The organism is Nocardioides sp. (assembly GCF_030149505.1).
In the GTDB taxonomy this organism is placed as follows: domain Bacteria; phylum Actinomycetota; class Actinomycetes; order Propionibacteriales; family Nocardioidaceae; genus Nocardioides.
The window spans coordinates 1-40,817 of record NZ_JASBRN010000031.1; the positions used below are offsets into that span (position 1 = coordinate 1).

General features: G+C 73.6%; 35 protein-coding genes. 20 read left to right on the forward strand and 15 right to left on the reverse strand.

The window, feature by feature from the left end:
• Positions 1-172 precede the first annotated feature (172 nt).
• A complete protein-coding gene (locus tag Q1V71_RS05805; RefSeq protein WP_300641620.1) occupies positions 173-1,903 on the forward strand; it encodes a DUF2207 domain-containing protein in 1,731 nt (576 codons plus the stop codon).
• A gap of 75 nt (positions 1,904-1,978) precedes the next feature.
• Positions 1,979-2,539 carry a LemA family protein gene (locus Q1V71_RS05810; RefSeq protein ID WP_300641621.1) on the forward strand — a complete coding sequence of 187 codons (561 nt, stop codon included), beginning with the start codon at positions 1,979-1,981 and terminating at the stop codon, positions 2,537-2,539.
• 537 nt (positions 2,540-3,076) lie between these two features.
• On the opposite strand, the gene Q1V71_RS05815 is transcribed toward Q1V71_RS05810, so the two are convergent.
• Positions 3,077-3,658, reverse strand: a complete 582-nt coding sequence (locus Q1V71_RS05815) for an alpha-ketoglutarate-dependent dioxygenase AlkB (protein ID WP_300641678.1) — start codon at positions 3,656-3,658, stop codon at positions 3,077-3,079.
• A 223-nt stretch (positions 3,659-3,881) separates the two neighbouring features.
• Between Q1V71_RS05815 and Q1V71_RS05820 the strand changes: the two genes are divergently transcribed.
• The gene (locus tag Q1V71_RS05820) at positions 3,882-4,601 is read left to right on the forward strand and encodes a GntR family transcriptional regulator (protein WP_300641623.1); all 720 of its coding nucleotides are present in this window, start codon (positions 3,882-3,884) and stop codon (positions 4,599-4,601) included.
• A gap of 157 nt (positions 4,602-4,758) precedes the next feature.
• Here Q1V71_RS05820 and Q1V71_RS05825 read toward each other — a convergent pair whose 3' ends face one another.
• Complete coding sequence (locus tag Q1V71_RS05825; protein ID WP_300641624.1) at positions 4,759-5,109, reverse strand: hypothetical protein; 351 nt, start codon at positions 5,107-5,109, stop codon at positions 4,759-4,761.
• Positions 5,110-5,146: 37 nt separating this feature from the next.
• Here Q1V71_RS05825 and Q1V71_RS05830 point away from each other — a divergent pair, with 37 nt between their 5' ends.
• Entirely contained in the window at positions 5,147-5,428 is a 282-nt protein-coding gene (locus Q1V71_RS05830) for a DUF4031 domain-containing protein (RefSeq protein WP_300641626.1), read from the forward strand.
• Positions 5,429-5,480: 52 nt separating this feature from the next.
• Here the strand turns inward: Q1V71_RS05830 and Q1V71_RS05835 are convergent, their stop codons facing one another.
• On the reverse strand, positions 5,481-6,200 hold the full coding sequence (locus tag Q1V71_RS05835) for a hypothetical protein (protein ID WP_300641628.1): 720 nt from the start codon (positions 6,198-6,200) through the stop codon (positions 5,481-5,483).
• Between the two features lie 96 nt (positions 6,201-6,296).
• On the opposite strand from Q1V71_RS05835, the gene Q1V71_RS05840 reads away from it, so the two are divergent.
• Entirely contained in the window at positions 6,297-6,674 is a 378-nt protein-coding gene (locus Q1V71_RS05840) for a nuclear transport factor 2 family protein (protein ID WP_300641629.1), read from the forward strand.
• A gap of 54 nt (positions 6,675-6,728) precedes the next feature.
• Here Q1V71_RS05840 and Q1V71_RS05845 read toward each other — a convergent pair whose 3' ends face one another.
• From Q1V71_RS05845 to Q1V71_RS05880, 8 genes are all read right to left on the reverse strand, one after another.
• The gene (locus Q1V71_RS05845; RefSeq protein ID WP_300641631.1) at positions 6,729-7,658 is read right to left on the reverse strand and encodes a hypothetical protein; all 930 of its coding nucleotides are present in this window, start codon (positions 7,656-7,658) and stop codon (positions 6,729-6,731) included.
• A gap of 217 nt (positions 7,659-7,875) precedes the next feature.
• On the reverse strand, positions 7,876-9,216 hold the full coding sequence (locus tag Q1V71_RS05850; RefSeq protein ID WP_300641633.1) for a carboxypeptidase-like regulatory domain-containing protein: 1,341 nt from the start codon (positions 9,214-9,216) through the stop codon (positions 7,876-7,878).
• 102 nt (positions 9,217-9,318) lie between these two features.
• Positions 9,319-11,406, reverse strand: a complete 2,088-nt coding sequence (locus tag Q1V71_RS05855) for an AAA family ATPase (RefSeq protein WP_367280127.1) — start codon at positions 11,404-11,406, stop codon at positions 9,319-9,321.
• 43 nt (positions 11,407-11,449) lie between these two features.
• Complete coding sequence (locus Q1V71_RS05860; RefSeq protein WP_300641635.1) at positions 11,450-12,343, reverse strand: oxygenase MpaB family protein; 894 nt, start codon at positions 12,341-12,343, stop codon at positions 11,450-11,452.
• 99 nt (positions 12,344-12,442) lie between these two features.
• Positions 12,443-13,642, reverse strand: a complete 1,200-nt coding sequence (gene serA / locus Q1V71_RS05865; RefSeq protein WP_300641637.1) for a phosphoglycerate dehydrogenase — start codon at positions 13,640-13,642, stop codon at positions 12,443-12,445.
• Positions 13,643-13,708: 66 nt separating this feature from the next.
• The gene (locus Q1V71_RS05870; protein WP_300641639.1) at positions 13,709-14,251 is read right to left on the reverse strand and encodes a Uma2 family endonuclease; all 543 of its coding nucleotides are present in this window, start codon (positions 14,249-14,251) and stop codon (positions 13,709-13,711) included.
• Between the two features lie 292 nt (positions 14,252-14,543).
• Positions 14,544-16,199 carry a DNA repair helicase XPB gene (locus Q1V71_RS05875; RefSeq protein ID WP_300641641.1) on the reverse strand — a complete coding sequence of 552 codons (1,656 nt, stop codon included), beginning with the start codon at positions 16,197-16,199 and terminating at the stop codon, positions 14,544-14,546.
• Between the two features lie 200 nt (positions 16,200-16,399).
• Positions 16,400-18,655, reverse strand: coding sequence for a helicase C-terminal domain-containing protein (locus Q1V71_RS05880; protein WP_300641643.1), 2,256 nt, complete (start codon positions 18,653-18,655; stop codon positions 16,400-16,402).
• A gap of 57 nt (positions 18,656-18,712) precedes the next feature.
• Between Q1V71_RS05880 and Q1V71_RS05885 the strand changes: the two genes are divergently transcribed.
• The 5 genes from Q1V71_RS05885 to Q1V71_RS05905 all read left to right on the forward strand — a co-directional run bounded on the left by Q1V71_RS05885 (position 18,713) and on the right by Q1V71_RS05905 (position 25,276).
• A complete protein-coding gene (locus Q1V71_RS05885) occupies positions 18,713-19,531 on the forward strand; it encodes a protein phosphatase 2C domain-containing protein (RefSeq protein ID WP_300641645.1) in 819 nt (272 codons plus the stop codon).
• Positions 19,528-20,811 (forward strand): FHA domain-containing protein, encoded by a 1,284-nt coding sequence (locus tag Q1V71_RS05890; protein ID WP_300641647.1) that lies wholly within the window; start codon positions 19,528-19,530, stop codon positions 20,809-20,811. Before Q1V71_RS05885 ends, Q1V71_RS05890 begins: the two co-directional genes overlap by 4 nt.
• Positions 20,808-22,046, forward strand: coding sequence for an RDD family protein (locus Q1V71_RS05895; protein WP_300641649.1), 1,239 nt, complete (start codon positions 20,808-20,810; stop codon positions 22,044-22,046). The genes Q1V71_RS05890 and Q1V71_RS05895 overlap by 4 nt, the downstream gene beginning before the upstream one ends.
• 223 nt (positions 22,047-22,269) lie before the next feature.
• Positions 22,270-24,645 carry an immune inhibitor A domain-containing protein gene (locus Q1V71_RS05900; protein WP_300641651.1) on the forward strand — a complete coding sequence of 792 codons (2,376 nt, stop codon included), beginning with the start codon at positions 22,270-22,272 and terminating at the stop codon, positions 24,643-24,645.
• A 181-nt stretch (positions 24,646-24,826) separates the two neighbouring features.
• A complete protein-coding gene (locus tag Q1V71_RS05905) occupies positions 24,827-25,276 on the forward strand; it encodes an SRPBCC family protein (RefSeq protein WP_300641653.1) in 450 nt (149 codons plus the stop codon).
• A 150-nt stretch (positions 25,277-25,426) separates the two neighbouring features.
• On the opposite strand, the gene Q1V71_RS05910 is transcribed toward Q1V71_RS05905, so the two are convergent.
• Positions 25,427-27,562 (reverse strand): S8 family serine peptidase, encoded by a 2,136-nt coding sequence (locus tag Q1V71_RS05910; RefSeq protein ID WP_300641655.1) that lies wholly within the window; start codon positions 27,560-27,562, stop codon positions 25,427-25,429.
• A 139-nt stretch (positions 27,563-27,701) separates the two neighbouring features.
• Between Q1V71_RS05910 and Q1V71_RS05915 the strand changes: the two genes are divergently transcribed.
• From Q1V71_RS05915 to Q1V71_RS05925, 3 genes are all read left to right on the forward strand, one after another.
• Positions 27,702-28,355: an HAD family hydrolase gene (locus tag Q1V71_RS05915; RefSeq protein ID WP_300641657.1), complete on the forward strand. Its 654-nt coding sequence runs from the start codon at positions 27,702-27,704 to the stop codon at positions 28,353-28,355.
• Complete coding sequence (locus Q1V71_RS05920) at positions 28,352-29,083, forward strand: M50 family metallopeptidase (RefSeq protein ID WP_300641659.1); 732 nt, start codon at positions 28,352-28,354, stop codon at positions 29,081-29,083. Before Q1V71_RS05915 ends, Q1V71_RS05920 begins: the two co-directional genes overlap by 4 nt.
• Before the next feature lie 140 nt (positions 29,084-29,223).
• Positions 29,224-29,619, forward strand: coding sequence for a cold-shock protein (locus tag Q1V71_RS05925; protein ID WP_300641660.1), 396 nt, complete (start codon positions 29,224-29,226; stop codon positions 29,617-29,619).
• A gap of 105 nt (positions 29,620-29,724) precedes the next feature.
• On the opposite strand, the gene Q1V71_RS05930 is transcribed toward Q1V71_RS05925, so the two are convergent.
• The gene (locus Q1V71_RS05930; RefSeq protein WP_300641662.1) at positions 29,725-31,284 is read right to left on the reverse strand and encodes an MFS transporter; all 1,560 of its coding nucleotides are present in this window, start codon (positions 31,282-31,284) and stop codon (positions 29,725-29,727) included.
• A gap of 145 nt (positions 31,285-31,429) precedes the next feature.
• Here Q1V71_RS05930 and Q1V71_RS05935 point away from each other — a divergent pair, with 145 nt between their 5' ends.
• Positions 31,430-32,209, forward strand: coding sequence for a DUF3027 domain-containing protein (locus Q1V71_RS05935; RefSeq protein ID WP_300641664.1), 780 nt, complete (start codon positions 31,430-31,432; stop codon positions 32,207-32,209).
• A gap of 89 nt (positions 32,210-32,298) precedes the next feature.
• On the opposite strand, the gene Q1V71_RS05940 is transcribed toward Q1V71_RS05935, so the two are convergent.
• Both Q1V71_RS05940 and Q1V71_RS05945 read right to left on the reverse strand, forming a co-directional pair.
• Complete coding sequence (locus Q1V71_RS05940; protein WP_300641666.1) at positions 32,299-32,961, reverse strand: bifunctional 2-polyprenyl-6-hydroxyphenol methylase/3-demethylubiquinol 3-O-methyltransferase UbiG; 663 nt, start codon at positions 32,959-32,961, stop codon at positions 32,299-32,301.
• Complete coding sequence (locus Q1V71_RS05945; RefSeq protein ID WP_300641668.1) at positions 32,958-33,254, reverse strand: DUF2530 domain-containing protein; 297 nt, start codon at positions 33,252-33,254, stop codon at positions 32,958-32,960. Before Q1V71_RS05945 ends, Q1V71_RS05940 begins: the two co-directional genes overlap by 4 nt.
• Positions 33,255-33,325: 71 nt before the next feature.
• On the opposite strand from Q1V71_RS05945, the gene Q1V71_RS05950 reads away from it, so the two are divergent.
• From Q1V71_RS05950 to tuf, 6 genes are all read left to right on the forward strand, one after another.
• Complete coding sequence (locus Q1V71_RS05950) at positions 33,326-34,783, forward strand: NCS2 family permease (RefSeq protein WP_300641670.1); 1,458 nt, start codon at positions 33,326-33,328, stop codon at positions 34,781-34,783.
• A gap of 118 nt (positions 34,784-34,901) precedes the next feature.
• Entirely contained in the window at positions 34,902-36,170 is a 1,269-nt protein-coding gene (locus tag Q1V71_RS05955) for an MFS transporter (protein WP_367280128.1), read from the forward strand.
• 217 nt (positions 36,171-36,387) lie between these two features.
• Positions 36,388-36,762 carry a 30S ribosomal protein S12 gene (gene rpsL / locus Q1V71_RS05960; RefSeq protein ID WP_028636428.1) on the forward strand — a complete coding sequence of 125 codons (375 nt, stop codon included), beginning with the start codon at positions 36,388-36,390 and terminating at the stop codon, positions 36,760-36,762.
• A gap of 1 nt (position 36,763) precedes the next feature.
• On the forward strand, positions 36,764-37,234 hold the full coding sequence (gene rpsG / locus Q1V71_RS05965) for a 30S ribosomal protein S7 (RefSeq protein ID WP_300641672.1): 471 nt from the start codon (positions 36,764-36,766) through the stop codon (positions 37,232-37,234).
• Positions 37,235-37,314: 80 nt separating this feature from the next.
• Entirely contained in the window at positions 37,315-39,435 is a 2,121-nt protein-coding gene (gene fusA / locus Q1V71_RS05970) for an elongation factor G (protein ID WP_300641674.1), read from the forward strand.
• 69 nt (positions 39,436-39,504) lie between these two features.
• Entirely contained in the window at positions 39,505-40,698 is a 1,194-nt protein-coding gene (tuf, locus tag Q1V71_RS05975) for an elongation factor Tu (RefSeq protein ID WP_300641676.1), read from the forward strand.
• Positions 40,699-40,817 lie beyond the last annotated feature (119 nt).

Genomic DNA, 40,817 nt, shown 5'->3' on the forward strand with positions numbered 1-40,817 from the left:
GTGCTGCTCGTGGGGGTGCTACGGCGGCGCCCCCCCCGCTGCCCGGCGGCCCGGAGGACCGGGGGGTGGCGGGACCGCGCACCGCGGCCCCGCCACCTTGTCCGCCGGCCCGTCGCGGGCCCGAGCGGCAGGAGCGCTGACGCGCACCCTCGCCGCGCCCTAGTCTGCGGACGTGACCCGCATCGTCGCGTCCCTGCTCGGGCTGCTGCTGCTCGCGGGCGTCGTCGCGGCCCCGGCGCTGGTCTACGGCGCCGAGGACGGCGACGACGGCTACGAGCCGACCTCGATCAGCTCCTACGACGTCGCGATGACCGTGCGTGCCGACGGCACCGCCTCGGTGCGCGAGACCATCGTGCTGCAGGTCAGCACCTCGGACCGTCGCGGCATCTTCCGCTTCTTCGACCGCGCCGACTCGCCGGTCGACGGCGGTCGGATCCGCCCGCGCGACGTCGAGGTGACCCGCGACGGCGCCGAGGAGCCGTGGGTCACCGAGTCCTCGGGGGCCGGTCGCTACCTGGTCTGGCGGATCGGCGACGAGGACGTCTTCCTCACCCCGGGCGCCCACACCTACCGCCTCAGCTACGAGCTGGTCGACGTCCTGGCCGAGGGCCCCGAGGGCCGCGCGCGGCTGTCGTGGGACGTCGTCCCCGGCGGCTGGGCGCAGGCGATCCGACGTGCCCGGATCCGGGTCGACCTCCCTGCCGGGACGGTCGGCTCGGTCTCCTGCGACCAGGGGCAGGGCGTGACCGGAGGGTGCACCGCCACCGGAGGGGAGGGCGGCGACACCCTCTCGGTGGTCACCGGCCCGCTGGCCCCCCGCACGCCCGTCACGCTCACCACCGACCTCGACACGGCGGCACCGGAGCTGCAGGAGGCGCTGCCCTGGGCGCCGCGCTGGGACCCCGTCCTGGGCACCCGGCCCTGGCTGCTCGTCCTCGTCGCGCTGGCCGCGCTGGCCGCGCTCGCGGTGGGGGCGGTGCTTGCGCAGCGGGCCCGCGAGCTGCGTCCCGGGCTGCCGCTGGTCTACGCCCCGCCCGAGGGGCTCGGGCCGGCGCAGGCCTACTTCGTGGCCCACGAGCAGGTCGGTCGCCAGCGGTTCGTGGCCTCGCTGCTGCACGCCGCCGAGCGCGGGGCCGTGCGGCTGGTGCCGCACGAGGACGGCTGGACCGTCTCCCGGGACGGCGCCGACGCCGAGGCCACCCTGGACCCGGTCACGCAGCAGGCGATCTCGGTCGTCCCCCGAGGCGGGTCGTTCACCTTCCGCAAGAAGGACGTCTCCGCCGGTCGCACGCTCACGTCGCACCTCGACGCCTTCGAGGACGCCGTCCGCGACTGGGGCCGGGACTCCGGTCACGTCGTCGCCGCAGGGCTCGGCGGACTGGGCGGCATCCTGGTGATCGCCGCCGGAGCGGGGGCGGTGGCCGCGGCGTGGCTCGCCCCCGGGCCGGCCGTGCTCGGGCTCGTGCCGGGCGGCTTCGCCGCCGCCGCGCTCCCGCTGCTGCTGCCGGGCTCCGGCACCCGGCGTACGTCGTCGGGCCGGGCGCTGTGGTCGGCCGTCGGCGGCTTCGAGCGGGTCCTGTCGACCTCGTCGAGCAAGCAGCGCTTCGACTTCTCCGGCCGTCGCGACCTCTACACCGCCTACGTCCCGTGGGCGGTGGCCTTCGACTGCGCGGAGGAGTGGTCGCAGAAGTACCGCGTCGAGGTGGGCGAGGACCCGCCTGCGCCGTCCTGGGCGGGGTGGTACGCCGGGAGCGCGGGCTCGGCCTGGACCGACCGGATCGCCCACGACCTCGACGCCAGCATCGGCTCGGCCATCTCGGCGTACGACGCCACCCAGTCCTCCTCGTCCGGCGGTGGCGGGGGAGGAGGCGGCGGTGGCGGTGGGGGCGGCGGCTCCTGGTGAGCCGTGCCGCGACCCGCGCGGGCGCGCCGGTCGGGGGGTCGTGACAGCGTCCGTCGGCCGGGGCAGGATGTCGACGTGATCGTGCTGCTGGTCGTCCTCGTGCTCGTCCTGGCCCTGGCCGCCCTGGTGGTCGTCGGCTTCAACCGGCTGCGCACCGCCGACGTCGCCGCGCAGGAGGCGCTGGGCGGGATCGACGTCCAGCTCACGCGCCGCGCCGACCTGGTGCCGAACCTCGTGGAGACCGTGAAGGGGTACGCCGCGCACGAGCGCGAGGTGCTCGAGGAGGTGACGCGTGCCCGAGCCGGGCTCGTTGCCGCCGCCGGCTCCGACGACGTCGCCGCGCGCGCCGCGGCCGACAACCTGCTGGAGCAGGCGCTGGGCCGGCTCAACGTGGTGGCCGAGGCCTACCCCGACCTCAAGGCCGACCAGACCTTCCTGGAGCTCCAGCGCCAGCTGGCCCAGACCGAGGACCAGGTGGCCTTCAGCCGGACCTACTACAACGACGCGGTGGGCACGCTCAACACGCTGGTCTCCACGATCCCGTGGATGTTCTTCACCGGGATCGCGTCGGTGGGCAAGCGGGAGTTCTACGACGCCCCGGCCGCCCACGAGGCGCCGCCGACCGTCAGCTTCTGAGCCCCCTGCTGGGCGAGCGGGTCTCCCGCACCGCGACCTGGGCTCAGTCGAGCGCCGCCTTGATAGTGACCAGCAGCAGGGTCACGGCGATGACCCACAGGGCGATGACCCACAGCCGCCCGTCGCGCGCTCGTCGACCCGGTGCTCGTGCCTGGTGCACGGCGTCCCCCTCCCTGGGCACGCGGCCCTGAGAGGCCCTTTGTACTCCTTTACCTTCCGTGGGGCGAGCGTTTCGACCACGGATCTCGGCCCTGCGCCCACCGCCGCGGTCGCACGTGGTTGTCGCGCACCCCCCCCATCGCGCAGACCAGGAGTCGCCGGACAACCTGCGAAGGCTTCACCAGCATGCTCGCCGAGGGCGACATCCCGTTCGTTTTCGTCCAGCGCTCGACCGGCCTGCGCCTGCTCGGCGTGGCCACCGAGGGCGACGCGGCCTCATCGAGGTGCACACGATGCAGGGCAAGACCTACCTGCTCGCCAGCGACCGCGACCGCGGTCTCTACATCCTGAAGTACACCGGGGACCGGGGTGGTCGGGTCAGAAGACGTTGAACGGCCGGAACTGCACCGAGAGCCGCGGCCCGGCGTGGGCGACCTTCGGCACGGCGTGCTCCCAGGTGCGCTGGCAGCTGCCGCCCATGACGAGCAGGTCGCCGTGGCCCATCTCGAAGGCCAGGCTGTCCCCGCCACCGCGAGGGCGCAGCAGGAGCCGGCGCGGGTCGCCGACCGAGACGATGGCCACCATGGTGTCCGTCGTGGAGCCGCGGCCGATGGTGTCGCCGTGCCAGGCGACGCTGTCGCGGCCGTCGCGGTAGTAGCAGCAGCCCGCGGTGCGGAACGGCTCCCCGAGCTCCTCGGCGTAGTGCGCGCTCAGCGCCTCGCGGGCCTCGGTCAGCGCGGGGTGCGGGAGCTCCTCGCCGATCATGTAGGTGTGCACGAGCCGGGGCACGTCGACCAACCGGTCGTACATCTGTCGCTTCTCCGCCCGCCACGGCACCTGTGCGACGAGGGCGGCCATCACCTCGTCGGCGTCGGGCAGCCACGAGCGGCGTACGTCGACCCAGGCGCCGTGCGCGAGCGGGTGCCGCTCGAGGTCGGCGAGGGAGGCGGCCAGCGCCAGGCCGCCGGTGGCCTGCTCGGCGAAGAGGGTGCTCTGGAAGTCCACGCGACAAGAGTACGCCGCCCGTCGAACACGTGTTCGACGCCTCGGGCGGCGTGTCGAGCGGTGCCTGCGTCTCGTCGGGCACCTGCTGGCCCGAGGGTGCCAGGCCGGGCTGGCACGTCCGGGCCGGATTTCACCGTTCGCCCCCGGAGTCCGCGCGGACCTGTCTAGTCTGCTCGGCGTGGAAGAGGTACTAGTACCCGACGGGCGGGCGCTCAAGCACGTCCAGGTGCGCGAGTACGTCCGCAGCCTGGTCAACGGCTCGGCACCCGGATCGCCCGCGCCCTCGGAGCGCGAGCTGGTCCAGCACTTCGGCGTCGCCCGGATGACGGTGCGCCAGGCGATGGACGCCCTGGTCGTCGAGGGCCTGCTGGAGCGGATCCCCGGACGCGGCACCTTCGTGGCGCGACCTCGGCGGATGGCCAGCCGGATCACCGGTTACACCGAGGACATGACGCGCCGCGGGATGCTGGCCGAGAGCCAGACCCTGCTCGCGCGCCGGGAGCAGGCCGGTCCGGGCGTCGCCCGCGCGCTCGCGCTCACCGAGGGCGACGCCGTCATCCACTGGCGCCGGCTGCGCCGTGCCGACGGGGTGCCGATGTGCATCGAGGACGCCTACCTCAACGAGGTGCTGCTGCCCGGCTTCCTGCAGCAGGGGATGCCCACCAGCCTCTACGACTCCCTCGAGGCACGCGGGCTGCGACCCACGTGGGCCGAGGACTCCATCAACGCAGACAAGGCCACCGCCGAGGAGGCGACCCTGCTGGAGATCGAGCCGATGAGCGCGGTGCTGCGGCACTCGCGCCGGGCGATCTCGGGGGAGAAGGTGGTCGAGGTGTCGCGCTCGGTCTACCGCGCCGACCGCTACACGCTCTGGGTGCAGCTCGGCACCGACGGCTGACGGGCCGCTCGGCTCGACGGGTCCGCTGGCGCGTCCCCGTCTCACCGAGCTCGCGACTCCACACATCGACTGGGTCTCGACACGCCGGTCGCGGCTTCGCAGGCTCAGCCGCGCGGCTCGCTCGACCACCGATCGACGGGTCCGCTGCGCGTCCCCGTCACATCCTCGGCAGGCTCCCGAGCGGCGCGACCGGCTTCCCGCTCTCCTCGCAGACCCACACCGGGTCCGGTCCGCCGAGGTCGGGGCTGATGTGCACCATGTGCTCTGCCTGCTCGTCGCACCAGTCGCACACGGGCCAGCGCCCGACCGTGTCCACGAGCGCGTCCTGCACGTCCTGGGCGACCAGGCCGGCGACGTACTGCGCCCCCTCGGGCCACTGCTCGGCCCACCAGGTGCGCGCCGAGACGGCCTCCTCCAGTGCCGAGACCGCGTCGGGGGTGGCCCGGCGTCGGGCCTCGAGGTCCGCGAGCACCCGGGCCCGGGCCTCGAAGAGCAGTGCGACGTCCACTCACCCATGAGTAGCACAGCCGCATAGGCTCGCGCTCGTGGCGATCCTCATCGACCCGCCCCAGGTGCCCGGCCACGGCCGGTTCTGGTCGCACCTGGTGAGCGACACCTCGCTCGAGGAGCTGCACGTCTTCGCTGCCTCGATCGGACTGCCGCCGCGGGCCTTCGAGCGCGACCACTACGACGTGCCCGCCGAGTGGTACGACGCCGCGGTCGCCGCCGGCGCCGTCCCCGTGCCCAGCCGCGACCTGGTCGCCCGGCTCCGCGACGCCGGGCTGCGGGTGCGGAAGGGCACCGGTCCGGTGGGCGAGCCGGGGTAATCCGAACTCTTCTTCACCCTCACCTCGAGCTGAGGGTGAAAAAGAGTTCGGACTACCCCGCCGCGGACCCGACGCCCCCCAGCGCCGCCAGCTCTGCGGCGAGATTCGCCCGGGCGGCAGCCTCCCACCGGTCCCGGGCATGGTCGGTGCGGAAGAGCGTGGGCCGCTCTGCGAGCGAGGCCAGCACCTGGGCGCGGCCGCGGCGGAAGGTCTCCTCGTCGAGGTGGGCGTACTCCTCGCGCACGCCGGCGACGTACGCCGCGTAACGGTCCTGCCCGGCGGCGAGCACGGCCAGGTCGGCATCCGAGAGCACGCAGCCCTCGGCGTCCTCGGGTGCGGGGTCGTGGGTCTCGGTCATCCGCACGAGCCGGGCCACCTCGGCCGCGACCGCCTCCCCGACGTACGACGGCAGCGACCGCTCCGCCCAGGCGGCCGAACGCTCCTCGGCGTCGCGCTCCCCGTCGTAGACCGCGTCGTGGAACCACACCGCCAGCGCCACCTGCTCGCGCTCGAGGCCGACACCGGTCGCGGACAGCTCCTCGACCCGGGCCAGCACCTCCGCCAGGTGCCGCAGGTCGTGGTAGCCGGGCCGGTCCCAGGCGGCGAGCAGCTCCTCGCGCAGGTCCTCCGCTCCGACGAGCGGCCACCGCGACCGCAGCTGCTCGACCAGGGCGGACCCCGGCGGGACGAGGGCGTCGGGATCGTCGGAGGGGTGGCCGGAGGGGTGGCCGGAGGCGTCGTCGCGGGGCACGGATCTGTCCGGGTCGGGCATCGGCCCATCCAACCCGCCCGACCGATCGCGCGCTAGTGTGCGCGCACGTAGAACACGTTCTCGCCCCGGCCCGGGGCGTCCGAGCAGGGAGTCACCATGGCTGCGAGCACCGACACCATCCGCGAGGTCGTGGAGGCCTACGTCCGCCTCGTCGCCGACGGCAAGGCCACCGAGGTCGCCGACCTCTACGCCGACGACGCCACCGTCGAGGACCCGGTCGGCACCGAGGTGCGTCGGGGCCGCGAGGCGATCCTGGAGTTCTACGGCGGGCTCGAGGGCCTGGAGGCCAGCACCACGCTGCACCAGGTCAAGATCGCCGCGGGCGAGGCCGTCTTCTCCTTCGAGCTCATCACCAAGGTCGGCGACAAGAGCTACACCGTCTCCCCGATCGACCACATGGTCTTCGACGAGGACGGCAAGATCACCGCGATGCGGGCCTTCTGGGACCCCGCCACGGACATGTCGGTCTCCTGACCCGCCGCTGACCCGGCCCCCGTCCGAGCCCCGGCCCCGCCTCCGAGCCCCGGCTCAGACCCGGGTGGCCGGCAGCGCCATCGCCACCGCGCCGCCGCGCGGCAGGTCGTGCCGCGCGGGCCGGGGCGGGCGCGCGCCGTGCGGCAGCACGACCGTGCCGAGGTCGACCAGCGCGGCCTCGGCGCACGCGAGGCCGCGCAGCACCCGCCGGTCCACGACCGCGCGGTCGGGTCCGGACTTCACGACCAGGCTCAGCCCGCTCGAGGCAGGCAGGTCGCCGCCGACGACGAACCGCCCGCCGTGGTCGGTGCGGCTGCGCGCCAGCAGGGTGCCGCGGGCGTCGCGCAGCTCCACGAGGGCGGCGTACGCCGGCGCGCCGGTGCTCGGGTCGACGACGGTCCCGGTGAAGGCGGCGCCCACCACCAGCTCGGCGGCGCCGGAGCGCGAGACGGGCGTCGCGGGCTCGACCAGGGCGAGCGCGACCTCGGTGGGCGCCCCGACCTGCGGCTCGACCAGCACGGGCGCGGACTGCCAGGCGCCCTTGGTGGCCCGGACGAGGTAGGTGGTGCTCGGCAGGCCGGAGAGGGTGAAGGCGCCCAGGCCGTCGGCGCGCACGGTGAAGACCCGACCGTCGGCCGCGGTCGCGGTGACCATCGCGAAGCGGGCGCGCTGCTCCTCGGCGTGCGCGACCTGCCCGCGGAGCACGGCGCCGCGGTCGAGGACGACCTCCGTGGTCGTGCGCCAGCCGGCGCGCACCACGACCTCGACACGGGTGGCGGCCAGGCGGGTCGGGTCGGCGACCGAGCGCTCGTCGGTGACCTCGAGCACCCAGCGCCCGGCGGGCAGGAAGAGGTCGGTCTCCTCGTGCCAGACCCGCCGGTGCCCGACGAGCCGGCCCTCGGCGTACCACGCCACCCGGGCCACGCAGGTCGAGGCGGCGAGGAGCCGCAGTCGGACGGTGCCGCGGTCTGCCCTGCGCTTCATGGGTGCCTCCTCGTGGTGTGTGGTGCGTGGCTGGTGGGGTCGGTCGGTGGTGGTCGTCGTCGTGGTGCCTGGTCTCGTCGCGAACGTAGTCCTGCGCGGGGCACGTCCCACCCACCGATCGGGCACCGCCGCGCCACGGGTGGGTGACAGTGCGGCACCGATCGGTGACGTCGGTGGCCCGTCCGGGCCAGGCCGGTCGGCGGGGGTGGGTCAGGTGTCAGGCGGCGGGCTCGGCGGCTTCGCAGTTCGGGTCGTTCTGCGGGAAGCCGTCCTGCTGCTCGACCGGGAGGTAGGGCAGCGCCACCTCGCCGAGCTGGGTGGTGGTGCCGACCTTGAGCGCGACGCCCGTCACCTCGGTGGCGCCGAACTTGCAGCGGTAGGGCTTCTCGCCGAGGTACGCCGAGCCGTTGGTCGGGTCGGGGTCGACGACAGCCGTGACGTCGGTCTGGGTCAACAGCTGCCCGCCGATGAAGAACTGACCCGTGGAGTCCGAGCGGGTCGTCGCGAGCAGGCGACCGTCCGCGGCGAAGAGCCGCACCCGCGCTCCCTCGAGGTCGAGCTCGGGGTGCTCGGCGTTGACGACGTACCCCTGCACCGACGCGGCGGCCTTGGTCCAGGTGAAGACGCTGACCAGGTCGGCCCCGCCGTTCCCCGGGACCTTGGCGCCGTCGATGGCGCCCTCCTGCGGGAGCCAGCTGCCGACCCCGGGGGCGACCATGCGGTACTTCCCCGGGTAGAGCCCGGCGAAGACGGCCTTGCCGCGGCGAGCCTTCACCGTCCAGAACTGGCCCGTGGCCTTGCTGACGGCGGTCACGAACGCGGTCTCGCGCATCGTCTCCCCGCCGGCACGCAGCCGGACCTGGAGCTTGCCGGCGCGCTGGTTGAGCGCGATGGCCGTGTTGGCGCGGTCGCCGGGGCGCAGGCCCCGGACGAAGGTGCTGCGCCCGACCCAGGTCTTGGTGCGCTCGTAGGTGAAGACCGAGTAACTGCCGATGGGGAGTCCGCCGATCGCGAACTGGCCCTTGCCGTTGGCCTTGGTCTCGAAGGACTGCTCGTTGCTGTTGGCCGCCACGACCCGGGCGCCGCCGGCGGGCTTCCCTCCGGCCCGGACGGTGCCGGTGATCGCGGCACCGGGCTGCATCCGCACGTTGCGCTGCACGAAGTCGCCGGAGCGGACCCGGACCTTGAGGTCGGTCGGCGCGAACTTGTCGACGTTGTAGGCCGGTCGCTCGTCGGTGAACTGGAGGTAGTAGGTGCCCGGGGGCAGCGAGATCGAGTAGATCCCGTTGGTGACCTTGCGCGAGCCCAGGAAGCGCCAGTCGGCATCGAACCAGCGCATCTTCACCGGGAAGCCGCCGGGACGGATCTCGCCGGTCACCTCGCCCTTGGACGCCGCGTCGGCGGCCGGCGCGGCGACGGTGACCGCGCCGAGCGCGGCCAGCACGGCCAGGACGAGCGCGAGCACGGTCGCTGCCGCGGTGCTGCGGGCGGCGGTGCTGCGCGCGGCCGGGCCGGTTGCCGGGCCGGTGGCCGGGCCGGTGACGGTGGCGGTCCCCATGACGTGCTCCGGGTGGGTCGGCGGTCGTCCGGGTGACGACCTCGTGGGAACCACCGTAGGGACACGACCTTCAGTGCGGCTCAAGATCGCCTCAAGGTCGTCTCAGTTCTCCAGGGGCTCTCCAGGAGCGGTCGACGGAGCGGTCGCGGGGGTGGCCGCAGGCGGCGGGCCCAGCTCGGTCGGCAGGTCCTCGGCGTGCAGCACCAGCAGGCTGGTCACGGCGCGGGTGAGGCAGACGTAGAGGCGGCGCAGCCCGGTGAGCCGGTCGTGCTCGGCGGCCACGACCGCAGCGGGCTCGAGCAGGAGCACGTGGTCGAACTCCAGGCCCTTGGCCAGGCCCGCGGCGACCACCTCGACCCGCGCCTCGACACTGAAGTCGTCACTGGCGTCGCTGCGGCCCAGTACGCGGTGGTCGCGGCCCGCCAGCGCGCGCGAGACCTCCTCGACCAGCGCGTCGGGTACGACGACACCGACCGACCCCTGGCGCTCCAGCAGCCGCGCGAGACGACCGGGCAGCTCGGCGACCGGGTCACCCACGCGGTCCACCAGCAGTTCGCCGCGCGCCCGCCGCACCGAGGTCGGCGGCGCGAGGCCGGGGGCGACGTGGGGGAGCAGCCCGGCGGCGTACTCGATCACCTGGCCGGGGACGCGGTAGCCACGCGTGAGCTGCTCGACGTGCGCGTCGGCCTTGCCGAGGTGGGCCAGCGCCTCCTCCCAGGACCGCGCACCCCACGGGGTCGTGGCCTGGGCGAGGTCGCCGAGCACGGTGACCGATCCGGTGCTGGAGCGGCGGGCGAGCGCGCGCAGCATCATCGGGGAGAGGTCCTGGGCCTCGTCGGCGACCAGGTGGCCGACCGAGCCGGTGCGCTCGACCAGGTCGCGCAGCTCGTCGAGCAGCACGGCGTCGGCCAGCGTCCAGCGCGCGGTGCCGGCGCTGCGCGGCGGGCTGGGCCACAGCAGTGCGCGCTGCTCGCCCTCGTCCAGCACACCGTCGGCCGCCGCGGCGAGCGCGTCGGCGTCCGAGAGCAGCCGGTGCAGCAGCCGGGCCGGGTCGACCGCCGGCCACAGCGCCTTGACGTACGCCTTGACCGGGGCGCTGCGGGCGACGGCGTCCTGCACCCGGTCGTCGGGGGACTCGCCCCCCTCCTCCATCCGCAGCAGCACCCGGTGGGCGAGGGCCTGGCCCAGCATCGCGCCGGCCGCGGCGTACCTCACACCGCGCGTGCGCAGGCCGGCGAGCACCTCCTCCACCTCGTGGACCGGCACCCGCCACCGCCGCGCGCCGCGGGGCACGACGAGCGCCTCGGTCGGAGTACCGATGCCGGACCACACGGCGCGACGCAGCACCTCGGCCATCCGTGCGTCGCCCTTGAGCGTGGCCACGGCGTCGGGCTCGACCGCGCGCACCCCCTTGCCGGGCGGCAGCGGCTTCGTCACCAGCTCCTCGATGGTCGCCTGGGTCGCCTCGACCTCGCCGAGGGCAGGCAGCACGTCGCGGATGTAGCGCAGGAAGCTCGCGTTGGGCCCGACCACCAGCACCCCTTGGCGGCCCAGCTGCTCGCGGTGGGCGTAGAGCAGGTACGCCGCGCGGTGCAGGCCCACCGCGGTCTTGCCGGTGCCCGGGGCGCCCTGGACGCAGATCGACCGCGACAGGTCGGCGCGGACGATCACGTCCTGCTCGGGCTGGATCGTGGCGACGATGTCGCGCATCGGGCCGACGCGCGGCCGCTCGATCTCGGCCTCGAGGATCGCGCTGTGCTCGGCGCCCCGCCCGTGCGTGAGCGGCTCGTCCTCGAACCCGGTCAGCTCTCCGCGCTGGAAGCCGTAGCGCCGCCGCAGCCCCACGCCCATCGGTTCGGTGCTGCTGGCGCGGTAGAACGGCGTGCTCACCGGGGCACGCCAGTCCACGACCAGCGCGTCGCCGTCGGGGCCGGTCACGTGCCGGCGCCCGATGTGGAAGGACTCGCCCCCGTGCCCGGCGCCCTCGTAGTCGAGCCGGCCGAAGAAGAGCGGCACCGTGGGGTCGTCGGCCAGCTGCTTCATCCGCAGCGCGAACGTGGACTCCAGGAACTCCCGGCTGACCCAGTCCGCGGCCGCGCTGCCGTCCATCGAGGCAGTCCGCTCGCGCATCCGGGCCAGCTGCCGCCGCGACTCCGCGAGGTGCCCCCGCTCGCGGTCGAGCTCGGTCAACGCGACCTCCGGGGTGCGACGGGTCCAGGGCGGACCCCGCACCTTAGGCCGAGGTGACGCCGGCCTCCACCGGTTTCTGCTCCACCGCCGGGGCGGCACTCATCGCCCACCGGATGGTCCCGGTGGCCGCGCCCCCGAGCACCTTCACGACCGTGCGCTCGGCGACCGGCATGAGCGGCAGGCGCAGCGGGACACGGGTCCACGCGGGCATCAGCCCCACGGCCGCGGCCACGAGCACGAAGTACGCCGGCCGGGCGACCAGCGGGATGGGCGGGCGCAGCACGACGTACCGCACGGCCTCGCGCGCCTCGGGCGTGGCGCGCAGCTCGGGGCGGTAGGACGCCAGGGCCTCCTCGAGCTCGGCCTCGGTCGTGGGCGGGTCGAGCACGCCCAGGCGGCGGCCGACCTCGGCGATCTGCGCGACGTACTCGTCGCGGCCGGCCTGGTCCAGCGGCCGCGCGCCGTAGACCTGGTGGGCCAGCAGGAAGGACTGCGCCTCGGCCACGTGGACCCAGCGCAGCAGGTGCGGGTCGGAGGCGGCGTACGGCGTGCCGTCGGGCATCATCCCGGTGACCTTGGCGTGGATCCGGCGCACCGCCTCGCACGCGGCCTCGGCGTCCTCGGCGTGGCCGAAGGTCGTGACCGCCAGGAAGGTGCTGGTGCGGGCGAGGCGGCCGAGCATGTCGCCGCGGAACCCGCTGTGCTCGGAGACCGCCCGCATCGCAGCCGGGTGCATGGTCTGCAGCAGCAGGGCCCGGATGCCGCCGACGAACATGCTGGCGTCGCCGTGGACGCGCACGATCGCGCTGCCGGGCTCGAACCAGCGCGGGCCGGGGCGGCCGTGGATTCGTTCGCGCTGCCGGGGACCGTCGGGCCCGGCGACCCGGGCGAACACCGCAGCACCCAGCCGGTCGCGGGTGGAGTCGAGCAGCTTCACGCCCCCGAGCCTAGGAAGGGGCGCCAAGAGGGGTAGTCCGAATCATTTCTGATACCCAGCGCGCGCCGAGGATCAGAAATGATTCGGAGTACCCCGCGCTCAGGCCTCGAACCCCCGCACCCACAGGCAGTGCTCGGACTCGCCCAGGGTCGCCAGCACCTCGGTGGGGAGCGGGCCGTCGACGTCGGTGACGACGTAGCCCTGCTCGCCGGTGGTGGCGAGGTACTGCCCGGTGACGTTGACGCCCGAGGCCGCGACCAGCGCGTTGACCTCGGCGAGCACCCCGGGGACGTTGTGGTGCAGGAAGCCGACCCGGGTGCCGGTGTGCAGCTGGGGCGCCATGACCGCAGGCAGGTTGACCGACAGCTCGGTGCGTCCCTCGAGCACGAAGCCGGCCAGCTTGTTGGCGACGAAGTGCCCGATCTCCTCCTGCGCCTCCTGGGTCGAGCCGCCGACGTGCGGGGTGAGGATGACGTTGTCGAGGCCGCGCAGCGGGGACTCGAAGGCGTCGCCCTGGGCCTTGGGCTCGACCGGGAAGACGTCGAGAGCGGCGCCGGCGATGTGGCCCGACAGGATGTGTTCGCGCAGCGACTCGGTGTCCACGACCATGCCGCGGGCGGCGTTGATGAACAGCGAGCGCGGCTTCATCTTCGCGAACTGCTCGGCGCCGAAGAGCCCGGCGTTGCCGGGGCGGCCGTCGACGTGCAGCGACACCACGTCGGCGCGCTCGAGCAGCTCGTCGAGGGTCTTCATCCGCTGGGCGTTGCCGTGCGCGAGCCGGTCGGCGGTGTCGAAGAAGATGACCCGCAGGCCCATGGACTCCGCCAGGTTGGAGAGCTGGGTGCCGATGTTGCCGTAGCCGACGATGCCGAGGGTCCGACCGCGGATCTCGTGGGATCCCTTGGCGGACTTGTCCCAGACCCCGGCGTGCATCTTCTCGGTCTTCTCGGCCAGCCGGCGCGCGAGCATGATGATCTCGCCGATGACCAGCTCCACGACGCTGCGGGTGTTGGAGTACGGCGCGTTGAAGACCGCGATCCCGCGCTCGGCCGCACCGGCGAGGTCGACCTGGTTGGTGCCGATGCAGAAGCACCCGACCGCGAGCAGGTCCGGGGCGTGGTCGAGGACCTTCGTGGTGACCGTGGTGTTGGACCGGATGCCCAGCAGGTTCACGCCCGGCAACCGCTCGACCAGCTCGGCCTCGGAGAGGGAGCCCTGGAGCAGCTCGACCTCGAAGCCGCGGTCGGTGAGGACCTCGACGGCCAGCGGATGGATGTTCTCGAGCAGCAGCGCCTTCACCCGTCCCAGGGTAGGCGCGCGTCCGGGACCGGCCGAACCGGCGACGTACGGCGGACAGCCGGCGGCTCAGCCCACCAGGTCGGCCGGGACGATCGTGACCTCGATGGGTGCGGTCGCGCTCCACGACTCGTCGCCGGTCACGTCCCCGACGACGGCGTACTCACCGTCGACGAGCTCGTGCGCGACCAGTCGCGGGGCCAGTGGGTCGACGACCCAGTAGTGTGGGACACCCGCGTCGCGGTAGGCGGTCAGCTTGTCGCCGAGGTCGCGGCGGCGGGTGCTCGGCGAGAGGATCTCCACGACCAGGACCGGCACACCCGTGAGGTCCTTGTCGGTCAGGTCGGACTGCCGCCCGATGCAGAGGTCGGGGACCAGGACGTCGCCGGTCGGCAGCGCCACGTCGAAGGGGGCGATGAAGAGCTCCAGCGGCTCCTGCACGATCGCGTGCAACGTGAGGAAGAGTCGTGTGCTGACCCGCTGGTGCGACACGCCCGGCGAGGGGGTCATAACGATCGCCCCGTCCAGGAGCTCATGCCGCAGTCCGTTCTCGGGGACTGCGTCGCGGTCGGCGCGCGTCAACCGCCCCTCCGTCGCCCGCAGCATCGTCATGCTCCCCATGGTGCCCCACCCCTCCACTGCGAGCCATGGATCGAGCCTGCCCCGGACCGCCGACCGTCGTCGACGCTCCTCCACAGGCACACGACCAGCACACGGGCTGGAGGCTGGGGACCCTCAGCCGTCCAGCGCCGAGATCTCCCTGGAGGACGCCTCGACCCCGTAGGGCCTGCTGCGCGCCGCCCGGCACGCGCGGCGGCCGCGTTGTCGTCGACTCGTCGGGACTCCGTCCCGCCTTCGCTCCTCCGCCTTGTCGACGCACGCGCCGGACGACGCTCGCGACGGCCTACAGGGTCGAGACATCCTCCGCGTCCACGATCCGGTAGGCGTAGCCCTGCTCGGCCAGGAAGCGTTGCCGGTTCTGGGCGAAGTCGGCGTCGACGGTGTCGCGGGACACGATGGTGTAGAAGCGGGCGACCTTGGCGTCACCGCCGGTGGCGGAGCCGGGCCGCAGCAGCCGGCCCAGCCGCTGGGCCTCCTCCTGCCGGGAGCCGAACGAGCCGGAGACCTGGATGGCGACCTCGGCGTCGGGCAGGTCGATGGAGAAGTTGGCGACCTTGGAGACCACCAGTGTGCGCTCCTCCCCGGTGCGGAAGGCGTCGAAGAGGCGCTGGCGCTCCTTGACGCTGGTCTCGCCCTTGATGACGGGGGCGCCGAGGGCCTCGGCGAGCTCGTCGAGCTGCTCGATGTACTGCCCGATCACCAGGGTCGGCTGCCCGGCGTGCCGGGCCATCAGCGACTTCACCACGTCGATCTTCCGGTGGGTGCAGGCGGCGAGGCGGTACCTCTCCTCGGGCTCCGCGGTCGCGTAGACCAGCCGCTCGCCCTCGGGCAGGGTCACCCGCACCTCGACGCAGTCGGCCGGGGCGATCCAGCCCTGCGACTCGATGTCCTTCCAGGGCGCGTCGTACCTCTTCGGACCGATGAGGGAGAACACGTCGCCCTCGCGGCCGTCCTCGCGCACCAGCGTCGCGGTCAGCCCGATCCGGCGGCGCGCCTGCAGGTCGGCGGTCATCCGGAAGATCGGCGCCGGCAGCAGGTGCACCTCGTCGTAGACGATCAGGCCCCAGTCGCGGGCGTCGAGCAGCTCCAGGTGCGGGTAGACGCCCTTCCGCTTCATCGTCAGCACCTGGTACGTCGCGATGGTGACCGGCCGGATCTCCTTGACCGCGCCGGAGTACTCCCCGATCTCGTCCTCGGTGAGCGACGTGCGCCGGACGAGCTCGTCCTTCCACTGCCGCGCCGAGACGGTGTTGGTGACGAGGATCAGCGTCGTGGCCCGGGCGTGCGCCATCGCGGCCGCGCCCACCAGCGTCTTGCCCGCGCCGCAGGGCAGCACCACCACCCCGGACCCGCCGTGCCAGAAGGACTCGGCGGCGTCGCGCTGGTAGTCGCGCAGCTGCCACTCGTCCTGCACCAGGTCGATCGGGTGGGCCTCGCCGTCGACGTACCCGGCGAAGTCCTCGGCCGGCCAGCCCAGCTTGAGCAGCGCCTGCTTGAGGTTGCCGCGTTCGGAGGGGTGCACCGCGACGGTGTCGTCGTTGATCCGGTTGCCGAGCATCCCGGCGATCTTCTTGGCGCGCAGCACCTCCTCGAGCACCGGCCGGTCGTTGCTGACCAGCGTCAGCCCGTGGGTGGGGTGCTTCTCCAACCGGAGCCGGCCGTAGCGCGCCATCGTCTCGGCGACGTCGACCAGCAGCGAGTGCGGCACGGCGTACCTGCTGAACTCCAGCAGCGTGTCCACCACCTGCTCCGCGTCGTGGCCGGCGGCGCGCGCGTTCCACAGCCCCAGCGGCGTGAGGCGGTAGGTGTGGACGTGCTCGGGCGAGCGCTCCAGCTCGGCGAACGGCGCGATCGCCTTGCGGCACTCGGCCGCGCGGTCGTGGTCGATCTCGAGCAGGAGGGTCTTGTCCGACTGGACGATGAGGGGGCCGTCGGTCACCGGATGAGTTTACGGAGGGGCTGGGTGCGGTCGCGGTCGGTGACCAGCTCACGCGGTCTCGACACGCCTGTCGCGGCTTCGTCCCTCAGCCGCGGGCTTGCTCGACCTCCTCCGCGTGTCGGCTTCGCAGGCTCAGCCGACGCTGCGGACCTCGGCCGCGGGGCTTGCTCGACCTCCTCCGCGTCTCGGCTTCGCTGCGCTCAGCCGAGGCTTCGGACGGAGGTGATCCGGTGCACCGCGAACACCCGGGTGTCGTCGGCGCGGTGGTCGCGGGCGGTGAGCCGCCCGCCCTCGACGGAGAGGGGGTCGACGACCCGGTCGGAGCGGGAGCCGTGGTTGTCGACGTACCCGATCACCACCGACGCCCCACGCTCGACGGCCTCGCGCAGCGCTGCCAACGAGCCCGATGGGGTGAGCGACGGGGCATCTGCGGGGCGGGAGGCAGCCGCCGCGTCCCCGGCGCGTACGGCGGTGACGACCGCCGCGACGCCGGCGGTCTCCCGGGCGACCCGGGCCCCTGCCGGTCGCCGTTCGCGGGGCACGCGGGCCCGCAGCTGGTCCGGGCGCGCGACCCGGACCGTGCCGTCGGGTGCCTCGACGACCGGGGCGGCACCGAGCTCGCGCAGCCGGGGGAGCAGCACGTCGATCGGGGTGTCGGAGATCAGGACCGTCGGGGCGAGCCGCCGCAGCCCCAGGGTGCGGGCCTGCGGGTGGTGGAGGATCTCGGTCAGCGCCGACTCGTCGTCGGCGCGCAGGAACGCCTCGGCGTGCCCGACCCGCACCGAGCCGAAGGTCCGCGCGGTGTCGTCGACGAGGTAGGTCAGCGGCTGCGGCACCGGCGTCCGCGACACCGACCCCAGGAAGTCGTGCACCTCGACGGCGGTCCAGCCGAGGTCGAGCGCGCGGCGCACCGAGCCGGGGGTGAAGCGGTAGACCGTCGCCCCTCCGCGGGACTCCACGTCGGCCAGCACCTGCAGCCGCCGCGCGAGCGTGGACTCCAGCGGGCCGGGCGCGACCGCGGTGAGGTCGGCCTGCACGAGCACGTGGTCGACCGGCGCGGGCAGCAGGGGCGCCAGGAGCGGTGCGGCGTCCTCGCCGACCAGGAGAGGCCTGGCGAAGGAGGCGAGCCCACCGAGCCCGGTGACGCCGAGCACGGAGGCCTCCTCCAGGGCCCACAGCACCTGGTCGGAGCGGGTGCGGGGGCGGCGCGGGCGCAGCCAGGCGACGCGGGCGACGACACCCGGCACGCCCGTGCCGGTGGCCAGCACCTCCCCGGCGGGCAGCGCGCCGACGACGTCCAGCGTCAGCCGCCGGGTCTCGACCTGGTGCACCCCGGTGAGCTCGGGCACCAAGGCGTTCCAGGTCTTGCCGGCGGGGTCCTTCTGGCCGACCAGGGCGGGCAGCCGGGGGGAGTCCAGCCACGCGCGGGCCAGGACCTCCCAGCGCTCGGCGGCGTCCCGCGTCACCCAGCGGTCGAGCTCGTCGGTCGGCAGCCAGGCGGGGTCGCCGTCGGGTCCGGTGCCGACGGCGAGCAGGCCGGCGGCGTGGGCGACCTCCACGACCAGGGCCGTGGTGCGCTCGTCGACCTGCAGCAGGGTCGCGGCCGACCTCAGGTCGCGCACCGCCAGGCCGCCGCTGCGCAGGATCGAGGGCGGGACCGTGCCCCAGTGGTCGAGCAGGAGCTCCACCCGGCGTACGACCTCGAAGGCCGCGCCGGCCGCGACCTTGTCGACCAGCGACCGGTCGCGGGCCGAGGTGGGCACCTCGGGCAGCTCGTCGACCGGCTCGAGGGTCGTGCGTCCGCCGCGCAGCACCAGTCCGACCTCCCCGGGCAGCACGACGGTCCCGCCGCCGCGGGGCACGAGCAGCCGTCGGGAGAGCAGCTCCTCGGCGGGGGTGCGGGCGTCCGTGGGGGAGACGGTGTGCCGCGAGGAGTCGGTGGTGGCCTCGCCGCCGTGGCCCAGCACGTGCTCGAGCAGCACCCTGGCCTCGGGCGAGATCTCGGCCAGCCGCGACTCGACCTCCGAGACGGTCAGCGGCTCCGCCGAGCGGGGCTTGAGGCCGCTCGCGCCGGCGGTGGGGCCACCGACCAGCAGCTCGGCGACGCCGGTCAGCGCGCGCAGGCCACCGGTCGACTCCCACGCCAGCGCCGTCTCGAGCAGCCGGGCCAGCGCCCGGTCCACCGAGGAGGGCTGCGCGTGGACCATCGACACGAGCTCCGCGGGCGTGGTTTGGCCGGCGACGACCAGGGCATCTAGGACGCAGAGCTCGACCCGCGACAGCTGGTCGAGGGCTCTGGTGAGCGAAGCACGGGTGGCGGACCGAGAGGCCAGCTGCCCCGAGTCTTGAGGGGCAGGCGTGGCGAGGTCCGGACGCGCGAGCAGGAGACGCGACAGCTGCTGGTCCGACCAGGCGCGCAGCTGGTCGGCCAGCGACCGGTATCCCTCGCCTGCCATCCGCTCCACGCTACCGGGCCCCCCGAGTCGGTGGATCGAGGCTCAGGGAGCGCGCGGGTGAGGCAGGTCGAGCTGCACCACGGCGCCGCCACCGACGTCGGGCTGGTCCGCGAGGTCAACGAGGACGCCGTGCTCGCCGCGCCTCCCGTCTTCGTCGTCGCCGACGGCATGGGTGGGCACGAGGGCGGCGACGTCGCCAGCGCCATCGTGGTCGAGGAGTTCGCCGCGATGGCCGAGCGCGGCTACGACCCCGCCCGCGCCACCGAGGTCGTCGCCCGCACGCTCGAGGCCTGCCGCGACCGGATCGAGGCATACGCCGAGCAGCAGCGCGCCGCCGGCGTCGGGCCCTTCCACGCCGGCACCACCGCGGTCGTCGCCCTCATCGCCGAGCACGAGGGCCAGCCCGCCTGGCTGCTGGCCAACATGGGCGACTCGCGCGCCTACCGCTTGCACGGCGGCCGCCTGCACCAGGTCAGCGTCGACCACTCCGTCGTGCAGGAGCTCGTGGAGACCGGCGTCATCACCGCCGACGCCGCCGCGGTGCACCCCGAGCGGCACGTCATCACCCGCGCCCTGGGCGGCACCGAGCGCTCGGAGGCCGACTACTTCCTGCTGCCGCTCGCCTCGGTGGAGCGGCTGGTGCTCTGCAGCGACGGCATCTCGGGGATGATCGACGACGAGGAGATGCGGGGCATCCTGGACTCCGTCCCCGATCCGCGCGACGCCGCCGACGCCCTGGTGGCCGCCGCGCTGGAGGCCGGCGGTCGCGACAACGCCACGGTCGTCGTGGTCGACGTGGTCGGGAGCGTCGAGGCCTCCTACGACGCCGAACGCCAACGCCTGAGCCTGCAGCAGAAGCTGGGAGTCCTCCCGTGACCGACGCCGTCCCCACGCCGCGCACCTACCTCCCGGGGGAGTGGTACGCCGTCCTCGGCCCCTCCCTCGTCCTCGCCCTGCCCCCGGACCAGCGTGACCTCGCCGCGGCCGCCTGGGCCGCCGTCGACGCCGGCGCCGGTGCCGACGAGCTGCTCGACCTCGTGCTCGCCTCCGGGCTGCGCGACCTCGCCGGGCTGGCCCTGGTCAGCACCGACGCCGAGCGGACCCGGGTGCTGGTCCGCGGCCAGGCCGTCTGCCTGCTCGTGGCCGGTGGCGAGGAGACCGTCGCCGACGGCCGCGGGCTCACCACCTGGGCCGAGGTCGGCGTCGACCGGGTCGAGGGGGTCAGCCTCGAGCTCGGACCCGGTTCCGGTGGCGAGCCGCTCCTGGCCGGTGACGCCCTCGTGCGCGCCTCCCGGGTGCTGTGGCCGGCCGAGGCCCCGCCCGGGTCCGGGCCAGCCCCTGCCTCCCCGCCGTCGTACGCCGCCGGCCGGCTGCCCGGGTCCACCGACCCCGCCTCCGAGCCGTCCTCCCTGCTCTCCTCGCCCTCCCCGGCTCCGGCCGTGGCCGTGGCGGCCGGCTCCGCCCCGGCGCCCGAGCCGGTGCTCGACCCGGACCCGGAACCGGACACGATCGACCAGGCCGTCTCCACTGTCGACGACCAGGTGGACGACGCCGTGGACGAGGCGGGGGACCGCGACGAGGACGCACTCGAGACCGCCCCCTTCGCCGGGACGCCCGCCGCCCCGGCCGTCCCGCCGGTGCCCGAGCCGTGGACCCCTCCTGCCCCGCCGGCTCCTGCGCCCTGGAGCCCGGGGGCCGACGACCACGACGGCCGCACCCAGGACGGGTCGTGGGACGTCTCGGAGTTCCAGCGCCGACCGCACGGCATCCCCGGGCAGCCGGAGGGCCCCAGCGTCACGTCCCGACCCGTGGCGGTGCTGCAGCTCTCCAGCGGCGACAGCATCGAGGTCGACCGCGTCGTGATCCTCGGCCGCGCCCCGGAGGCGCGGCGCTTCTCCGCGACCGAGCAGCCCCGGCTGGTCACGGTGCCCAGCCCGCAGCAGGAGATCTCCTCGACCCACCTCGAGGTCCGGCCCGGCACCGGCGCCGACCACGGCAGCGCGGTCGTCACCGACCTCGGCTCCACCAACGGCACCGTCCTGGTGCAGCCCGGGCTGCCTGCGGAGTCCCTCAAGCCCGGCATCCCGGTGCAGCTGCTCCCCGGCGCCGTCATCGACCTGGGTGACGGGCTGAGCATCACGGTGGCCCGCCCGTGAGCGCCGTCGCCGCCCGGACCCCTCAGGCCGGCCGGACCACCCCGGCCGCCCGGTCCGCGCTGGCCGCACCCGACGCCTCGCCGGGCGGGCTCGAGCCCCGCCTGCACGCCTTCGCCGTCGACCGCCTCGTCGACCTCGGGGTGCCGCTCGCCCTCGGAGGGGTCCTCGCGGCGACCGGCCAGGGAGCCGGCGTCGTCGTGGGTGCGGTCCTCGCGGCGGTGCTCGTCCTGCTCCTCGCCCTCGCCGGCCTGCTCGGCACCCGTGGCACCAGTCCCGGCCTCGCCCTCACCGGGTTGCGGCTGGTGCGGGTCGACGACCTGGCGCCGGTGGGCTTCGGGCCGGCCCTGAAGCGGCAGACCGTGCTGCTGCTCGCCGGCGCCCCCACCTTCGGGATCGGCTGGGCCACGCTCGCCTGGACCGCGGTGGCCGACCCCGAGGGGCAGCGCCGCGGCTGGCACGACCAGCTCGCCGACTCCCTCGTCGTCGACCCCAGCCCCGCCCCGGTGGCGGAGGTCGCGCCCGAGCTGCCGCAGCAGATCGTCAACCTCACCGCGATGCGGCTCGCACCCCCCGAGCCCGCGCCGGTGCGCGGCCGCCCCGCCCGGTCCGGCCCAGCGGTCCCGGCGCCAGGCGTGCACCCGGCGCCCGGCACGCCCGCGCCCCCCGCTGCCGCGCCCGCGCCCCCCGCCGGCGCCGCGGCGTCCGCGGCGACCCCGGCACCCGAGGCCCCCGCAGCGGTCCGCCGCCCGGGTCGCCGACGCGCCGGCGTACCCACGTCGGCAGAGGCCCCGCGCCCGGTCACCCCGGCCCCGCCCACCCGTGCCACCCCCGCCCAGCACGTCCGGCCCGACGCCGCCGTCCCCGCTCCGGCCGCGAGCGGTCCCAGCGGAGCCAGCGGAGCCAGCGGCTGGACGGTCCGCCTCGACACGGGCGAGGAGCTGCCGGTCGACGGGCTGACCCTGCTGGGCCGCGGCCCCCAGGCGCGCGCCGGCGAGAGCGTCTCCCGCCTGGTGCCGCTGCAGTCGGGCGACATGTCGGTTTCCAAGACCCACGCCCAGCTCCAGCTCGCCGACGACGGCACCCTCGTGGCGATGGACCGCGGCTCCACCAACGGTTCGGTCGTCGTGCGTCGGGGCGTCCCGCGGCACCTCTCCCCGGGGCGTCCCACGACCCTGCTCGACGGCGACGTGCTGCGGCTGGGTGACCGCACCCTCCAGGTCTCCCGGCGCGCCTGACCGGCCGTAGCGGGGGCCGGGCGCCGACAGGCCGGCCCCAACGGATCCGTGGTCGTGACCCCTCCGCGGCGACGGATCACGAAGCAGTAACGATGCGGTGTGGCTCTTCCCCCACCCGGGGGTCGTGAGGTCGGCTCTCCTTCGTTCCCACGGACCAGGACCTGGTCCGCGAGGAATCCGGGCTCCGCACGTTGCGGACGCCTGTCTCGGGAGAGGGAGAAACATGAGCAGGATGAGGCTCGCCACGATCGCGAGCGCCTCGCTCGTCGCCGCAGCCCTGACGGTGCCGCTGACCGCGGCCACGTCGAGTGCCGCACCCCAGGCGACCGGCGCGGACAGCAGCCACGAGGACCAGCACGAGAGCCACGTGCTGCGGATGCCGTGGCAGGAGAAGTACGACGACCTGCGCCAGCAGGGCATCGAGCAGCGCCTGCGCCAGGGTGGCAGCGGCAGCGTCGAGCGGGTCGGGCGGGGCGCGTTCGCGCGCGTCGCCGAGACCGGCACCGACCGCGTGTTCGTGGTGCTGGCGGAGTTCGGCCAGACCAGCCACTCGGCCTTCCCCGCGGGGGAGTCCGACGCGCAGCGCACGGAGGGACCGCTGCACAACGAGATCCCCGAGCCCGACCGCAGCGTGGACAACTCCACGCTGTGGGAGGAGGACTACGACCAGTCCTACTTCGAGGACATGTACTTCAACCGGATGCGGACCTTCTACGAGGAGCAGTCCCTCGGCACCTACTCCGTCGACGGCGACGTCACCGAGTGGGTCAAGGTGCCCTTCAACCAGGCCCGCTACGGCCGTGACGTCTGCGGCGACATCGCCTGCAACAACACCTGGTTCCTCGTCCGCGACGCTCTCGCGTACTGGACCAAGGGCCGGCTCGACTCCGGCTGGTCGATGCAGCGGATCCAGGACTACCTCAAGACCTTCGACGTCCAGGACCGCTACGACTTCGACGAGGACGGCGACTTCGACGAGCCCGACGGCTACATCGACCACTTCCAGGTCGTGCACGCCGGCGGCGACCAGGCCGACGGCGACCCGGTCTACGGCGAGGACGCCATCTGGAGCCACCGCTGGTACGCGCAGGTCGAGCCCGTCGGCACCGGCCCCCAGGGTGGTGGCCAGTTCGGTGGCGTCGACGTCGGCTCCGGCGGGGTCTCCGACCCCGACGGTGCGGCGCTGGAGATCCCCGACAACCCCACCGGCGTGTGGGTCGGCGACTACACCATCCAGCCCGAGAACGGCGGCCTGTCGGTCTTCGCCCACGAGTTCGCCCACGACCTGGGCCTGCCCGACCTCTACGACACCTCCGGCAACACCGGCGGTGCGGAGAACTCCACCGGCTTCTGGACGCTGATGTCGCAGTCGCGTGGCACGGCCAAGAAGGACGCCGGCATCGGTGACCGCCCCATGCCCTTCGGCGCCTGGGAGAAGTTCCAGCTCGGCTGGCTCGACTACGACGTGGCCCGCGCCGGCCGCAGCTCCAAGCACTTCATCCGCCCCGGCCAGTCGACGAAGGGCAAGGAGCACAACGCCCTCATGGTCCTGCTGCCGGACAAGGAGGTCACCACCGAGCTCGGCGACCCGTGCGCCACATGCGGTGAGTCCTACTACTTCTCCGGTTCGGGCAACGACCTCGACACCACGATGACCCGCGAGGTCGAGGGTGGCGGCGAGCTGGCCGCCCAGGTCCGTTACTCCATCGAGGACGGCTGGGACTACGCCTTCCTCGAGGTCACCACCGACGGCGAGACGTGGGAGAGCATCCCCACCAGCGTCTCGTACGCCGAGGAGGACCAGGGCGGCGCCAACCCCGACGGCACCGGCATCTCCGGCACCAGCGACGGCTGGGTCGACCTGACCGCCACCGTGCCCGCCGAGGCGACCGCCGTCCGGTTCCGCTACCTCACCGACGTGGCGCTGGCGCTGCCCGGCTTCCAGGTCGACGAGATCACCCTCGACGGCGAGTCGATCGGTACCGCGGAGGGCGGACCTGACGGCTGGAGCCTGGACGGCTTCACCACCACCGACGGCACCCAGGTCGACGAGTACCTCAACGCCTACATCGTCGACAACCGTCAGTACGTCGGGCGCGACAAGCTGCTCAAGAGCGTCTACCACTTCGGTGACGCCGAGGAGGAGCCGACCAACGTCGACCTGTACCGCCAGGGAGCCGGCGCGCTCATCTCCTACTGGGACACCTCGTTCACCGACAACAACGTCGGCGACCACCCTGGTGGCGGACTGGTGCTCCCCGTCGACGCGAACCCGGAGTTCGTGCACACCCCGGACGGCGACCTCGCCCGGCCGCGCACGTCCTCCTTCGACGCCGCGTTCGGCACCACGCGGACCCCGGCGCAGGTCATCGACTGGCTCGGCGAGCCCTTCGAGCTCCCGGCCATCGCCCCGGTCCGGACCTTCGACGACACCCTCGACTGGTGGTTCGACGGTGACGAGCACGGCACCGACTCCCACCCCGGCCGCTACCAGCAGGGCTGGAGCTCGGTGGACGTGCCCAAGACCGGCACGACCATCACGGTGAAGAAGGTCAGGAAGAACGGCGTCATGGTGCTGAAGGTCGGCCGCTCGAGCTGACCGCGGTCCCCGCACCACCAGCACCACCCGCTCCACCCCGCAGCCCCGTCGGCCCTCGTGGTCGGCGGGGCTGCGGCGTACGACGGGGGGCGACTGGTCCGGACAGGCACTCGTCCGGGTGGGCAATCATCCGGGTGGGGGGCCTGGCGCCCCGGCCGCAGCTGGCATAGGTTCCGGCGCCATGGAGCACAGCGCGGACTTCCACCACGTCGAGACCCTGCGGACGACCGCGTCCCCCGAGCGGGTCTTCGCGCTGTGGAGCGACCCCTCGACCTGGGCCAGCTGGGACCCGCCGGTGGAGCGGGTCGTGCTCGACGGACCGTTCCGCGTCGGCACCTCCGGGACGATGGTGATGGCCGGCGGCTTCGAGATGGCCTTCGAGCTGGTCGAGGTCCGCCCCGACCACGGCTACCTCGACGTGATCCGCATGGGCGAGCTGGAGATCCGCATCGACCACGTCGTCGAGGCCACCGACGGTGGCTCCCTGGTCACCGTCACCACCGACATCACCGGCCCCGGCGCCGAGGGGATCGGTGGCATGGTCACCGCCGACGCCCCCACCGCCGTCGCGGCGCTCGTGGCGATGGCCGAGTCCGCCACCGCCGACCAGGACCGCGTCCCCGCCACCTGACCGACCCCTCCCTCGTGTCCCGCTGACCCGGCGCTGACTCGGCGCTGGTTCGAGCGTGACTCGGCGTCAGTTCGAGCGTGAGTCGGCACTCGTTCGAGCGTGACGCGGCGCTGGCGCGACTCGATCGCGGCGCCCCGGCACCGCTGCGGCCTAACGCGTGACGAGCAGCGGCAGCCGGGCCCGGGTGCCGTCGCCGGTGCGCAGCAGCACGGCCCCGTCCTCCTGCGAGCCGTCTCCCAGCCCCACCCGCACCGTGATCCGGTGGCTCTCGCCAGGTGCGAGCACGACCGCAGCGGGGAGCACGGTGACGGGCCGGCCGTCCAGGCCGACCACGGACGTGGAGACGTAGCGCGGCCGCGAGCCGATGTTGGTGACGGTGCGGGTCACCGTCCCCTGGCGACGTACGACGAGGGCCGGGGTGTTGAGGCTCGCGCGCCTTCCCTCGAGCCAGCGGCGGTAGTCGGCCGGGTCGAGCCCGAGGACCAGGCCGGGGGACGACACCGACTGCTGCCGGACCCGACCGGCGCCGGCGCGCAGGACGCCGACGGGCAACGGGTCGGCCGTCGTGACGAGCGCGCTCCGCACGGCCGAGGCCGACCAGCCGCGCTCGGCGCGCAGCCGCGCCGCGACCCCGCTGACCCAGGCGGCCGAGGCGGACGTGCCGGTGAGCAACTCCCAGCCGCTGCCGTCGGGGACCGCGCCGAGGACCCCCTCGCCCGGGGCGACGAGGTCGGGCTTGGGGAGGGCTGCCGTCGGGTCGCCGGTGCCGGACCAGGCGGGCACCTCCGGTGCTGCGTCGACCACGGGGCGGGGCGCCAGGACGACGGCGCCACGCGGGTGCCGTGCCGCCCACGAGCGGAGGCGGGTCGCGTCGGCGGCGTCGAGGTGGACGGTGGGCACGGCGTGCAGGTCGGCCTCGAGCGCGCCGGTGGCCCCGCCGGTCTCGGCGAGGACCATCCCCACGCCGTCGGCGGCCGCGACGGCCTGGGACTTGTCCACCCGCCCGACGCCGCCACGGTCGCAGAGCACGATCCGGTCGGCCACCAGAGCGGTGTCGAGGGAGCCCGGGACGCAGCGTCGCGCCTGCTCCCGCGTGGCTCCCGGTGCGGCGGCGTCGGCGCCCCGCACCAACCGGGCACGGGGGGAGCGGTCGGTGGCGGCACTCGCGCCGACGAGCCGGGTGCCCCCACCCAGGCGGACCTCGCCCTCACGCCGCAGACCGGTCACGGCGCCCACGGTGGTGATCCAGGGAGCGGCGTGCGCGGTCCCCCCGGCACCGCCGTTGCCGGCCGCACCCACGACCACGACGTCGGCCTCCGCGGCACCGAGCAGGGCGAGCGCGAGGGTGTCCAGCTCGGCCGGCCCGCCGACCGACAGGTTGAGCACGTCCACGCCGTCGGCGGTCGCGCGGTCGACGGCGGCGACCAGGTCGGCCGTCGAGCAACCGTCGTCGTCGGGGTCGGGAGCGGTCCAGCAGGCCTTGTAGACAGCGAGCCGCGCCTGCGGCGCGACCCCGGAGTAGCGACCGACCTCCTCGCCGCGCAGGCGCACGGCGACGTCGGCGTTGCCGGCGGCGATCGAGGCGACCTGCGTGCCGTGCCCGGTGTCGTCGAGCGGGGACAACCGGGCCGAGCTGGCGAGCCGGGCGGTGCCGAAGCCCTCGACGAACCACGCGGCCGCCACCACCTTGTCGGTGCACCAGCCCGGGCCCCAGCCGGGCTCGGCCCGGCAGTCCGGGGCCGGGCCCGACGGGGCGCGGCCGAGCCGGGGGCTGGCAGCGAACAGCGGGGAGTCGGGGTCCAGACCGGTGTCGACCAGGCCGACCACGGTGCCGGCGCCGCCGCGGGCCGAGCCACCGGGGCTGAGCCGCGCCGGGTCCCCCGTGCCACCGCGGCCGGCGAGCGGGCGGACCCGGTCCACCTCGACCCGCGCGACACCGGGCTCGACGGCGAGCGCGGCGGCCTGGTCGTCCGTGAGCTCGACGGCGAGGCCGACCAGCGCGGTCTCGAAGCGGTACGCCGGGGGCGGGGCGTCCACCGCGTCCAGGACCGCGTCCTGCCGGGCCCGCAGCTGCAGGCCGGCCAGGTCGCGGGCCAGGCCTGGTGGGGTGGCGGCCAGCCCGGGTCCGTCGAGGGTGACGAGGTAGAGGTCGCGGGGCTCGTCCGCGGCGGCCGGTGCCCCGGTGAGCAGCGCTGCCGGAGCCGCCAGCACCGCCGCCAGGCCGACCGCGAGCCCGGTCGCGAGGGCGCCCCGGAGCCCGCGGCGTGGCAGGCGGTGCGGGTCCACGGTGCTCTCCGTCGTACGTCGGCAGGGCGGGCACGCCGAGACGCACGGTGCCCGAGCACACCATTGTGACTCATGGGTCCACGCGCGTCCCGCGGTCACCGGTTCCCGTCGTCCAGGGGTCCCTGCCTACCCTGGGCCCGTGAGCGCCGGACCGACCCCCACGACCGGACCGGTCGTCGGCTTCGACCTCGACATGACGCTCATCGACACCGCGCCCGGCTTCGCCGACGTGCTGCGTGTGCTCGGTCGCGAGCTGGGCGTGGACTTCCCGGTCGAGCAGATGACCGAGCGGCTCGGACCGCCGCTGGACCACCTCCTCGCCGGGCACCTGCCCGAGGAGCAGATCGGGCCGGCGGGGGACCGGTTCCGTGCGCTCTACCCCCACCACGCCATCACCCCGGTGCCCGCGCTGCCCGGTGCCCACGCTGCGCTCGACGCGGTGCGTGGCCACGGCGGTCGGGTGCTGGTCGTCACCGGCAAGTTCACCCCCAACGCCCGGCTCCACCTCGACCACCTCGAGCTGCGCGCCGACCGGCTCGAGGGCTGGGTGTGGGGTGTCGGCAAGGCCGAGGTGCTCCGCGAGGAGGGCGCCGGGGTCTACGTCGGCGACCACGTCCACGACGTCGAGGGCGCGCACGCCGCCGACGCGCTCAGCGTCTCGGTGCTCACGGGTGGGTGCACGCGCTCCGAGCTGCTCGACGCCGGCACCGACGTGGTGCTCGAATCGCTGCTGGAGTTCCCGGACTGGCTCGACGACCACGTGCGCGACGGTCTCGGCGGGCTCGCCGGGTGAGCGACCCGGCCCGCGACGCCTGGGCGCGCGTCTGGGCCGACCTCGGCTCCCGGCAGCAGCTGCCCGGCGCCACGACGGTGCTGCTCCTGGGCGCCGTGGCCGCGGCGCTGGTGGTCTGGCCGGTCACCTGGCCGCGGGTGCGGCTCGGCGTCACGCTCGTCCACGAGGCGGGGCACGCGCTCGTCGCCCTGCTGGTCGGCCGGCGCCTCCAGGGGATCCGGCTGCACTCCGACACCAGCGGCGTCACCCTCTCCCGCGGTCGCCCACGAGGCCCAGGCATGGTCGTCATGCTCGCGGCCGGCTACCTCGCGCCCGCCGTCCTCGGCCTCGGTGCGGCGCTGCTGCTGGCCGACGGCCGCGCCCTCCTCCTGCTGTGGTGCCTGGTCGTGATGCTCGTCGGCGTCCTGCTGTGGATCCGCAACGCCTTCGGCCTGCTCGTGGTGCTCGCGGTCGGCACCGCCGTCGCCCTCGTGACCTGGTACGCCGAAGCCCGGACCCAGACCGCGACGGCCCTGCTCGTCACCTGGCTCCTGCTGCTCGCCGCACCCCGCCCGCTCGTCGAGCTGCTCGTGGCCGGTCGCGCCGGGCGCCGCGGCTCCGACCCCGACCAGCTCGCCCGGCTGACCCGGGTGCCCTCGGTCGTGTGGACCCTGCTGCTCCTCGCGGCCAGCCTCAGCGGCCTGGTGGTCGGCGTCGCCACCCTCGCGCCCGACCTGGTGCGTCGCTGAGCCGGTCCGGGAGCCGGGCCCGGGAAGCGAGCGGCCGCCGTCGTACGGATCCCGATGGTGGGCCCACCACCCGCCTGCATATCCTTGCCCGGCTCCGGCCGGACGGCCGCGGCCCCACCCCCGAACGAGGAACGAGTGCAGTGCCGACTGGCAAGGTGAAGTGGTACGACGCCGAGAAGGGCTTCGGCTTCCTGTCCCAGGAGTCCGGGCCGGACGTCTACGTGCGCGCCGAGGCGCTGCCCGAGGGCACCACCTCGCTCAAGGCCGGGACGAAGGTCGAGTTCGGGATCGCCCAGGGGCGCCGCGGCGACCAGGCGCTGCAGGTGCGCATCCTCGACGCGCCCGCGTCGGTCAGCCGCAACCGGGCCGAGGCCAGGCGCAAGAAGCCCGACGAGATGGTCACGATCGTCGAGGACGTGATCCGGCTGCTCGACGCCACCTCCGAGGCCTACCGCCACGGCCGGCACCCCGACAAGGCCGCCGGCGCCCGCACCGCCAAGGTGCTGCGCGCGCTGGCCGACGAGCTCGACGGCTGATCGGGACGCGCCAGCGGACCGATCGTCGGTGGTCGAGCGAGCGGCGCGGCTGAGGGACGAAGCCGCGACCCGCGTGTCGAGACCCGGGTCAGAGGTCCGTAGACCTCAGGGCGTGGCGACCGGCACCGGCCCGTTCCGGGCCGCGGTCCGCTTGCTGGCCAGGACGAAGACCGACCACGCCGTCAGCACCGCGAACGCCACCCCGAGCCCGAGCCGCGGGGGGTCGAGGGGGAGCGCGATCCCGACGAAGCCGCCGATGACCCACGCCAGCTGCAGCGTGGTGTCCGAGCGCGCGAACGCCGAGGCCTGCACCCGGGTCGGTACGTCGCGCTGGATCGTGGCGTCGAGGCAGAACTTCGCCAGCGACTGCGTCAGCCCGGCGAAGAGGCCCAGCAGCACCAGCGGCAGCACGCCGTAGAACAGCGTCGCGACCAGCGCCAGCGTGGCGTCGGCGAGCAGTGCAAGCACCACGGTGACCGACGGGTTGATCCGCCGCAGCAGCGAGGCCGCGGCCACGCCCAGGCCGTTGCCGGCGCCGGCCGCGCCGACGACCAGGCCGATCAGCACCTCCGCCGACAGTCCCGACGGCGGCGGGTTCTCGCGCAGCAGGAACGCCATGAACATCAGCAGGAACCCGCTCATCCACCGGGGCCCGCAGTTGGCTCGCAGCGCGAACGCCACCGCGCTGGGGATGCGGGTGCGCGGGCGGCGCCCGGTGCGCGCGGCGGAGTCGCCGGTGAGCACCATCTCGCCCTCGCCGACGGAGGAGTCGACCTTCTCGGGCAGCCGGATGGCGAAGACGGTCGCGGCCACGAACAGCAGGAAGGCGTAGCGCAGCGACCACTCGGGCCCGGCCAGCGAGGCGAGGCCGGCCAGCGGCGCGGAGACCGACGCCCCGACGATCCCCGAGAGCGAGACCCGCCCGTTGGCCTTGACCAGCGTGAACCCGTCGGGGAGCAGTCGCGGCACCGCGGCGGCCCGGGTGACGCCGTACGCCTTGGAGGAGACCAGCACGCCCAGGGCCGCGGCGAACAGCCACGGGGAGTCACCGGTCGAGATCGCGCCGGCCAGGGCCCAGCACAGGAAGGCGCGCAGCGCCATGGTCGACCCGATCGCCCACCGACGGCCGTGGGAGACGCGGTCCAGGAACGGCCCGATCAGCGGCGCGACGATCGCGAACGGCAGCATCGTCAGCCCGAGGAAGAGCGCCACCTGCCCGCGGGCCTCGCCCGAGGGCACCTGGAAGAACAGCGACCCGGCCAACGAGATCGCCACCGCGGCGTCGCCGGCGGTGTTGAAGAAGTGCAGGTAGATCAGCCGGTTGAGCCCGGAGTCCTCCGCACCCTGCGCACCCGCCGCGCGGCGCGCCTGAGTGCCGACGTACGCCGTCGCGCGCCCCGTCGCCCGGGCCACCGTCGCCGCGCCGCGACCCGTGGCGCGCGCGCCGGTGCCGATCCCGCGGCCGACGGCCCGGGCCTTGCCGCCCGTGCCGGCCGCGCCGGCGCCTGCCGCTCCCCCTGGTGAGGGCATCGGCCGGGTCGAGCCCGGTCCGGTCGAGCCGGACCCGTCCGCAGCCGACCCCGGACCCGCCAGGTCCGGCCCCGAGGGCGCGTGCGCCCGGGGCCGGCTGTGGTGCTCGGCGCCGGGCTGGCCCTCGGACGTCATGGCCCCATCCTGCCTGGTCCCTCCGACCCCGCCGGGCGAGGGACACGGCCGAGCCCACGAGCGAGCCTGCCGGACCGGGCACGACGGGCGCGCCGCGGCGGGGCGACCTGGCACGCCCGGACCGGACCGGGCATGATGACCCGCCGTGACCACCATCGCCCGTGCCAAGCCCGACTCCGTCGCCGTCGCGGCGGTCGACGTGGCCCGTGAGGCGCTGCTGGCCGACGTCGACGAAGCGCGCGACGTCGGCGAGCACCTCGGCCACCTGGTCGAGGGCGAGCGCGTGGTCACCCACCTCTTCGCCTGCACCCGTCGCGGGTACGTCGGGTGGCAGTGGTGCGTGACCGTGGTCCGCGCCTCCCGCCAGAAGCACGTCACCGTCGCCGAGGTCGTGCTGGTCCCCGGTGAGGGCGCGATCGTGGCGCCGGAGTGGGTGCCCTACCGCGATCGGGTCCGCCCCGGCGACATGAGCCCCGGCGACCTGCTGCCCGTCGCCGACGACGACCCGCGCTTGGTCCCCACCTACTCCTTCGGCGACGACCCGCTCGACGCCGACGACAAGGCCCAGGTGCGCCAGGTCGCCAAGGACCTCGGCCTGGGCCGCTCCCGCACCCTCTCACCGGAGGGCCGCGACCTCGCCGCCCAGCGGTGGTACGACGGCGACCAAGGCCCCTCGGCCCCAATCGCGCAGTCCGCGCCGGACCAGTGCACCAGCTGCGGCTTCCTGCTGCGCATCGCCGGCCCGCTGTCGGAGATGTTCGGTGTCTGCGCCAACGGCGACGCCAACGACGACGGCCGGATCGTCTCCTTCGACCACGGCTGCGGGGCGCACTCCGAGGTGCGGCTGGCCAAGCGGCACGAGCCGCAGCCGCTGCCCGAGCCGGTCGTCGACGACCTCGACGCCACCCAGATCGAGAGCTTCTGAGCCGGGCTCGCCCCCGCCGGTCGAGCAGCGAGCGCCAGCGAGCGTCGTCGAGACCCGGTGACCCGGTCGGCGACCCGAGCCCCGGGGGCTCAGTCCCGGAACGCGTGCCCGAACTCGGTGACGGCCGCCTCGGCTCCCACCGCCGACAGCACCCACACCGCGTAGTCGTCCGACGGCGGGTGCAGCTCGTAGCTCCCGAACCGCGCGTCCACCCGCAGCCCGGACGCCTCGACGTCGGCCACGAACTCCTCCGGCGCGTACTGCCGCGCGTGCTCGGGCCCGCCCTCGAGGTGGAAGCCGACCAGCACCCGCCCGCCGGGCGCGAGCCGCGAGCGCAGCAGCGACAGCACCTGCCGCTCGGTGCCCTCGGCGAGGAAGACCATCACGTTCCCGACGACCACGACGAGGTCGTACTCACCGGGCCGGTCGTCGAGCAGCTCCTCGGAGAGTCCCAGGACGTCGCTGTGCAGCAGGTCGATCCCGGCGTACGTCGCCCGCGCCTGCTCCACCAGGGCGCCGTCCGGCTCCAGGCCCACCACCCGGTGCCCACGGGCGGTGAGCGCGGCGGTGACCCGGCCCATGCCGGCGCCGACGTCGAGCACCCGGCCACCCCGCGGCAGCAGGGTGTCGGCGAGGCGCGCCTCGCCGTCGACGTCCTGGCCGGTGGCCACCAGCTCGGCGAACTTCCGTCCGAAGCCGGCGGCCGCCTCCGGACCGGCGAGCTGCCAGCGGGTCGGCGGCGGACCGCTCACGCCTGCTGCTCCTCGGCGCGCATCCGGTCGCGGGCGCGTCGCCGGCGACGGCAGTACTCCACGCCGAAGAGCCCGAGGGCGAAGCCGGTCAGGCACATCCACAGCCACCAGGTGCGGTCGTTGTCCTGGAGGGTGCCGTAGAAGGGGAGGAGCGCGAGGAACCCCAGCAGGAAGAGCCCCGAGCCCACCTGGACCGTGCGGACCCCGTCCACGTCCAGGGGGTCGACGTCCGCGACCAGGTAGGTGCGGTTGCCGATCTCGTGCTGGGTCGGCTGCTCGTCGCGCAGGTCCACGGCGGCGACTCTACGCGCCGACCGCATCCCCCCTCGACGGGCCGCGCAGGGCTCTGGTTTGCTGTGCGCCCGTGAGCAACGGGACCGCCGTGACCGGCACCAACGCCCTGGACCGCTACTTCCTCATCACCGCCCGCGGCTCGACCGTGGGCCGCGAGGTGCGCGGCGGCATCGTCACCTTCCTCACGATGGCCTACATCATCGTGCTGAACCCGCTGATCCTCGGCTACGTGCCCGACTCCACCGGGGCCTATCTGGGCGGCGGCACCGGCAACGGCGAGAACCTCCCGGCCATCGCCGCCGGCACCGCCCTGGTCGCCGGGCTGCTGACCATCCTCATGGGCTCGGTCGCGAAGTTCCCGCTCGCGCTGGCCACCGGCCTGGGCCTCAACGCCTTCGTCGCCTTCTCCATCGCGACCCGCTCCACGTGGGAGGCGGCGATGGGCCTGGTCGTCCTCGAGGGGATCGTGATCCTCGTCCTGGTGCTCACCGGTTTCCGGGCGGCGGTCTTCCACGCCGTGCCCACCCAGCTCAAGGTCGCCATCTCGGTGGGCATCGGCCTGTTCATCGCCCTCATCGGCTTCGCCGACGCCGGCTTCGTCCGCCCCGGCGCGGGCACCGTCACCCAGCTCGGCGCCACCGGTCAGCTGTCCGGCTGGCCGGTCCTGGTCTTCTGCCTGGGCCTGCTGCTGCTGATCGCCCTGTGGGCCCGCGCGGTCAAGGGCGCGATCCTCCTCGCCATCGTCGTCACGACGATCGGCGCCTTCGTCCTGGAGGCGGTCCTCGACCTGGGTGCGCGCGCCGAGGACAACCCCGGCGGCTGGGCCCTGACCGTGCCGAGCTTCGACGGGGTCGTCGACGTCCCCGACTTCGGCACGCTGTTCCAGGTCGACCTGTTCGGGGCGTTCTCCGCCGGCGCCGTGGGCGTGATCGGCGCGATCCTGCTGGTCTTCTCCCTCATGCTGGCCGACTTCTTCGACACGATGGGCACGATGACCGCCATCGGCGCCGAGGCCGGGCTCAACGACGCCGACGGCGTCCCGCCGCACACCGAGCGGATCCTGGTCGTCGACTCGGTCGCCGCGATCGCCGGCGGACTGGGTGGCGTCTCCTCCAACACCTCCTACATCGAGTCCGCCTCGGGCGTGGGCGAGGGCGCCCGCACCGGGCTGGCCTCGATCGTCACGGGCGTGCTGTTCCTGCTCTCGACGTTCTTCGCCCCGATCGTCAGCGCGATCCCCTCCGAGGCGGCGGTCCCGGCGCTGGTCCTGGTCGGCTTCCTGATGATGCAGCAGGTGACCGGCGTCGACTGGTCGGACCTGGAGATCGCGATCCCGGCGTTCCTCACCATCGTGCTGATGCCGTTCACCTACTCCATCTCGGTCGGCATCGGCGCCGGCTTCGTCTCCTACGTGCTCATCAAGCTGGTGCTCGGCAAGACCCGCCAGGTGCACCCGCTGCTGTGGGTCGTGGCCGGGCTCTTCGTCGTCTACTTCGCCATCACGCCGATCACCGACCTGCTCACCTGAGCCCCGGCCGGCTCGCGCGGGCCGGGGCGGGAATGGTTGACGCCGTCCACCGGTTGACCGGTAGACACCCCAGCCACCCCCGCCCGCAGGAGACGACCTGAGCCCCACGTTCCGCGCCCTGTCCCAGCCGAACTACCGGACCTACGCCGCCGGCGCGCTGGTGTCGAACGTGGGTACCTGGATGCAGCGGGTGGCGCAGGACTGGCTGGTGCTCGTCCTCACCGGGTCCGGTGCGGCGCTCGGGATCGTGACCGGGCTGCAGTTCCTCCCGTTCCTGCTGCTCTCGCCGCTCGCCGGGGTCATCGCCGACCGCGTCCCCAAGCGCTGGCTGCTGCAGGTCACCAACATCGGGATGGCGGTGCCGGCGCTCGTGCTGGGCGTCCTGGCCGTGACCGGGACCGTCGAGATCTGGCACGTCTACGCCCTGGCCCTGGTCCTGGGCGTCGCCTCGGCCTTCGACGCCCCGGCGCGGCAGTCCTTCGTCTCCGAGCTGGTCGGCCCCGACGACCTGACCAACGCCGTGGGTCTCAACTCCGCGAGCTTCAACTCCGCCCGCATCATCGGTCCGGCGCTCGCCGGCCTGCTGATCGCCGCCTTCGGCGGGGGAGTGGCGGGCACCGGCTGGGTCATCGTGCTCAACGGGTTCAGCTACGTCGCCCCCGTCCTGACCCTGCGTGCCCTGGACGGCGCCGCCCTGCGCACACCCGACCGGGTGCCCCGGCGGCCCGGCCAGGTCCGCGAGGGGGTCGCCTACGTGCGCGGCCGACCGGACCTGCTGCTCATCCTCGGGATCGTCTTCTTCGCCGGCACCTTCGGGCTGAACTTCCAGATGACCTCGGCGCTGATGGCCACCGACGTCTTCGACAAGGGCCCCACCGAGTACGGCCTGCTCGGCACCTTCCTGGCCGTCGGCTCGCTGACCGGCTCGCTCGTCGCCGCCCGGCGCGAGCGGGTGCGGCACCGACTGGTGGTGGGCGCCGCCGTCGCCTTCGGGGTGCTGGAGGTCGTGGCCGGCCTCGCGCCGTCGTACCTCACCTTCGCCCTGCTCTGCCCGCTGCTGGGCCTGGCCGCGCTGACCATGATCACCAGCGCCAACGCGCACCTGCAGCTGCAGACCACCCCGGCGATGCGGGGACGGGTGATGGCGCTCTACATGATGATCTTCATCGGCGGTACGCCGCTGGGCGCGCCCTTCATCGGGTGGGTCGGCGAGACCTACGGAGCCCGCTGGACCCTCCTGGTCGGAGGGGCCGCGACCGTGCTCGGGACCCTCCTCTGCGCAGCCCTCTTCCTCGGCCCTCGTCGGGTTTTGACCGCCCTGCAGGTGCCCGGTAGCCTCATTCCTCGTGTCTGGGACGACCAGGCCGTTGCGCGTGCGCGGAAGTAGCTGCCGGAAACAGGCCCGGCATCGGCCGCCACGACCAGTCCACCGCCTCCCCGGTTGCGGGGTGGCACCGTGCTGAGGGCGACACGCCCGACCTCGGGGGCGAGCAGCGCGGGTCGAGCAGCACCACCCGACACACGCACGGTGACGAGCAGTCGCCGGCACACCCTGCGGAGCAGATCGCTGCGCAGAGAGTCATGACAAGAAAGGGAACCGCCAGGTGCCCACCATCAACCAGCTGGTCCGCAAGGGCCGCCAGGACAAGGTGTCGAAGAACAAGACGCCTGCCCTGAAGGGGTCTCCGCAGCGCCGTGGCGTCTGCACCCGCGTCTACACCACCACGCCGAAGAAGCCGAACTCCGCCCTGCGCAAGGTCGCCCGTGTGCGCCTGTCCAGCGGCGTCGAGGTCACTGCCTACATCCCCGGCGTGGGCCACAACCTCCAGGAGCACTCGATCGTGCTCGTCCGCGGCGGCCGTGTGAAGGACCTGCCCGGTGTCCGCTACAAGATCATCCGCGGCACGCTCGACACCCAGGGCGTGAAGAACCGCAAGCAGGCTCGCAGCCGCTACGGCGCCAAGAAGGAGAAGAGCTGACATGCCGCGCAAGGGTCCCGCTCCGAAGCGCCCCCTCGACGTCGACCCGGTCTACGGGTCGCAGCTGGTCACCCAGCTCGTCTCCAAGGTGCTGCAGGACGGCAAGAAGCAGGTCGCGCAGCGCATCGTCTACTCCGCGCTCGAGGGCTGCCGCGAGAAGACCGGCACCGACCCCGTCGTGACGCTCAAGCGCGCGATGGACAACGTCAAGCCGGCCATCGAGGTCAAGTCCCGCCGCGTCGGCGGTGCGACCTACCAGGTCCCGATCGAGGTCAAGGGCAACCGCGGCACCACGCTGGCGCTGCGCTGGCTCGTGGGCTACGCCCAGGACCGCCGCGAGAAGACCATGTCCGAGCGGCTGATGAACGAGATCCTCGACGCCTCCAACGGCCTCGGTGCCGCGGTGAAGAAGCGCGAGGACACCCACAAGATGGCCGAGTCCAACAAGGCCTTCGCCCACTACCGCTGGTGACCTCGGGTCGGGGCGGCCACCGCTGGTGCGCCGCCCCGGCCCTCCACCGCACACCCTCGACCTAAGGAACGCTGACCACAGTGGCTGTCGACATCACCACCGACCTCAAGGTCGTCCGCAACATCGGCATCATGGCGCACATCGATGCCGGCAAGACGACCACCACCGAGCGCATCCTGTTCTACACCGGTATCTCCTACAAGATCGGTGAGGTCCACGACGGCGCTGCCACGATGGACTGGATGGAGCAGGAGCAGGAGCGCGGCATCACGATCACCTCCGCCGCCACCACCTGCTGGTGGAAGAAGCACCAGATCAACATCATCGACACCCCCGGCCACGTGGACTTCACCGTCGAGGTCGAGCGCTCGCTGCGCGTCCTCGACGGCGCCGTCGCGGTCTTCGACGGTGTCGCCGGCGTGGAGCCGCAGTCGCAGACCGTGTGGCGCCAGGCCAACAAGTACGCCGTCCCGCGCATGTGCTTCGTCAACAAGCTCGACCGCACCGGCGCGGACTTCTACCGCGTCGTCGACTCGATCGTGAACAAGCTCAACGCCACCCCGCTGGTGCTGCAGATCCCGATCGGTGCCGAGGGCGACTTCATCGGCGTCGTGGACCTGGTCGAGATGAACGCCAAGGTCTGGCGCGGCGAGACCGCCCAGGGCGAGGACTACGTCGTCGAGGAGATCCCCGCGGACCTGGCCGAGAAGGCGGCCGAGTACCGCGAGAAGCTCCTCGAGACCCTCTCCGAGGCCGACGACGAGGTCATGGAGAAGTACCTCGAGGGCGAGGAACTCAGCGTCGCCGAGCTCAAGGCCGCGATCCGTCGCGCGACCCTGGCCGACAAGCTGAACCCGATCCTCACCGGCACCGCGTTCAAGAACAAGGGCGTGCAGACCCTGCTCGACGCGATCGTCGACTACCTGCCCTCGCCGCTGGACGTCGACGCCATCACGGGTCACAAGCCCAACGCGGAGGAGACCCCCGAGAACGAGGTCTCCCGCAAGCCCTCGGCCGACGAGCCGCTGGCCGCCCTGGCGTTCAAGATCGCCTCGGACCCGCACCTGGGCAAGCTGACCTTCGTCCGCGTCTACTCCGGCACCCTCGAGGCCGGCGGCACCGTGCTGAACTCCAGCAACGGCCGCAAGGAGCGGATCGGCAAGATCTACCAGATGCACGCCAACAAGCGTGAGGAGATCGCCTCTGTCGGCGCCGGTCAGATCGTGGCCGTCATGGGTCTGAAGGACACCAAGACCGGTCACACCCTCTCGGACGCCTCCAAGCCGGTCGTGCTGGAGTCGATGACCTTCCCGGCCCCGGTGATCGAGGTCGCCATCGAGCCCAAGACCAAGTCCGACCAGGAGAAGCTGGGTGTCGCCATCCAGCGCCTGGCCGAGGAGGACCCGACCTTCGTCGTCAAGACCGACGAGGAGACCGGCCAGACCATCATCGCCGGCATGGGCGAGCTCCACCTCGAGATCCTGGTCGACCGCATGAAGCGGGAGTTCAAGGTCGAGGCCACCGTCGGCAAGCCGCAGGTCGCCTACCGCGAGACCATCCGCCGCGAGGTCAAGAACCACAGCTACACCCACAAGAAGCAGACCGGTGGTTCGGGCCAGTTCGCGAAGGTCGTCATCTCGATCGAGCCCAACATCGACGCCGAGACCGGTCTCGGTGCGGGCTACGAGTTCGCCAACAACGTCACCGGTGGTCGCGTGCCGAAGGAGTACATCCCTTCGGTCGACCAGGGTGCGCAGGACGCCATGCAGTTCGGTGTCCTCGCCGGCTACCCGATGGTGGACGTCAAGGTGTCCCTGGAGGACGGCGCCTACCACGACGTGGACTCCTCGGAGCTCGCGTTCAAGATCGCCGGCAACCAGGCCTTCAAGGAGGCCTGCCGCCAGGCCAAGCCTGTCCTGCTCGAGCCGATGTTCGCCGTGGAGGTGACGACCCCGGAGTCCTTCCTGGGTACGGTCATCGGCGACATCAACAGCCGTCGCGGTCAGGTCCGGGCGCAGGAGGAGTCCCACGGCGACCTCGTCGTGTCGGCCCTCGTCCCGCTCTCGGAGATGTTCGGGTACGTCGGTGACCTGAGGTCCAAGACCTCCGGCCAGGCGTCGTACTCGATGGAGTTCGACTCGTACGCCGAGGTTCCCTCGAACATCGCCGACGAGATCGTCAAGAAGGCGCGGGGCGAGTAGTCCCCTACCCTCGGCACCACCAGTCCCACTCACGAGTCAAGCAACAAACAACACCAGGAGGAGCCCCCAGTGGCTAAGGCGAAGTTCGAGCGGACCAAGCCGCACGTCAACATCGGCACCATCGGTCACATCGACCACGGGAAGACGACGCTCACCGCGGCGATTTCCAAGGTGCTGCACGACAAGTACCCGGACCTGAACGAGGCGTCGCCCTTCGACTCCATCGACAAGGCCCCCGAGGAGCGCCAGCGCGGCATCACCATCTCGATCGCCCACATCGAGTACCAGACCGAGCAGCGCCACTACGCGCACGTCGACTGCCCCGGTCACGCCGACTACATCAAGAACATGATCACCGGCGCGGCGCAGATGGACGGCGCGATCCTCGTGGTCGCCGCCACCGACGGCCCGATGCCGCAGACCCGCGAGCACGTGCTGCTCGCCCGCCAGGTCGGCGTGCCCGCCCTGGTCGTCGCGCTCAACAAGTGCGACATGGTCGACGACGAGGAGCTCATCGAGCTCGTCGAGATGGAGGTGCGCGAGCTCCTCTCCGAGTACGAGTTCCCGGGCGACGACGTCCCCGTGGTCCGCGTGGCGGCCTTCCCGGCGCTCAACGGCGACCAGAAGTGGGCCGACTCGATCGGCGAGCTCATGGAGGCCGTGGACTCCTACATCCCGCAGCCCGAGCGCGACACCGACAAGCCGTTCCTCATGCCCGTCGAGGACGTCTTCACGATCACCGGTCGTGGCACCGTGGTCACGGGCCGCATCGAGCGCGGCATCGTCAAGGTCGGCGAGGAGATCGAGATCCTCGGTATCCGCGAGACCTCCTCCAAGACCACCGTCACCGGTGTGGAGATGTTCCGCAAGCTCCTCGACGAGGGCCAGGCGGGCGAGAACGTCGGTCTGCTCCTCCGCGGCACCAAGCGCGAGGACGTCGAGCGCGGCATGGTTCTGGCGAAGCCGGGCACCACGACCCCGCACACCAACTTCGACGCCTCGGTCTACATCCTGTCGAAGGAGGAGGGCGGCCGTCACACGCCGTTCTTCAACAACTACCGCCCGCAGTTCTACTTCCGCACCACGGACGTGACCGGCGTCGTGACCCTCCCCGAGGGCACCGAGATGGTCATGCCGGGCGACAACACCGAGATGGCCGTCGAGCTCATCCAGCCGATCGCCATGGACGAGGGTCTGCGCTTCGCGATCCGCGAGGGCGGTCGCACCGTCGGCGCGGGCCGCGTCACCAAGATCACCAAGTGATCCCCGCCGGTCGCTGACCGGCTGATCCACGGCACCACCCGTCGGGCCCCGGCCCCCACGGCCGGGGCCGCCCTGGGGGCCGACCCCCACACCCCAGGCGGCCCCCCCCCCAGTACCAG

What these genes read in the sequence shown, in the direction of transcription:
- Q1V71_RS05870 (WP_300641639.1), bottom strand. Translation starts at nt 14,251, where the DNA reads ATGACGATGCTGCGGGCGACGGAGGGGCGGTTGACGCGCGCCGACCGC.
- Q1V71_RS05900 (WP_300641651.1), top strand. Translation starts at nt 22,270, where the DNA reads ATGAGCAGGATGAGGCTCGCCACGATCGCGAGCGCCTCGCTCGTCGCC.
- Q1V71_RS05850 (WP_300641633.1), bottom strand. Translation starts at nt 9,216, where the DNA reads ATGGGGACCGCCACCGTCACCGGCCCGGCCACCGGCCCGGCAACCGGC.
- Q1V71_RS05905 (WP_300641653.1), top strand. Translation starts at nt 24,827, where the DNA reads ATGGAGCACAGCGCGGACTTCCACCACGTCGAGACCCTGCGGACGACC.
- Q1V71_RS05835 (WP_300641628.1), bottom strand. Translation starts at nt 6,200, where the DNA reads ATGCCCGACCCGGACAGATCCGTGCCCCGCGACGACGCCTCCGGCCAC.
- Q1V71_RS05930 (WP_300641662.1), bottom strand. Translation starts at nt 31,284, where the DNA reads ATGACGTCCGAGGGCCAGCCCGGCGCCGAGCACCACAGCCGGCCCCGG.
- Q1V71_RS05845 (WP_300641631.1), bottom strand. Translation starts at nt 7,658, where the DNA reads ATGAAGCGCAGGGCAGACCGCGGCACCGTCCGACTGCGGCTCCTCGCC.
- Q1V71_RS05880 (WP_300641643.1), bottom strand. Translation starts at nt 18,655, where the DNA reads ATGGCAGGCGAGGGATACCGGTCGCTGGCCGACCAGCTGCGCGCCTGG.
- Q1V71_RS05840 (WP_300641629.1), top strand. Translation starts at nt 6,297, where the DNA reads ATGGCTGCGAGCACCGACACCATCCGCGAGGTCGTGGAGGCCTACGTC.
- rpsG (WP_300641672.1), top strand. Translation starts at nt 36,764, where the DNA reads ATGCCGCGCAAGGGTCCCGCTCCGAAGCGCCCCCTCGACGTCGACCCG.